Here is a 57,671-nt window from a genome sequence, read left to right on the forward strand (position 1 = left end):
CCTCCCCCGTGAACCACTCGCCCCGCGTCCCGATCGTCACAGCGACGTCCCGTCCCACCCACGCGCGGCGAAGCGGTGTGCCCTGTTCCGCCACACCGGGTCGTCTTCCAGCGGAATGCGATTCCGCTCTCCTTCCCAGGTGCGGTCATGAGGACAGGCGGGCAAATTCTTCTGCGGCCTCCTCATGCCATACGCGAGGCTTTTCTGTATGCGTCCTGCATTCGAGGTTCAACACCGTCTTCCAGGACGGAACCGTCGCAGAATCTTGCAAGGATCTACACCAAGAGCCACCGTGGTTCGCATCGAGTTCATGGACGACAACTCTCTCTTCGACAACCTCCACATACCCAACAAAATTTTTCACCTTCAACATTCCACAAGACCAGATCTCCCCTAAAAGAAGGATCAAAGCGCACTTCAAAAATTTCGGACATCAATCCAAAATGACAGAACGGCTTGATCGAACCCGACACAATGATCGCCGGTTGCCCCGAGAACAACACACGTCCTGCGCCGAGGTCGCCAGGCTGCCGGCCCCCAGGCGCACCGCTCAGCACGCGGCACCAGTCGATCCGGAGCCTGAGAATCCCAAGACCGACGTGGCGCGTCCCGCCCAGCGCCGGCAGGAGACGCCGGCCCGGAAATAAGGAGCCCAAGGCTTCAGCAATATCGAACGAACACGCCGACCGACCTCCTCGAGCACAAGGCAAAACCCATCGCCACCTTCTCCGCATGGCGGCGCTGGATAAATGAAGAGCGGCGGGAATAAGCCGATTGGACAGCACCATCGCGGTCGGATAGTTTTTGACCATGGCAGATGTGGAGGAGTTGCTCCGCCGGCGGCTTGCGCCGGCGTTCGAGGCGGTGGCCGGTGACCCGGTGGATCCCGCGATCCGCCGTTCCCAGCATGCGGACTACCAGTCCGACGCGGCACTGGCTCTCGTGCGCCGACTCGGCGGCAACCCCAGGGACATCGCCGCCCGCGTGGTCGAGCGGGCCGAACTGGACGACCTGTGCGCCAAGGTGGAGATCTCCGGGCCGGGGTTCATCAATTTGACCCTCGACAACGGGGCGCTGGGGCGGCTGCTGGCCGAGGTCGCCGGGGACGAGCGGCTGGGGGTGGCCCGGGCCGAGGTCGCCGAGACCATCACGGTCGACTACTCGGCGCCCAACGCGGCCAAGGAGATGCACGTCGGGCACCTGCGCTCGACCATCATCGGGGACGCGGCGGTGCGGCTGCTGGAGTGGCTGGGGCACACCGTCATCCGGCAGAACCATCTGGGCGACTGGGGCACCCCGTTCGGCATGCTGGTGGAGCACCTGCTCGACATCGGCGAGGCCGAGGCCGCCCACGAGCTGTCGGTCGGCGACCTCAACACCTTCTACCAGGCGGCGCGGCGCAAGTTCGACGCCGACCCCGCCTTCCAGGAACGCTCCCGCAAGCGGGTGGTGCTGCTGCAGAGCGGCGATGAGGCCACGCTGCGGCTGTGGCGGATGCTGATCACCGAGTCGCAGAAGTACTTCCTGGCGGTCTACGACCGGCTGGGCGCCACGCTCGGCCCCGACGACTTCTTCGGCGAGAGCTACTACAACGACCAGCTGGAGTCGGTGGTCGAGGAGCTGGCGGAGCTGGGGCTGCTGCGCGAAAGCGAGGGCGCCAAGTGCGTCTTCCCCGCCGGGTTCACCGGACGCGACGGCAAGCCGCTGCCGCTGATCGTGCGCAAGTCCGACGGCGGTTTCGGCTATGCCGCCACCGACCTGGCCACCATCCGGCACCGGGTGCGCAAGCTGCACGCCACCCGGCTGCTGTACGTGGTGGGCCTGCCGCAGCAGCTGCACCTGGGCATGGTGTTCCAGACGGCGCGGGAGGCCGGCTGGCTGACCGACCCGGTGCGGGCCGAGCACATCGGCTTCGGGTCGGTGCTGGGCAGCGACGGCAAGATCCTGCGGACCCGGGCGGGCGCCTCGGTCAAGCTGATGGATCTGCTGAACGAGGCGGTGTCCCGGGCGAGCGCGATCATCGCCGAGAAGAACCCGGAGCTGGACGAGGACGCCCGGGCGGCGGTGGCGCGGGCGGTGGGCATCGGCGCGGTCAAGTACGCCGACCTGTCCACCGACCGGGTCAAGGACTATGTGTTCGACTACGACCGGATGCTGTCGTTCGACGGCAACACCGCGCCGTACCTGCAGTACGCCCGGGCCCGGATCTGCTCGATCTTCCGCAAGGGGAACATCGAGCCGCCTCGCGATGTGGAGAGGGTGCTCATCGCCGAGCCCGCCGAGCGGGCGCTGGCGCTGCAGCTGCTGGCCTTCGAAGGGTTGATCAACCAGGTCGCCCAGAACCTGGAGTTCCACCGCCTGGCCCAGTACCTGTACGGGCTGGCCACCGCGTTCACCTCGTTCTATGAGAACTGCCCGGTGCTGCAGGCCGAGGGCGAGGTGCGCACCAGCCGGCTGGTGCTGTGCGATCTGACGGCCCGGACGCTGGAGCGTGGGTTGAACCTGCTGGGGATCGAGTCCCCCGACCAGATGTGACCGGCGGCCACCGCCCTGACGGCGGTGGCCGTCTCTGTTTTCGCACGGGGCGGAACGCCGGGAAGCGGCACAGGCCGCGTCGGGCAGGGGCAGGCGGTTCCTCTGGCGAATGCGGTGCCTCAGGTGAGGCGGAAGACCGGGTAGCCGGGGGCGACGCGCAGCAGTTCCTCGTCGGAGGAGTCGGGGCCGACGCCTTCGAAGAGGGCGGCCACCTGCCATTTCCAGCGCTTGAGGTAGGCGCGCAGGATCGCGGGCTTGTCGGCGTCGGGGATCTCGACGGCGGCAAAGGGCTCGACCCGGCGGCCCAGGCCCAGTTCGCCGCGGCCTTCGGCGGCCCGCAGGTTGCGGACCCACTGGCTGTTGCCGCGCGGGCAGACCAGGTAGCGCTCGCCGTCCATGGTGAGCAGGTTGACGACGGTGGAGCGCCGCCGCCCGCTCTTGCGGCCCCGCACATACAGCACACGGGTGCCGAACAGGCTGACACCGTGCTCGGCCAGCCAGCGGACGATGGCGTTGGGGACGGCGGCGAGCCGTCCGGCCTCGACGTAGCGGAGGGCGGTGTCAGTCATGAGAACTCCCGGATCGTTATGTGAGCAGTGCTCTCTCTTAAGAGCATTGAACTCCATGATGTCCGCACAGGTCAAGAGCACTGCTCTCTATTGAGAGCCCTGTTCAAACCCAGGCTGCTGGAACGCCGGTCAGCCGGCGCGGATGGAGGCGACCGTGGCGAGAGCGGAACGCACGATCCGCTCCAGGTGCGCGCCGTGCGCGCCGCGCCAGTAGATCCGGCCGCAGCCGGCGCACCGGCCGTACACGTCATAGGTGCGCCGGGTGCCGTCCTCCAGCTCCGCCTCGACGTCGGCCTTGTCGACCGGGGCCAGCTCACCGTTGCAGGCCGTGCAGCGCGTCCAGGGGCGCAGCGGCGGCGCGAAGCGCTCCAGCACATCGCGCAGCTGGTCGTCCGGCCGGGAGCCGCGCACGTAGGCGCCCAGCCACAGCTTGCGGCGCCGCAGCAGCCCGCGGTCCTGGGTCAGCAGGACGCGCCGTTCCCGGTTGGCCTGCTCCACCAGCGCGGGGTCGTCCATGTCGTTGTGGTAGGCGGTGTCCAGGCCGAGCAGCCGCATCCGCCGGGCCAGCGTGCCCAGGTGGACGTCCAGCAGGAAGCGCGGAGCGCTGCAGCCCGGCTCCAACGGCACCGGCTGCGGGCGCGGCATCGCCGCCACATCCACCGCATCCCCGGGAGAAGGCTGGTAGGACGGGTCGACCGGGACACCGCCGACCGTCATCGCCCCGACCTCCGGCAGCGGCACGCCCAGCGACTCCACCAGGTGACCGAGCGTGGAGGTCCCATCCAGGGGCACCCGCTGGGGTCCGTCCCGGCGGGAGGCGGGCAGGAACAGTCTCAGCAAGGGGTCGAACCGCAACAGCACGCCCGAGTCGTCCACACCGCAAGCTTGTCACGTGCGGCGCGACTCTCCGTGGCACGGCGAAAACCCTTTCTCGGATATGTCCGGCCCGCGTTCTCTAAAGTCTTCGGCTACGGGCAGGGCCGCCGACCGCCGTTCCCTCGGCGGCCGTGCCGGTGAGCCAAAGCCGACGATCGAGAGAAACCATGGATCCCCAAAGCCGCGCCGCCCAGCCCACCCCCGCGCTCCGATCCCTCAAATCGGCCCCGGCCGAACCCCTGCTGACCCGTGACTTCGACGCCCGCCCGGCCGCGGTGTACGAGCGGCTGCGCAGCAAGTACGGGCCGGTGGCCCCGGTCGATCTGCTGGGCGTCCCGGTCTGGCTCGTCCTCGGATACGCCGAGGTGCTGGAGGTGCTCCGCAACGACCACGGGTTGTGGAGCAAACGGCTGGAGGACTGGCGGGACCACCGGGAGGGCAGGATCCCCGCGGACTGGCCGCTGCTGCCCAGCTACCAGGGCACCTACATCGCCTTTCAGGAGGGCAAGGCGCACACCGAACTGCGCGAGATGTGGTCGAAGGCGCTGCGCCCGTTCCAGGACCGCACGCAGCCACAGGCCCTGCGGCTGGAAAAGGACGTGCGCCAGTACGCCGACGAGCTGATCTCGCTGATGGCCGAGGGCGGGACGAGCGGCTGGGCCGACCTGTCGGCCCAGTACGCCCGCCCGCTGATGCTCATGGTGTGCAACCGGCTGATCGGCTTCGGCACCGATGAGGCGCTCATGGACATCTGGCGGGTGGTGGACGCCGGCCCCGACGCCCCGGAGGCCACGCTCCGGCTGATGGCCGCGCTCGCCGAGGTCGTCGCGCTCAAGCGCCGCCGGCCCGGCGACGACCTGCCCTCCCACATGCTGGCCGCCCGGCCCGACCTCACCGACGAGCAGCTGATCGGCGAGATCGGCCTGCTGCTGGGCCTGGTCGGCGACATCGCCACCTCGCTGATCTGCAACACCGTGGTGGAGGTGCTCACCGGCGACCCCGGGGCGCGCGCCAGCCTGGCGGCCGGGCTGGTCCGTGAGACGATCAACCGGGCGGCCATGATCGCCCCGCCGAGCGCCAACCTGTCCTTCCGGTTCGCCACCGCCGACACCGTGCTGGGCGGCGCCCACATCGCCGCCGGCGACCCGGTGATGCCGTCGGTGGCCGCCGCCCACGCCGACCCGCGTTTCGCCGCCGCGCTCGACCCGTCCTCGGTGCACAGCTCCCGCGCGCACCTGGCGTGGGGGGCCGGACCCCACCGGTGCCTGGGCGATGAGCTGGCCACCACGCTGGTGAGCATCGCCGTGGAACGCCTGTTCGAGCAGATGGCCGCGCTGGAGCTGGCGCTGCCGGCCGACCAGCTGCCCTGGCGGTCCTCTCCGACCATCCGGGGGCTGCGGGCGCTGCCGGTGCGGTTCCGGCTGGGCCAGGCCGCAGAGCGCGCTCCCGCCCCGGCCGGTGCGGCATCGGAGGAACCGGCGACATCCGAGGAGTCCACCGAGCAGACCGCCTCCCGTTCCGCCCTCTCCAGACTGGTGCGTGCCCTGCTGCGGCAGCGTTCTTGACCGGACGTCCCGGGAGGTTGGGGAAAGAACCTCATGTTCCTGGGACGTCCTTGGTGATCCGCCCCACGGCGACCCGACCCGGCGAAGTATCGTCTTACCGGTACAGTTCGCAGGCTTTTCGAGGTCACCGGGGGTCGCCGACGCGTTTTCGTCGGCGAGCAGGAGGTCACGCAGTGTCGGGTTCCCCTAACCGTCCGGAGCAGGGCGTGCTCTCCGAGGATGAAGAGCCGGCGTCCCCTCCGACCAACGCCGCGGGCCGGTGGACGGTCCGCCGTGACGAGGACGGTCCCGGCGCTTCTTCCTCCGCGACGCCCGCCGAAACCCTGAACGCCGAGGCGGAGGCCGCTGGTGCGGAGGGTTCCGAGCAGGACGAGGCCGACCGGGAGGGCTCGCAGAAGTCACCGGAGGAGAGCGAACCCTCCGCCGCCTTGGACGGTTCGTGGGCGCCCGTCCGGAGGGAGCCGGCCCCCTCCGCGACGGCCGACGCCGAATCGCAGGGCGACGCCCCGGACGAGCGACCCGACGCAGAGGATCCGCAGGACGAGCGGCCGGATGAGCCGTCCGGCGCCGCCGAAGGAGAGGACGGCGAGGAGCAGGCCGCCGCGTCCCAGGACGAGCCCGCCGACGACGAGGCGGAACCGGACGAGCCGGTCTCCTCCGGCGAGGCGCCACAGGCCGGGGCATCCGACCGGGACGCCGAGGCCGCACCGGAGCGGAAGGCCGAGCAGACCGGCGAGCGGGAGATGCCCGAGTCGGCCCGCCAGTGGTACGCCGACGTCCCGCAGTCGCCCTCGCCCGAGGCCACGGCCTCCGAACCCGAACGTCCCCGCAAGCCCGACGTCTCCGAAAACGAGGCCCCGGCCGGCACCCGCACGGAGCCGACGCCGCCCTCGCCCGGGACATCGGCCGCCCCGCGCACCGAAGCCGCGCCTTCTGGAACGGTCTCAGCCGAACCTGGCGCCCAAGCACCGATCGGGCCGCGCACCGAGGACGACCCCTCCGACACGACCTCACCGGAACCTACGTCCCTGGCCGAGCCGCACACAGACAGCGGTCCTTCCAGGACGGCTTCGGGTGAATTCACGCCCTCGGCTCAACCTCGCGCACAGGCACCGGCCGAGCCGCACATCGAGCCCACTCCCCCGGCCGAACCCCGCGTGCAAACGGAGGCCGAGCCGCACACCGAGGACGACCGCTCCGACACGGCCCCGACCGAACCCCGCGTGCAAACGGAGGCCGAGCCGTACACCGAAGGCGGCCTTCCCAGGACGGCTTCGGGTGAATTCACGCCCTCGGCCCGACCTCGCGCACAAGCGTCGGCCGAGCCGCGCACCGAGGAGGACCTCTCCGACACGGCCCCGCCCCAACCCACATCCCCGGCCCGGCCTCGCGCACAGGCGCCGGCCGGACCGCACACCGAGGACGACTTCTCCGGAACGGTTTCGCGCGGCCCCGCGCCCTCGGCCGGACCTCGCACGCGATCGTCGTCTGACTCGCGCGCTGAAGCCGCGCCTTCCACAGCGGTTTCACCCGAGTCCCGTCCTTCGGATGAGCCTCGCGCGCAGGCGCCCGCCGCCCCGCGCACCGGTACGGCTCCCGGCAGGCCCGTGCCGGAAGAACCGGCCGCGGAGCGGGACCGGACGGATCCGGGCGGTGCGGCGCCCACGCGGGCGCTGCTGCCGTCGCGGCGGTTCGCGCCGCCGCTGGCCGACGACGACCGGTGGACGGTTCCTGAGTTCCGGCCCTACCGGGAGGAGCGGCCCTCGGAGCCGGCCGGCCCGCCGCAGGCTCTCGCCGAGCCGCGGACGTCCCCGCCGGACGACCGCCGGTCCCGGGCGCATTCGGCGGAGACGCCCGCGCCGCAGTCGGGAGCCCTCGTCCCGGTGGCCCCGCCCTGGGAGAAGCCCGCCGCCGCGGAGGCAGGCCCGCAGGAGGCGGAGCGGACCGCCCCGGACCGGGTGCCGCCGGAGAGCCCGCGGCCGGCGCCCGAGCCCGAGCGGCCCGGCAAGGGGCGGCGCCGGGCGCTGATCACGGCGGCCGTGCTGGCGGTGCTGCTGGTGGCGGCCGTCACCGTGCAGTTCGTCAGGCCGCTGCCGGAGCCGACGCTGCGGCTGACGCTGCCGTCCTCGCACACCTTCCAGGGCAGTGCGCCGGTGCTGCCGCTGCCGCGGTCCGGGCAGGCCGTGCTCGATGTGGAGGGCATCGGCACGATGGGCGCCACCCAGGACCAGCGGCCGATCCCCACGGCCAGCGTGGCCAAGGTGATGACGGCCTATGTGTTCTTGAAGAACCACCCGCTGGAGCCCGGCGAGGACGGCCCGACCTTCACCATCTCCGCCGAGGAGGCGGCCCGGCTGCCCTTCCGCAAAAAGCGCGGCGAGTCGCACGTGGACGTGCGGGCCGGGCAGCGTTTCACCGAACGCAAGGCGCTGGAAGCGCTGATGGTGGTGTCGGCCAACAACATCGCGCACGAGCTGGCCCGCTGGGATTCCGGCAGCATCTCGGCGTTCGTCGCCAAGATGAACGCCACCGCCAAAGAGCTGGGCATGCACAACACCCGCTACACCGACCCCAGCGGCTATGACTCCGGCACCGTGAGCACCGCCGCCGACCAGGTGAAGCTGCTGCGGGCGGCGATGCGGATACCGGCCTTCGCCGAGATCGTGGCCGAGCGCGTCTATGACCCCGAAGACGGCGGGCCGGTGCGCCCGGCGGGCAATGTGCTGCTCGGCAACTACGGGATCGTGGGCGGCAAGACCGGCTACACCGACGCGGCCGGCGGCAACTTCGTCTTCGCCGCCCGCAGGCAGGTGGCCGGGGTGGACACCTTGATGATCGGTGCGGTGATGGGCCAGCACGGCCGGGCCGGCAGCGCCCTGGACGCGATGGTCGTCGCGCGGCACCTGGTGGCCGCCGCGCAGAACGCGCTGACCTCCGCCACCTTGGTGGAGGCCGGGCAGCCGGCCGCCGAGATCGACGACGGGCTGGGCGGGCGGACCCCGCTGGCCGCCGCCCGGCCGATCACCGTGGTCGGCTGGCCCGGTCTGACGGTGCGTCTGGACGTCGACGGCACGCCGCCCAAGCAGGGCTCCCAGGGCCGGCAGGTCGGCGCGGTGCTGGTCGGCAACGACGGCGCCGAGCCGCTGCGCTTCCCCCTGGAGCTGGCGCAGGATCTGAACGGACCCGGCCTGCTCACCCGGCTGACCCGGCTGAAGTGACCCGCAGGCCGGGCGCGCCGGGTCAGATGTCGCGGTAGAGCACGGACAGAAACCGCACCAGCAGCGCCTCGCGGGTGCTGGGCGGCAGGGCGTCCAGCACGGTGTTGACCACCGCCATGTCGGGCTGGGCGCCGCCGTCGAGCGAGACCCCCACGGAGGCCAGCAGCTCGGCGAAGCCGGCGTCGTCGACGGCGTCCAGGTCGAGCGAGCGCAGCGCCTCCACCAGCCCGTCCGGCACCTGGGGCGGGCCGGCGGCGCGGGCGGCCTGCGCCGACTCGGCCAGCACCTTCAGCAGCTCGTCCACCCCGGCGAGGCTGACCCCGGTCAAGGTCAGGTGAATGTTGGCGGGAATGCCGGCATACGACAGCTGCGGCTGCAGGAACCAGCCGCGGCGGCGGGCCTGATCCGCCAGCACGAACACATCCAGCGGCGGGTCGGCGGCGATGGCCACCAGCGCGGCGTCCGGTGAGCCCAGCACCCGCAGCCCGGGGATGCGCGCCACCCCGTCGATCACCCGCCGGGCGGCCCGCAGCGCGGCCTTGGCCAGCTCCCGGTAGCCGGCCGCGCCGAGGGCCTGCAGCGTGGCCCAGGCCCCGGCCAGCGGCCCGGCGCCCTTGCTGCTTTGCACGGTGGAGTTGATGACGGTGTAGCCGGGCCATTCGGCCGAGGCGAAGTAGGCGCGGCGGCGCATCGCCTCGTCGGCGAACAGCAGCACCGAGGCGCCCTTGGGCGCGTACCCGTACTTGTGCAGGTCGCAGGACAGGGAGGTGACGCCGGGCACCGACAGGTCGAACGGCGGGACGTCCGCGCCCGCCTCCCGCAGCCACGGCAGCAGCCAGCCGCCGACACAGGCGTCCACATGGCACGGCACGCCCCGCGCGGAGGCCGCGGCGGCGATCTCGGGGACCGGGTCGATCACTCCTTGCGGGTAGGACGGGGCGGAGGCGACGACCAGCGCCGTGCGGTCGGTGATCGCCTCGGCCATGGCCGCCGGGTCGGCGCGGAAGGTCACCGGGTCCACCGGGACGCCCACCACTTCCAGGCCCAGGTAGTGGGCGGCCTTGTGGAAGGCGGGGTGGGCGGTGACCGGCGCCACCAGCTGGGGGCGTGCGCCGCCGGCCGGGCGGGCGTCGCGGGCCGCCTTGACCGCCAGCATGATCGACTCGGTGCCGCCGCTGGTGAAGATGCCCGGCGTGGCCGCGCCGCCGCCGAGCCGCCCGGCCACCGCGGCGATCACCTGGCGCTCCAGGGCCACGATGCTGGGGAAGGCGGTGGGGTCCAGGCCGTTGACCTCCAGCATCTCCAGGTAGGCGCGGGCCGCCAGCTCGTGCACCTGCGGCCGCCCGGTGTCGTAGACGTAGGCGGTGACCTTGCCGCCCCGGACGGGCAGGTCGGTTTCCTTCAGGCGGGCCAGCTCGGCGAGGATGTCGTCGGCCGGGCGGCCGGTTTCCGGCAGCATGGGTCGTTCCTCCGTGCACCTTCTCCGCGCGGGTCAGCGGGTCCGCCGCCCGGCATGGGCACGGTACCGGCGGGCGGCCAGGTTCCGGTAGGCCAGCAGCAGGGGGAGGCTGACCAGCATCAGCGCGGCGGGCAGCCAGGTGAAGCCCACCGCCAGGCCGGTCAGGGCGCTGTCCGGCTGGACGACGGGTTCGTCGAAGTCGGAGGCCCGGTAGGAGCTGAGCGCCAGCACCAGCGCGAACACCCCGGGTCCGGCGGCCATCGCGGCGGTCTCCGCGGCGGTCCACACTCCGGTGAACGCCCCGGCCTGGGCGTGCCCGGTGCGGTCGCTGTCGGCGTGCACCGATTCCGGCACCAGCGAGAACGACAGCAGCTGGAGGGCGGCGTAGCAGATCCCCAGCAGCCCGGCCAGCGCCAGCACCGCCGGGATCGAGCCGGCCCGCAGCGCCGGGTACAGGGCGGCGGCGCCCGCCGCGTACGCCGCGGCCGCGACGGCATAGCAGCGGACGTAGCCGTAGCGGGCGGCCAGCCGGTTCCACACCGGGACGGCCGGTGCGCTGGGGGCGACCAGGCAGACGAACATCGCCGAGGTCAGCCCGTAGTCGTCGAGCAGGTAGGTGGCCGCGTACGGGGCGCCGGCGAGCATGACGGCGACCGCCAGGAACTGGAGGATGGCCGAGCCGAGCAGCGCGAAGAACGGCCGGTTGCCCCAGGCGGTGCGCAGCGCGGCGACCAGGCCCAGCGGCCGGGGCCCGCTCCGGGAGGGGATCCACCGGGTGGCGCGGACGGAGGTGAGCATCACGACGGCCATCACCAGCCCGACCAGCACGCCCATCAGCGCATAGCCGGCCCGGCCTCCCCCGGCCGCCTCCACCACGACGGGGGCCAGCCCGCCGCCCACCAAGATCCCGAATGTGACGGCCACGATCCGCCAGGTCATCGCCCGGGCGCGCTGGTCGGGCCGGGGAGAGATCTCGGCGGGCAGCGCCACGTAGGGCACCTGGAAGCAGGCGAACGCCGAGGCCGCCAGCAGGAAGGCCGTCATGACCCAGGCCGCGGCCAGCGCGGGAGAGGAGCCCGGCACCGCGAACATGGCGGCAAAGAGCACCGGCAGCGCGACCGCCCCGGTCAGCAGCAGCCGGCTCCGCCGCCCGGTGCGCACCGCCTCGCGGTCGCTGGCGGCGCCCACGATCGGGTTGAGGATCACATCCCAGGCCTTGGGGAGGACCAGCGCCGCCCCGGCGATCGCCGCCGACACCCCCAGCACGTCGGTGAGGTAGTACAGCAGCAGCAGACCGGGCACCGTGGAGAACACCCCGGTGCCCACCGAGCCGATGCTGTAGCCCAGCAGCCGGCTGCGCGGCAGCGGCGGGTCCGTGATCGCGGCGGTGTCGGCGCTCATGGGAGGGGCCTGCGGCCCGGCCGTCGCAGAGGGTTCACCGGACTTCTCCGTTCAGGGACGATGGGCCGCGGCGGCCGGGGGGAACGGGACGGAGCGGGTCCCCTTCAAGGAGATCACGTTGGCGGGCGGCTGGTCGGCCTCTTGAGTGTGAAACAGCCACACGTGCAGCACCATCTCCAGCTCCAGCCGGATGTCGGGGTCGTAGAGCTGCCGCCCGAACAGCTCCTCCAGCTGGTGCAGCCGGTAGCGGACGGTCTGCGGGTGGACGTGCAGCCGGGCGGCCACCTCGGTGGCGTTGAACCCGCTCTGCAGGCAGGCCAGCAGGGTGCGCGCCAGGCGCTCGCGGTGCCGGGGCCGGACCTTCTGCAGCGGGGCCAGCCGCCGTTCGCCGACGATGCGGATCAGTTCCTCGTCCTTGAACATCACCAGCGTGGGCATGTGGTCCACGCAGCGCACCGGCCGGTCGGCCGGCAGCACCCCGCGGCGGGCCAGCGCCAGCGCCTCCCGGGCCCAGCGCAGCGACTTGGCCGCCTCCGACACCGGCACGGTGGGGCCGATCGCGGCCACCCAGTCGCGCAGCCCGCCCTCCAGCATCCGGTACCGGCCGGGGCCCTCGGGGTCGGGGACGATCAGGCAGGGTTCCCGCCGGTTGACATCGACCAGCACGTCCGGCGGCAGCGAGGGGTGGGCGTAGCGCTCGCCGCCGCGCTCGGCCAGCGCCACCGCGGCGATGGTCTGCGGCACCCGCCACTGCGCCACCCGGGCCAGGTCGGTGATCGCCTGCGGGGCGGCGGGCGGGTCGGCCAGCAGCAGGTCCAGCAGCCGGCGGCGGCGGTGCTCCAGCTCCCCGGCCACCTGGGCGCGGGCCTGGTTGTAGCCCTGGGTGGCGGCGGCGGCGATCTCGTCCAGGAAGGCGAAGATCGCCTCGGCCAGGCGGCCCAGGGTGCGCCGGCTGACGTTGAGTTTCTCGGCCTCGGCGGCCAGGCGCCGCCAGGCCACCCGGGCGCCCAGCCGCAGCGCGGTCTGCAGCGCGTCCAGGCTGCGGCCCTCCCGGGCCTCGGCCCAGCCGATCTCCCGGTAGACGGCGGCGACCGGTTCCCAGGAGGCCTCTGCGTCGCCGATCAGGTCGACGAACTGGTTCAGCGCCCCCTCCACCGCCAGCCGCACCATCCGCATGTAGTCCTCATCCAGCGGGCGGGCGTACTCGGGCACGCCCCGCTGGATCTCCTCGATCATCTCCTCGGCCACTTCCGCCAGGTAGGGCCGGCACAGGTCGGCGACCTCGGATGGGACTCCCGTCCAGGGCTGGAGCGTGTCGCGTTGCGCGGCGGCGGTGCTCACCGGTCGTACCTCCATGGTCGGCAGTCGCGGTTCCACGGAAGTTACTCCGATGTGATTCAGCCCACTTCATGAACGAAGACACAATCGACCTGGAGTTTTGTCAATCGGATGACAAAAACGGCCGCGAGAACCCCACCGGAAACGGTTCTCGCGGCCGCTGTGACAGATCGTGCCCGTTGTCGCATCCACGCACTATGCAGCCAGGGGCGAAGTCTCGCGATTTTTCTGTCACCCCTGCTCAAGGACGCTCACGGCCGCCGGGGGCCGGGGCCGGCCAGGGCCGCCGCGGCGCCCAGGCCCAGGTAGACCACCCCGGTCGCATAGGCCTGGCGGCGGCGGAAGGCGGGCCGGGCCCGCAGCCAGGCGCCCAGCGACCCGGCGGCCAGCACGTACACCAGGTCCGAGGTCAGCCCGATCGCCGCGGTCACCAGCCCCATCACCGTGATCTGGGCGGGGATCGAACCGGCCGCCGGGTCGACGAACTGCGGCAAGAACGCCAGGAAGAACAAGATGACCTTGGGGTTGAACAGGTTGACCAGCAGCCCGTCCAGGAAGATCCGCAGCAGCGGCTGCGGGCGCAGGGCGGGTTCGGCCAGGTCGTGCCGGCTGCGGAAGGTGCGGATCGCCAGATAGACCAGGTAGGCGGCGCCGGCGTACCGCAGCGCCCCGAACGCCGTGGCCGAGGCCGCCACCAGCGCCGACAGCCCGACGGCGGCGGCGCTCACGTGCACCAGGGTGCCGGTCTCCACCCCCAGCGCCGAGGCGATGCCGGCCCGCCGTCCCTCTGCGATGCTGCGGGTGATGATGTAGAGGTGGTTCGGGCCGGGGATGGCCACCAGGGTGACGGCGGCCACCAGGAACAGCAGCGGGTTGCTCATGCCCGGAACGCTACCGGCCGCCCTTTTTGCCGGAAGCCTTTGTCAGGAAATTACAGGTTCCGGCAGGTTTCAGCAGGATTCGACGGGTTCGCCCTGCGGCAGCGGCACCACCCCGGCCATGACGAGCCGGGCCGCGGTGGTGACCATGTCACGGACCTCCTCCATGGGGCGGCTCAGCGAGGTCAGCGAGATCAGCGCCGCCAGCAGCACATGCCCCAGCACGATCTCGATGTCGGTGCGCTCGGGCACCGGGGCGCCGATCGCCTGCGCCAGGCGATCGCGGATCAGCAGGAACAGCTCGGTGCGGGCGTCCTCCACGCTGGGGTCCTCGGAGGTGACGGCCTGCACGATCGCCGAGGTCAGCGTGCGGTTGGCGGCGGCCACCTCCACGATGCGCCCCAGCAGGGCGGTCAGGCGCTCGGCCGGGGTCTCCCCCACCGCCAGCGCGACGGTGTCGCCGGTGACCTCGTGCGCCCACACCGCGGCGACCTCGGTGAGCAGGTGGTCCTTGGTGGCGAAGTAGCGGTAGACGGTGGCGCGGGCCACCCCCGCCCGGTCGGCCACATCGTGCATGGTCACGGCGTGATAGCCGCCCTGCAGCGCCAGCTCCCGGGCGGCATCGATCAGCCGTGTCCGGCGTTCCTGCTGGTCTTTGCTCAAAGTCCGGGTAACGGTGATCCGCACATCGCCGGACAAGTCGGCCTCCCTACATACACCCCCCATTCTTGCGCATTTCCGTCCTGCTCGATCACGGTCGGCGCACCAACGCTGGGACGCTCCGGCTGTCGCCGCGCACAAGAGACGGGTGAAAGTTGAAAACGATGATACGGCCGACGTGAACATCCCACCGGTAACGGGGTGCGAACGGCCTTGTTCCCGAAATGTTTCAAGACCGCCGCACACCGTTCACCTGTGGCGCGGCCGCAGGGCCGCGCTCAGCGCCATTTGCCCGGGATCATCTCCTGGGCCTTGGTCTTCAGACCTTTGCGGATCACGCCCCAAGAATCGGGGTCGCCCTTGATGATGGCCTCGGCCACGTCCTTGAGCTGCTCGAATTCCGCGTGCGGGGGGATCGGCGGAATGTCGGGGTCCACCCGCACATCCAGCACGGCCGGGCGGCCGGCGCTCAGCGCCCGCTCCCAGGCCGGCCCGATCGCCTCCGGTTTGTCCACCTCGATGCCCTCCAGGCCGAGGGAACGGGCGAACGCCGCGTACGGCACCTCCGGCAGGCTCTGGGACTCGGTGAACTTCGGCGCCCCGCCCATCGCCCGCAGCTCCCAGGTCACCTGGTTGAGGTCGTTGTTGTGCAGCACCGCCACCACCAGGCGGGGATCGGCCCAACGCTGGTAGTAGCGCTGCACCGTGATCAGCTCGGCCAGCCCGTTCATCTGCATCGCCCCGTCCCCCACCAGCGCGATCGCCGGGCGGTCGGGGCAGGCGAACTTGGCGCCGATGGCGTACGGCACGCCCGGCCCCATGGTGGACAGCGTGCCCGACAGCGAGCCCCGCACCTGGCCGCGGAACCGCAGGTCGCGGGCGTACCAGTTGGCGGCCGAGCCGGAGTCGGCGGTGACGATGGCGTTGTCGGGCAGCCGGGAGGACAGCTCCCAGAACAGGCGCATCGGGTTGATCGGCTCGGCCTCCAGGTGGGCCTGCCGTTCCACGACCTCCCACCAGCGGGCCACGTTGTGCTCCACCGTACGCCGCCAGGAGCGGTCCTCCTTGCGGCGCAGCAGCGGGATCAGCGCCCGCAGCGTCTCGGCGGCGTCCCCCACCAGATTGACCTCGGTGGGGTAGCGCATCCCGATCATCCGGCCGTCCACGTCGATCTGCACCGCGCGGGCGGCCCCGAACTCCGGCAGGTACTGGGTGTAGGGGAAGTTCGAGCCGACGATCAGCAGCGTGTCGCAGTCGCGCATCAGCTCATAGGAGGGCCGGGTGCCCAGCAGCCCGATCGACCCGGTCACATACGGCAGGTCGTCGGGCAGCACGTCCTTGCCCAGCAGCGCCTTGGCCACCCCGGCGCCGGTGAGCTCGGCGACCTCCATCACCTCCCGGCGGGCACCGCGGGCGCCCTGGCCGACCAGGATCGCCACCTTGCTGCCGGCGTTGAGGATCTCGGCGGCGCGCTCCAGCTCCGGCTGCGGCGCCCGGGTGAGCGGGCGGACGTAGCCGGGCGCCGAAGACGGCACCTGCCGGAAGGCGTGCTCGGGCGGCCGGTAGGTCTCCTCCTGCAGGTCGGCCGGGATGATCACGCAGGTGGGGGCGCGTTCGGCCAGCGCGATCCGCAGCGCCCGGTCGATCAGGTTGGGCAGCTGCTCGGGGACGGTGGCCATCTGCACATAGGCGCTCGCCACGTCCTTGAACAGCGACAGCAGGTCCACCTCCTGCTGGTAGTTGCCGCCCATGGCGGCGCGGTCGGTCTGGCCGACGACGGCCACCACCGGCACGTGGTCGAGCTTGGCGTCGTACAGGCCGTTGAGCAGGTGGATCGCGCCGGGCCCGCTGGTGGCCATGCACACCCCCACCCGGCCGCCGAACTTGGCGTAGCCGACGGCCTGGAAGGCCGCCATCTCCTCGTGCCTGCTCTGCACGAACCGCGGCTCGTCGCCGGCCTTGCCGAAGGCGGCGATGAGCCCGTTGATCCCGTCGCCGGGGTAGCCGAAGACGTGCTCCACGCCCCAGTCCCGGAGCCGTTTGAGCACGTAATCCCCTACGGTGAGCGCCATACGGTTCTCCTCCCTGTCTTCCTCCCTCTGCGGGCTTCCCCGGGGCCGGCGTTGAAACGTGGGGAAGTGGCCCTCCGGTGGGAAGGAGTGCGGGAGAAGCGCCGCGGCCGGTCAGATCCGGACGGTGGCGGTGCCTGAGACGCCGGGGGCGGGGGCGGAGGAGTTGAGCCGGTCGCGCAGGATGAACGCCCCGGCCAGCACCGCGACCACGACCAGGATCGCCGCGACGGTGACGATCACGACGGTCTTGGTGCGCTCGCGCTCGTACCGGTTCACCGGCCGCAGCGACTGGTGCTGCGCCGAGGGCTGCGGCCAGTTCACGGGGGCGTAGGGAGGCGGCGCCCAGTCCCCCTGCACCAGGGTGCGGGGCTGGGAGCCGGAGTGCGGCGGCGGGGGCTGCCTGCGCGGCCCGGAGTCGTCCCGGGTGGTGGCCTCCAGATCGGGTGAGTCGACGACGGTCTCCTCCATCTGGGGCGGCAGCGGCGGGGGCGGGCCGTAGCCGACCGAGGGAGGAGAGTGCGGCCGGCTCAGCGGCTGCCGGGACAGCGGGCCGCCGACCTGCTGCGCGGAGGACCGCCGGGGGGACGGGCCGCTCAGCGGCTCGTCCACCTTGGTCTCATCCAGCTTGGTCTCATCCAGCACCGTGGAGAACTCGCGCACCTGGGGCGGCGGCGCGACGGGCCGGGGCCGGGCCTGGGGCATGCTCGCCACCTCGGCGAGCTTGGGCAGCGCCTGGTCGGCGGTCAGTCGGTACATCGGCTCGCGGGCCAGCAGCCCCATCAGCACCTCGGTCAGCGGCCCGGCGTTGCGCGGCGGCGGCACCGGCTCGGTGAGCACCGCCGACAGCGACGCCATCGCATCGGCGCGCTCGTAAGGGGAGCGCCCCTCGACCGCCGCATACAGGGTGGCGCCCAGCGACCACAGGTCGGAGGCCGGCACCGCCCGGTGGCCCTGGGCCCGTTCCGGCGGGATGTAGGCGGGCGAGCCCATCACCAGCCCGGTCTGGGTGAGGGTGGACTCCCCCTCCATCTGGGCGATGCCGAAGTCGGTCAGCACCGCCCGCCCCTCGTCGGTGATCAGCACGTTGCTGGGCTTGACGTCGCGGTGCAGGATGCCCTTGCTGTGCGCGTGGCGCAGCGCCTCCAGGGTCTGCCGGCCGATCTCGGCGGCCCGGCGCGGCGAGATGGGGCCCTCGTCGATCAGGTCCTGCAGCGAGCGGGCCCGCACGAACTCCATCACCAGCCAGGGCCGGCCGCCCTCGTTGAGCACGTCGTGGACGGTGACCACGCCGGGGTGGTTGAGCCGGGCCGAGGCCCGCGCCTCCCGGAAGGTCCGCTCATACAGGACGTCGCGCTCTTCCTGGCTCAGTCCCGGCGGCAGCAGCACCTCCTTGACCGCCACCTCGCGGCCGAGCATGGTGTCGTAGGCCTGCCAGACGGTCCCCATCCCGCCGCGGCCGACCACCCGGTCGAGACGGTAGCGGTTGCCGAGCAGATGACCCTGCTGCCCCTGCGCCATATCTGAATGGTCCCCCGTCTGGGACGCGCGAGTCCCTCCTGCGATGCCTCCGGCCGGTCAGGGCCGGAACGTGTCGAGGATATTGTTCACCCTTTCGCGGTTGACCTCCCAGTGCTGTTGCGGGATCGCGACGAACACCGCGTAAGGCTGCCCGTTGACGATGGTCCCGCGGTCAATGCCGCGCATGGGAATTCCGTCCCGGGTCCAGGTGAATTCCAAATCGGCGGCGTCGTAGCCGAGCCCCGTGGGACGGCGCAGGTCGATGCGGCGGTAGCCGGGCAGGATGTTCCCCCGGATCACGGCGCGCTCCCAGCGCTCCCAGTGGTCGGCCGGGTCGCCGCTCCATTCGGTCCGGTCGACCTGGACGTAGGCGCCCCAGGAGGAACGCCAGAACACGCTGTTGCCCTCTTCGGAGCGGACCCAGCCCGCCGGCACCGAGATCCGGTAGCCGCCGGGCCCGCTCACCGGCTGCAGTTCGGGCAGCAGCGACGCCGTGGGGGTCGGGAAGGGCGAGGGCCGCTCCGCGGGGACGCCGGTCGCCGGGGGCTGCGGCTGCTCCGGCCCGCTCACCTGGCCGGACTGCTGCCGGACCGCGCCGCCGCCTTGGCCGCCGCCGGAGTTCATCTGCACGATCAGGATGCCGGCCAGCACGGTCACCAAGGTGGTGAGCACGCCCACCAGGATCAGCATGCCCAGGTTGGTCGAGGAGCCGCCGGCGGGGACGGTCTGGACGGTCTGCGGGAAGGGCTGGGGCGCCGGAACGGTCGCGGGCGGGGCCTGCGGCGGCGGGGGCGGAACCGGCCGGGCGCCGCTTTCGACCCGCGCCAGCATCTCCTCCGCCTGCGCGGCGGTCAGCCGGCGCACCGGGTCGCGCACCAGCAGCCCGCTCAGCACCGGGGTCAGCGGGCCGGCGCGGCGCGGGGGCGGCGGGTCCTCGTTCATGACGGCCGCCAGCACCGCCATGACATCGGGACGGTCGTGCGGGGGGCGTCCCTCGCAGGCGGCGTACAAGGTGGCGCCCAGCGACCACAGGTCGGAGGCCGGGATGGCGGGCTCGCCCCTGGCCCGCTCGGGCGGCATGTAGGCGGGCGAGCCGACCAGCGACCCGGTGCGGGTGAGCGCGGTGTCGCCTTCCACCCGGGCGATGCCGAAGTCGGTCAGCACCGCCCGTCCCTCGTCGGTGACCAGCACGTTGGCGGGCTTGATGTCACGGTGCAAGATCCCCACGGCGTGGGCGGCGCGCAGGGCCGCCACCAGCTGCCGGCCGATGCCGGCGACCCGCTCGGGCGGCAACGGCCCCTCCGCGGCGAGGATCTCCGCCAGCGAACGCGCCCGGACCAGCTCCATGACGATCCACGGGCGGCCGTCTTCGTCCACCACGTCGTGCACGGTGACGATGCCGGGGTGGCTGAGCCGGGCGGCGGCCCGGGCCTCGCGCAGCGTCCGCTCCCGCACGCCGCGCCGTTCCTCCTCGCTCAGCCCGGCCTGGACCAGCACCTCCTTGACCGCCACCTCGCGGTCGAGCATCTCGTCGCGGGCCCGCCAGACGGTGCCCATGCCGCCTCGGCCGAGCATCTCCACCAGCCGGTAGCGGCCGGCGATCCGGCGTCCCGCCTCAGCCTCCCCCGGCTGCGCACTCGTCATGATCGGCCGATCCCCTCAAGGAGTGTCGGATTCCGCCGGGCGTCAGTCGGCGGGCTCGAAGAAGCTGAAGATCGGCTCCAGCTCGGGGCGTTCTTTGTCCCACTCCTCCTCGGGCAGCACCAGGAAGATCGCATACCCCCGGTCGCCGGCCACGAAGCCCCGGTTCAGGCCGTGCATCCGGCCGGAGCCGGACTGCCAGGTGAACTCCCAGTCGGCCGACTTGCTGCCGTCGCCGGTGTCGGGGATGGGAGGGTGGTCGCCGGTCGGCTCCAGCCGCAGCCGCCGATAGCCGGGGAACCTGCCGTCGCCCTTGACCGCGGCCTCCAGGTCCTGCCAGTCCTTCAGAGCGCTGGGATTGGGGTCCGTGGTCTGGTCGATCTGGACGTAGGCGCCGTCGTCGCCGCGGAAGAACACGCTGCTGCCGCGGCGCTCGGGGCCCTCCCAGTCCTCGGGGACCGCGATGACGAACCCGGTGGAGTCCTCATAGCGGCGGAAGTCCTCGGGGACCTCCTGCGTCGCCTCCGCGGGCGCGGCGCTGACCGTGGCGGCGTGGGTCGTCGCGGGCGGTTCCTGGCCGGCCGTCGCCGCACCGGCGGGCCGCTCGGTGCGGCCGGACCTCTCGCCGCCGCCGCGGGCCATCCACAGCGCGCCGATCACCAGCAGCAGCGCCACCACGACCGCCCCCACCAGGATCGCCGTCTGGCGTCCGCCGCCGCGGGCGGTGGGCGCCGTGCCGGCCGGCGGGGCGAGCTCGGCCGCCGCCGTCGGCGGGGCGGGCATGGCGGAGTCGGCCCTGGTCTTGAGCGCCTCGGCGTCCTCGGCCCGGGTCTGCAGCGACTCACCGCCGTCGGTGCGGGTCTGCAGCGGATCGGCGAGGGCGGCGGGCTCCGGCGGCGGTTCCACCGGCCGGGTGTACTGGGCGTCGACGGATTCCGCGCGGACGATCTCATCCAGCAGCATCCCGGCCTCAGGAGCGCTCATCCGCTCCTCGGGGTCCTTGCGCAGCAGGCCCTCGATCACCGGGGCGAGCGGGCCGGCGTGCGGGGGCGGCGGCGGGTCGTCGGAGATGACCGCCACCAGCGAGGCCATCGGCTCGGGCCGTTCGAACGGGGAGCGGCCCTCGAGCATGGCGTACAAGGTGACGCCCAGCGACCACAGATCGGAGGCCGGCCCGGCGGTCTTGCCGCGGGCGCGTTCGGGGGCGATGTAGGCGGGCGAGCCCATCACCAGCCCGGTCTGGGTGAGGGTGGCGTCCCCCGTGGCGACGGCGATACCGAAGTCGGTCAGCACCGCCCGGTCGCCGGTGGTCACCAGCACGTTGCTGGGCTTGACGTCGCGGTGCAGCACCCCGGCCTCGTGCGCGGCGTGCAGGGCGGCCAGCATCTGCCGGCCGATCTCGGCGGCCCGCCGCACATCCAGCGGCCCCTCCTGCTTGATCACCTGGTCCAGCGAACGGGCCCGGATCAGCTCCATGACGATCCACGGCCGGCCGTCCTCTTCGACCACGTCGTAGACGGTGACCACGCCCGGATGGCCGAGCCGCGCCGCGGTGCGGGCCTCACGGAACGTGCGCTTGTACTGGACGGCGCGCTCCTCCTCGGTGAGGCCGTGCGGCAGGATGACCTCCTTCACCGCCACGTCACGTCCGAGGACCTCATCGTGGGCGTGCCATACAGTCCCCATGCCGCCGTGCCCGACCGGGGCCAACAGGCGGTAGCGCCGGGCAAGCAGTCTCTCCCCGGCGGTGTCGTTCGGCATATGCGCGACCATATCGAGAAATTGCTGACAACCTCGGAGGGGGCACGCGAGTTCCCTCATACTTACGACGCCGCAGTGACGGCCGAGGTTCGCCGACGCGACGCCCGAGCATGCAAAGGGTGCACGAGTGAGACCCGGTAGAACAGAGAAGACGACGCCAAGTCACCACGGGGGCCCGATGACGGCTGACAGCAAGGTCCCGGCCGGCACCGCCGGCCACGGGCTGCGTGACGGCTGGCAGCGCCTCACCAAAGCGGCCCCCGACGTCTTCTTCTGGTACACCCGCCTGTCGGGCGTGCTGTCGATCCTGGCGTTCGTCTCCTCGGACCTGATCCAGCGGCTGGGCGGCATCTGGGCGCTGCAGTGGATCTACTACCTGGGCTTCACCGCCAGCCTGCCGTACGGGGTGCTGCTGATCCTGCTGTCGATGGGCGTGCGGCGGCGCAAGAAGGCCGCCTGGCGGATCCTGATGCTGCTGTTCGGCGGCTACTTCGCCATCGCGCTGCTGGTGGTCGGCTCCCTGGCGGCCGATCCGGACCGGTCGGTGGCGGCCGGCGAGCTGGTCACGGTGGTCGCCTACGCGGCGGTGCTGACGCTGCTGGCGGCGGCGCGTCCGGAGTTCAACGCGCTGCCCGACCGGGCCAACCGGCGGCTGGCGCTGGCGGTGTTCTCCGGGCTGCTGGTGGTCAGCGGGCTGCTGGGCACCGGGCTGGTCACGTTGATGAACCGCGACCCCGACGGGCGCTTCCTGACCGACGCGCTGTATGTGGTGCTGCAGACCGTCGGCGGGCCGGGGGTGACCGGCGAGCCCATCAACGTGGACGTGCCGACCCGGGTCAACCTGCTGCTGGGGGTGCTGGGCACCGGCCTGCTGATCATCACGTTCTGGGCGCTGTTCCGCCCGGGCCATCGCGACGCGGTGCTCAGCCCCGCCGAGGAGCTGACCGCCCGCCGGCTGCTGGCCGAGTACGGCGAGCAGGACTCGTTGGGCTACTTCGCGCTGCGCCGCGACAAGAACGTCATCGTCGCCCCCAACGGCAAGGCCGCCATCTCCTACCGCGTCGAGGGGGCGGTCTCGCTGGCCAGCGGCGACCCGCTGGGCGACCCGGAGTCCTGGGACCAGGCCATCGAGCTGTGGCTGGCCGAGTGCCGCGCGCACGCCTGGATCCCCGGGGTGGTCAGCGCCGGGGAGCGCGCCGCGCACGTCTACCGGCGGCACGGCTTCGACGCGCTGGAGCTGGGCGATGAGGCCATCTTGGAGCTGACCGACTTCACCTTGGACGGCCGGGAGATGCGCCAGGTCCGCCAGGCGGTGCGGCGGGTGGAGCGGGCCGGCTACACGGTGCGGATCCGCCGGCACGCCCAGATCCCGCCCGAGGAGATGGCGCAGCTGATCGCCAGCGCCGACCGGTGGCGGGAGGGGGCCATCGAGCGCGGGTTCTCCATGGCGCTGGGCCGCCTCGGCGACCCCACCGACGGCCGCTGCCTGATGGTCGAGGCGTTCGACGCCCAGGGCCGGCTGCGCGGCCTGCTGAGCTTCGTGCCCTGGGGCCGGCACGGGCTGTCGCTGGACCTGATGCGCCGCGACCGCACCGCCGAGAACGGCCTGAACGAGTTCATGATCGCCAAGGTGGCGGAGCAGGCGGCGCTGATCGGCGCGCAGAAGATGTCGCTGAACTTCGCGATGCTGCGCTCGGCGTTCGAGCGCGGCTCCCAGCTGGGCGCCGGACCGGTGGCCCGGGCCTGGCACCGGTTCCTGTCGCTGGCCTCCAAGTTCTGGCAGCTGGAGTCGCTGTACCTGGCCAACGCCAAGTACAACCCCACCTGGGCGCCCCGGTTCGTCTGCTACCAGCAGTCCCGGGACCTGGTGCGGCTGGGGCTGGCGTTCGCCCGGGCCGAGGGGTTCCTGCCCACCCTGAACCGGCCCCGCCTGGAGCGCGCCGCCCGGCTCACCCCCTCCCCCGAGCTGGTGCGGCGGATCAAGCGGATCGAGGAGGAGGCCGAGGCCGCCCGCGCCCCGCAGCGGCGGCTGTCGGAGCAGGAGCGGGTGCGGCACGCCAAGCTGGAGCACATCCGCGCCGCCGGGATGGACCCCTACCCGCTGGGGTTCGACCGCACCGATTTCGCCGCCGACATCCGCGCCCGCTTCGGCGGCCTGCCCCCCGACGCCCGCACCGGCGAGCAGGTGCGCATCGCCGGGCGGGTGATGCTGGCCCGTGAGCACGGCCGGCTGGTGTTCGTCACGCTGCGCGATGAGACCGGCGACATCCAGGTGATGCTGTCGGCCGACCGGCTGGAGCCCGACGGGCCGGACGGCGCGCCGGTCCCCGGCTCGCTGCGGGCCTGGAAGCGCCTGATCGACCTGGGCGACCAGGTCGGCATCGCGGGCGAGGTGGTCACCTCCAAGCGCGGGGAGCTGTCGGTGCTGGCCACGAGCTGGACGCTGACGGCCAAATGCCTGCGCCCGCTGCCCAACAAGCGCAGCGGCCTGGCCGACCCGGAGGCGCGGGTGCGGCAGCGGTATGTGGAGTTCATCGTCAACGACGAGGCCCGCCGGATGCTGCGGATGCGCGGCGATGCGGTGGCGGCGATCCGCGACCGGCTGCGCGAGCTGGGCTACCTGGAGGTGGAGACGCCCATGCTGCAGCCCATCCACGGCGGCGCCGCGGCCCGGCCGTTCACCACCCGCATCAACGCCTACAACATGCAGCTGTACCTGCGGATCGCCCCCGAGCTGTACCTCAAGCGGCTGCTGGTCGGCGGGGTCGGCAAGGTCTTCGAGATCAACCGCAACTTCCGCAACGAGGGCGTCTCCCCCAAGCACAATCCCGAGTTCACGATGCTGGAGGCCTACGAGCCCTACGGCGACTACGACACCATGGCCGCCCTGACCCGGGATCTGGTGCTGCGGGCCGCCCGCGCGGCGCTGGGCACCACGGTGGTGGTGCGCGACGGCGCCGAATGCGACCTGGCCGAGCCGTGGCGCCAGATCACCGTGTACGAGTCGGTCTCCCGGGCCCTCGGCGAGGAGATCACCCCCGACACCCCCGCGTCCCTGGTCGGCAAGTACGCCGAGCGGGCGGGCCTGGAGTTCGACGCCGGCTGGGGGCAGGGCAAGCTGGTGCAGGAGCTGTTCGAGGCGCTGGTGGAGCCCGGGATCAAGGCCCCCACCTTCGTCCGCGACTACCCCGCCGAGACCTCCCCGCTGACCCGCCCGCACCGCGCCGACCCCCGGCTGGCCGAAAAGTGGGACCTGATCGTCTTCGGGCTGGAGCTGGGCACCGCCTACAGCGAGCTGATCGACCCGATCCTGCAGCGGCAGCGGCTCACCGAGCAGTCGCTGCTGGCCGCCGGGGGCGACCCGGAGGCGATGGAGCTGGATGAGGACTTCCTGCGCGCCCTGGAGTACGCCATGCCGCCGGCCGGCGGGATGGGCATGGGCATCGACCGGCTGCTGATCACCCTGACCGGCAAGAGCATCCGCGAGACCATCCCCTTCCCGCTGGCGCGTCCCCGCTGACCGGGCGCCCGGGGGCTTCAGCCGCCTTGGCCGCGCAGGACGCAGAACTCGTTGCCCTCCGGGTCGGCCAGGACCACCCAGCTCTGCTCGCCCTGGCCGATGTCGACCCGGCGGGCGCCCAGCGCGCAGATCCGTTCCACCTCGGCCGCCTGGTCATCGGGGGTCAGGTCCAGGTGCAGGCGGTTCTTGCCGGTCTTGGGGTCGGGTGTCCGCAGGAAGAGGATCTTGGGGAAGGTGCCCTCGTCCATGCCGAGGGAAACGCTCTCGGCGTCCTCCTCCAGGATCTTGAAGTTCAGCACCCGGCTCCAGAATTCGGCCAGGGCACGCGGGTTCGCGCAGTCGACGACGAGCCAGTCCCAGGTGCTAGCCATGCGCTCGCTCTACCCCGCTCCGCTCAGCGGCCAGTGTGGGCACGTTGTGTCTCCTCGGTGAGATGGTTCTGCGTCTCCTACCCGGGAACGGGGGGGATGACCCTTAAGCGGCGTTATGACGCGCCACCAGTTCCGGTAGGACGGCAAGGTCGTCCAGCACGAAGGTGCAGCCGCGCAACGCCTGTTCGTCGTGCTGGATGTGCCCCCACGGGCCGCGTCGCAGGAAGGCCGCCTGCATGCCGAACGCCAGGGCGGGACGGACGTCGTTGTCGATGCGGTCCCCCACGTACAGGATCTCCTCGGGGGGCAGGCCGCACTCGGCGGCGCAGCGGGCGAAGAATCGCCGGTCGGGCTTGCTGAGCCCCCACACGTCGGAGATCCCCACCACGTCCGCCTCCAGCCCCAGTGCGGCGAACTGTTCGGCGGCCCGCACCGGCTGGTTGCCGGCCACTCCCACATACAGGCCCTGGGCGCGCAGGGCGGCCAGGCAGTCGCGGGCGTCGGGGTAGAGGTCCTGCGGGCCGAACCCGGCGGGGATGCCGGCGGCGGCCCGCAGCCGTTCCTCTTTCTCCAGGTCGAAGCCGGGGCGGAAGTACTCCAGCAGGTCCATGTGGGTGCCGCCGGTGGCCAGCACCGCGCCCAGCTTGGCCAGGAAGGTGTGCCGGGGCACCCCCAGCCAGTCGGCCCACCGGCCGTAGATCTCCCCTTCGTTGATCAGCGTCTCGCCGATGTCGAAGAAGACCGCCTTGATGGGGCCCCGGTTCATCGCACCGCTCGTCGTCAAGGCAGCTCCACCGACTCTCCCGGCTTCAGGCGCCGGTAGTCCTTGCCGGCCTTGGCGGCGGCGTTGCTCACGTGGTTCTCCATGACCGCGATGCCGACGTCGTTGAGGATCCCGTCGTGGATGACGTAGGCCCGTTCGGGGGCGATCTCCTTGACGTAGGAGTACATCTCGGAGACCTTCATCCACGGCGCGCTGCCGGGCAGGCACAGCGTGGGCACCGGCTCCGGCGGCACGGTGAGCGCGTCGCCGGGGTGGAAGACCTGGCCGTCGATCAGGTAGCCGGTGTTGGGGATGGGCGGCACGTCCGGGTCGAGGATCTCGTGGTCCTCGCCGTAGACGTGGATGTCGAAGCCGGCGACGGTCAGGGCGTCGCCGTGGCCGACGCTCTTCACCCGCTCGCCCAGGTCGGCCAGCTTGGAGGCCACCACGCGGGAGGCGTACACCCGCAGGCGCTCGTTGGCGGCCATCGCCTGCCGCAGCCGGTCTTCGTCGAAGTGGTCGAAGTGCTCGTGGGTGATGAGCACCGCGTCGGCGCCCTCCAGGGCGTCCTGCTCGGGGGTCAGGCCGCCGGGGTCGATGACCAAGGTCCCCTCGTCCTTGCTCAGCCGAACGCAGGAGTGCCCGAGTTTGGTCAGCCTCATCGCTCCCTCCTTCCGCTCCCGATGCTTTCACGCGTGGCGAGGCGTTCGGACGCCCGGGGCGGTCATCGGCAATGACGCCGGGGGGTTCATTGACGTTCCCGGGAGCCGTTGATAGAACACGTTCTACTTCACCGGTCCCGCCCCACCCGGCCGGTGCGAGGAGGCGGTCATGCCCGTTCCCCACCAGCGCGACCCCGAACAGACCCGCCGCCTGCTGGAGGGATGGCTGGCCCGGCATCTGCCCGGCGCCCGCGTCCGCTCCGTGCAGATCCCGCAGACCAGCGGGTTCTCCAACGAGACCCTGCTGCTGGAGACCGACTGCGAGGGGCGGCACCGGTCACTGGTGGTCCGGGTGGCGCCCACCGGCTACCAGATCTTCCCCGAGCCCCGCTTCACCGAGCAGTACCGCCTGATGCGGATCCTCCACGAGCGCACCGACATCCCCGTCCCGCCCATCCTGTGGCATGAGCCGTCGGACGAGCCGCTGGGCGCGCCGTTCTTCGTGATGGCGCGGGTGGACGGGCGGGTGCCCACCGACATGCCGCCCTACCACACCGACGGCTGGGTGACGCAGGTGCCGCCGCGGGAGCGGGCCGCCATGTGGTGGTCGGCGCTGGAGATCCTGGCCCGGCTGCACCGATTGAAAGCAGACGAGCTGGGCCTGGAGTTCCTCGACCAGCCCCAGTGGGGGCCGGTGGGGATCCGGCAGCGGCTCGGCTACTACGAGCACTACCTGAGCTGGGCCTACCCGGGGCCACAGGAGGTGGCGCTGCGGGCGCTGGAGTGGCTCAAGGCCAACCGGCCCGCAGAGCCCGACCCGCCCGTCCTGCTGTGGGGGGACGCGCGGATCGGCAACGTGATCTACCGGGACGGGGTGCCGCAGGCGGTGCTGGACTGGGAGAACGCCGTGCTCGGGGCGCCCGAGGAGGACCTGGCCTGGTACCTGTGGATGGACCGGCACCACTCCGAAGGCGTCGGGGCGGAGCGCCTTGCGGGGTTCCCCTCCCATGAGGAGACCGTGGCGCGCTATGCGGAGCTGCTCGGCCGTCCGCTGCGCGACCTGGAGTACTACCAGGTGCTGTCCGGGTTCAAGTTCGCCGTGATGATGGCCCGGATCGGGCAGGCGATGATCGACTTCGGCTGGATCGGCCCTGAGGATCCCTTCCCCTACGACAACACCGCCACCCGGCTGCTGGACACCGTCCTCAAGGAGGTCGCGTGACGCTCTCGCCGCTCGACGACTACCCCATCCACCAGGTGCCGGAGGTCATGCGGCACACCGGGACCTCCGACCGCAACTTCTACGACCGCTACTACTTCAACTGCTTTCCGCTCTCCGGTGAGCTGATGCTGCTGGTGGGGATGGGCCAGTACCCCAACCTGGGCGTCACCGACGCCTTCGCGCTGCTGCGCCGCGGTCCGCTGCACCGGGTGGTGCGGGCCTCGCGGGAGCTGGGGGCGGACCGGATGGACACCCGCGTCGGCCCCTTCCACGTGGAGGTGCTCGAGGGCCTGCGCCGGCTGCGGGTGAGCCTGCAGGCCCCCGAGCACGGGCTGTCGTTCGATCTGACCTGGGAGGCGTCCATCCCCGCCCACCTGGAGCCGCCGCATTTCGTGCGCTGGCAGGAACGGGTGATCTTCGATTCGCGGCGGCTGGCGCAGACCGGCCGCTGGAGCGGCGCCATCACCGTGGACGGGGAGACCCTGACGGTCACCCCCGACCGGTGGTGGGGCTGCCGGGACCGCTCCTGGGGCATCCGGCCGGTCGGCGAGCCCGAGCCGCCCGGCATCCAGGTCAAAAATCCCGGGACGTTCTACTGGCTGTATGCGCCGATGCAGTTCGCGGACCACTCGATCCTGTGCATCGTCCAGGAGGACGACAAAGGCCGGCGGATCCTGGAGGAGGCCGTCCGCATCTGGCCCGATCCCGAGCGGGATCCGGAATATCTGGGACGTCCCGAATACCGGCCGGTCTACCGGGAGGGCACCCGGGAGGTGGAGAGCGCGACGCTCTCGTTCGCCCCGCCCGGCGGCAAGCCGTTCGATGTGCGCGCCACGCCGGTGCTGCCGGTGCACCTGATGGTCGGCACCGGGTACGGGCTGGAGCCGGACTGGAGGCACGGCATGTACCAGGGGCCGGAGCTGAAGGTGCAGAGCGTCAGCTACGACCTCCGCAAGGAAGAGGACGCCGCCCGCATGTGGGGAATGGTCGACGCCCTGGGCCGTTTCGAATACGACGGCAACGTCGGCTACGGCCTGCTGGAGTACTGGGCGCTGGGGCCGCACCCGAGTTTCCCCGAGTGATCCCCGCGCCCGGAAGGCCTCCCTCGAGGTTCAGGGCGCGTTCAGGGCGCACGTGGGCTTCCCGCCGCGCCGCTTTCCGCGGCCGGGACGGGGTGAAACCCGGCCGGGGCACGAGCGGCTCGGCGCCCCGGCCGGGCGGGTCTTGGGGCGAACCCTCCTCGGGTTCGCTCAGACGTCGGCGATGGGGCCTTCGGCGATGGTGAAGGCCACGTCGCCTTGGGCGTCCACTTGGGCGTCCAGGGTCTTGTCCGCGAGCAGCTCGGCCGCACCGGCCTCCAGGTACACGCGGGCGCCGCCCTCTTCGACGATCTGGTCCCCCGCCTCGGGGGCCGGGGCCACCGAGAGGGTGAGCGCCTGCGAGCCGTTGACGCCCGACGCGATGCGGATGCCGGTCTCCGGAGGCAGTTCGGGGTTGGCGGTCACGGTACGGATCACCTGAACGGCACCGCTGGTCAGCGTGAGCACGATCAGTTCTCCTCACATTCGATTCATCAGACCCGCCTTGCCCTGCCCGCTGACGCCCCCGGCAAACCGTTTCCGCTCCAGGGATCACCCCCGGACGCTGTGATGCGCGACACAGATCGCGCGCGATCCGGTGCTTCGGCCCAGGGGCGCCGGGCCGAAGCACCGGCGGATCAGCCCGCCGAGGGGGCCAGGGCGCGGACCGCCTCCAGCGGGGACATGCCGCTGCCGGGCACCACCGCCAGGATCGGGGTGGTCAATCCCGCCTCCACGTACTGGCGGATGCGGTCGCGGCAGGCCGCCGGGGAGCCGTGCACGATGAGGTCGTCCACCACCTCGTCGGGGATGGCCTCCAGCGCGGCCTTGCGGTCGCCGGCGTCCCAGGCGTCGTTCATCGGCTTGAGCGCGTCCCCCCGGCCCAGCCACTGGTGGAACGCCCGGTAGACCGGGACGTTCATGTACGCGGCGATCATCCAGCGGCCCGTGGCGCGGGCCTTCTCGGCGTCGTCGGTGGGGCACACGAACAGCCGGGCCAGCAGTTCCGGCTCCTCCCCCAGCACCCCGCGCACGGTGCGCACATCATGCGGGGCCAGCCAGTTGGTGATGGCGCCGTCGGCCTCGCGGGCGGCCAGGCGCAGCATCCCCGGGCGCAGCGCGGCCAGCACGATCGGCGGCTGCTGCGGCGGGGGCGCGTCCAGCTTGAAGCCCTGCACGCCCAGCGCCTCGTCGCTCACCTTCTCCCCGGTGAGGGCCTTGCGCAGGAACCGCAGCGTGTCGCGCACCCTCTGGTAGGGCTCGGTGAAGGGGATGCCGTTCCAGCGCTGCACGATGGTGTCCGACGAGGAGCCGATGCCCAGCACGAAGCGTCCCGGCGCCAGGGAGGCCAGCGTGGCGGCCTGCTGGGCCAGCAGCGCCGGCCCGCGGGTGTAGACCGGCACGATCGCCGTGCCCAGCCGCAGGTCCGGCCCCCACTGGGAGGACAGGGCGAGCGGGGTGAAGCCGTCGGCGCCGTTGGTCTCCGCCGACCAGACGTCGGTGTAGCCCAGGTCGGTCAGCTCGGTCACGATCTGGCGGTGCTCGGCCAGCGGCACCCCGGTCATCGGGACGGTCAGGCCCCAGCGAGCGGTCATGGTCGCGTCTCCTTCGGTAGGCGGGTCAGGCGATGGACGGGCGGACGATGGAGCCGCCGTCCACCACGATGGTCTGCCCGGTCATCCAGGAGGAGGCGTCGCCGGCCAGGAAGACCACGACGTTGGCGATGTCCTCGGGCTCACCGAGCCGGCCCAGCGGCAGCGCCTTGCTGATCCGCTCCTCGTGGGGCTCCCACAGGGCGCGGGCCAGGTGGGTCTTGACCAGGCCGGGGGCGATGGCGTTGACCCGCACCTTGGGGGCCAGCTCCACGGCGAACTGCCGGGTCAGGTGGATCACCGCGGCCTTGGTGGCGTTGTAGTAGCCGATGCCGCCCTCGGTGACCATGCCGCCGATGCTGGCCATGTTGACGATCACGCCGCCCCGCTCGGCCATCGACTTCTTCCAGGCCAGCGAGGTCCACTGCACGATGGAGAACTGGTTGACCTCGACGGTCTTGGCGGCGCGGGCGGCGTCGATGTCCACCATCGGCCCGTAGTAGGGGTTGGTGCCGGCGTTGTTGACCAGCACGTCGATCCCGCCGAACTCGGCGATCGCGGCGTCCATGCAGGCGGCGGCCTGCTCGGCGTCGCCCACGTGCGCGGCCTTGGCCAGCACCCCGACCTCGGGGTGGGCCGCGCGGATCTCGGCGGCCACCTCATCCAGTGCTTCCTGCTTGCGGGACGACAGCACCACGTTGGCGCCCTCTGCGGCCAGCGCCATGGCGCTGGCCTTGCCGATCCCGCGCGAGGCGCCGGTGATCAGCGCCGTCTTGCCCTGCAGTCCGGTCTGCATGCGCACTCCTCGAACTCGCGCCAGAACGGCATTCAGGGTAGCCAGTGACCGACCAGTCGGTATGTGCCGACCCTCACTTGCCGTCCCGCGTCTGTGCCGCCGTACCAGGCGACCTGCCGGGCGATGAGGTCACCGCACAAGCGCCGTCCCTCAGGGCATCCGCTCGATCTCCTCCAGCACGCCGGGCATCGCCTCGTTGCTCCAGCGGATCCACTCCGCCAGGACTTCCAGCTGCTCGTCGGTGAGCTCGGACATGCGGTCGGTGAAGGCCCGGGCGATCGGCTCGAAGTAGGCGGCCACCCGGGAGACCGCCTCGGGCACCGGCTCCACGATGACGCGCCGCCGGTCGGCCGGGTCGCGGGTGCGCTTGACGTAGCCGGCCTTCTCCAGCCGGTCGATGACGGCGGTGATCGCCCCTCCGGTGGTGATGCCCATGCTGTGGGCGAGCTTGCCGGGGGTCTGCGGCCCGTCCAGCACGAGCAGGTTGATGCACTGGGAGTCGGTCATGTTGATGCCCGCCCTGCTGGCGGCGGCGTGCTGGAGCATCATCGACCACATGGCGCTGCGCTGCAGCGCCACCCGCATCTCCTCGATCACCTCAGCGCGATCCGGCACGTCCAGGACCCTCTTCTCCCACCATCACCGCACGCTGAACCTTCCCGCCCGCCGGCCGTCGCCGGCGGTGGCGGGGACCGGCCCGGGGGCGGGCCGAGAAGGTCCACCGGAGAGCCGCTGTCCGGTAGCGGCTCCGCTACAGAACTCTATTGCTCGGACGCATGCAGTGGAGCAATACAGGGCGTCCGAAATCCCAATCTTCGACTGACTCCATACGGCGAGCAGCCCTGGCCGCCAGCAGCGGAGTCTCGATGGCGGGTTCGGAGAAACGGGTCGGGCCACGCCGCCTGCCGGTCGCGGCGCGGCCGCCCGCTCCTTTGAGAGGTCTGTTGCGGACCCGCCCGGGAAGGCCGCGGGGCGGGGGTGGGGATTGCGGCCTCCGTGCCGCGGGCCGGCCGGCGAATCGCCGGGCCGGGGAAGCAGACCCGGCGGTTCGCCGGCCTCACCCGCGGGTCGTCACAGGTCCCGGGGCCGCGGGGGCGCTCAGGCGGGGGCGGCGGCGCGCCGGGCCACCTCCTTGGCCCAGCGGTAGTCGGCCTTGCCGGCCGGAGAGCGCTTCATCTCCGGGACGAAGGCGTAGACCCGGGGCACCTTGTAGCCGGACAGGTGCTTGCGGCAGTGCGCGTCCAGTTCCTCGAAGGTGGGGGTGTGGCCGGCGGACGGCTGCACCACCGCCGCCACCCGGTTGCCCCAGCGTTCGTCGGGGACGCCGGTGACGACCGCGTCGTAGACGGCCGGGTGTCCTTTGAGGACGGCCTCGACCTCCTCGGGGAAGACCTTCTCGCCGCCGGTGTTGATGGCCTGGGAGCCGCGGCCGAACACCGCGATGGTGCCGTCGGCCTCCACGGTGGCGATGTCGCCGGTCAGCAGCCAGCGCTTGCCGTCGATCTCGGGGAAGGTCCGGGCGGTCTTCTCCGGGTCGTTGTAGTAGCCCACCGGGATGTGGCCGGTGCGGGCGACCTGGCCGAGCACGCCCGAGCCGGGTTCGACGGGCCGCAGCGACTCGTCCAGCACGGCGATGCTGTCGGTGTCGGCGGCGAACTTCAGCCCCTTCTCCGGGCTGGAGCCCGCGGTGGCCTCGGCGGTGGAACCGGATTCGGTGGAGCCGAAACGGTCCATGATCATCAGGTTGGGCAGCAGGGCGGACAAGCGCTGCCGCACCGCGCCGGTCAGGATCGCGCCGGTGGAGACGAAGGCGTACAGCGACGACAGGTCATAGGAGTTGCGGGTCAGCTCTTCCGCCAGCGGGATGGCCATCGCGTCCCCGGTGACGGTCATGGAGTTGACCTTCTCGCGCTCGACGGCCCGCCAGACCTCGGCGGGGTCGAACTTGCGCACGTACACCAGCGTGGCGCCCATCCACCAGGCGATCCAGGTGTTCATCTGGGCGGCGCCGTGCATCAGCGGGGCGACCGGCATCATCACCAGCGGGCCGGAGCCGGCGGCCTGGGCGATGACGTCCTCGGGCTTGGCGGGACGGGGCATGGTGGGGTTCCAGAAGGCGTGGAGCATCTGCTCCATCTCCCACATCACGCCCTTGGGCATGCCCGTGGTGCCCCCTGTGTAGATAATATACAGGTCTTTGCCGGAACGTACCGGGAAGTCCCGCTCAGTGGAACGGCCGCGCAGCGCGTCCTCAAAGCGCACCGCCCCGGGCACCGCCGACTCGCCGCCGACCGCGATGAAGTGCCGCAGCTTGGGGGCGTGCGCCGCGGCGGCGGCCACCCGCTCGTCGAACTCCACGTCGTAGATCAGGGCGACGCTGTCGGAGTCGGTGTAGAGGTAGACCAGCTCGCTTTCCACGTACCGGTAGTTGATGTTGATCGGCACGGCCCGGATCTTCAGGGCGGCCAGCAACGCGGTGATGTATTCCAGGCCGTTGTAGAGCTGGATGGCCACGTGCCGCCCCGGCTCCACCCCCGCCTCCTGCAGGTGGTGCGCCAGCCGGGTGGCCTGCGCGTCCAGCTCGGCGTAGGTGACCCTTTGGTCACCGCACACCGCCGCGGTGCGTCCCCCGATCGCGTCCGCGACCCCCTCGAACAGATCTGCGTAGTTGAACTCCATACCGGCGACCTCCGGCGGAATCGGGGTGGGCCGGGCCGGGGGCCTCCCGGCCGCCCGGCCCGTCTGGGGGTCTGGGGGTGCTCCCCCAGAGAAAAGGGGTGGGGGTGGTCTCCGCGATGCGGCGCGTCAGCTCACGGCTTGTCGGAGCCGACGATCCACATGGCGAAGAACTGCGCGCCGCCGCCGTAGGCGTGGCCCAGGGCCTTGCGGGCGCCGTCCACCTGGTGCTCGCCGGCCATGCCGCGCACCTGCAGCGCGGCCTCGGCGAAGCGGATCATCCCGGACGCGCCGATCGGGTTGGACGACAGCACCCCGCCGGAGGGGTTCCAGGGGATGTCGCCGTCCAGCGCGGTGGCGCCGGACTCGGTGAGCTTCCAGCCCTCGCCCTCGCCGCAGAACCCCAGGTTCTCCAGCCACATCGGCTCGTACCAGGAGAAGGGGACGTACACCTCGGCGCAGTCCAGGTCGCGGCGCGGGTCGTCGATGCCGGCCTGCCGGTAGACGTCGGCCGCCGCGTCCCGGCCGGCCTGGGGGTTCACCACGTCCCGCCCGGCGAAGAAGATCGGCTCAGAGCGCATGGAGGTGCCCAGGATCCAGGCCGGCGGGTTGGGGGCGCGCCGCGCCGCGCTCTCTGAGGCCAGCACCATCGCGCAGGCGCCGTCGGAGGACGGGCAGGTCTCCAGGTAGCGGATGGGCTCCCACAGCATCGGGGTGGACTCGACCATCTCCCGGGAGATGCCGGGGATCTTCAGGTGGGCGTACGGGTTCTTCAGCGCGTTCAGCCGGTCCTTGACCGCCACCAGCGTGCCGATGTGGTCGGGGGCGCCCGAGCGCCGCATGTAGGCGCGGATGTGCGGGGCGAAGTAGCCGCCCGCCCCCACCACCAGGGACGCGTTGTGCGGGGACTCGATCGTCAGCGCCCAGGTGGCGTTGGATTCGGACTGCTTCTCCCAGGCCACGGTCAGCACCCGCTCGTGCACGCCGCTGTGGATCAGCCCGGCCGCCACGATCGCCGTGGAGCCGCCCACCGACCCGGCGGTGTGCACCCGCATCATCGGCTTGCCGGTGGCGCCCAGCGCGTCGGCCAGGTACGCCTCCGGCATCATCACGCCCTCGAACAGGTCGGGGGCCTTGCCGATCACCACGGCGTCGATGTCGGCCCAGGTCAGGCCGGCGTCCTCGAGCGCCCGCTGCGCGGCCTCCCGCACCAGCCCGGCTATCGACACATCCCGCCGCCGGGTCCTGTACTCGGTCTGCCCGACGCCGATGACGGCACACGGGTTACCCATGACGCACCTTCCCGTCCCAGATCCGGTCCGCGCACCTGCCCGCCGGACCGGCGCAGGGGTCACCCACGGGGCTCTCCTTCCATGACGCAGACGAGGTTCTGCTGCAGGCACGGGCCGGAGGAGGCGTGCCCGAGCACCTTGCCCGCACTCCCGTCGTGGATGCGGGCGGCGGCCTCGCCGATGCGGATCAGCCCGGCGGCCATGACCGGGTTGGCCGACAGCGCCCCGCCGGAGGGGTTGACCAGCACGTCCTCGCCCAGCTTCAGCGCCTCGCGCAGGATCAGTTCCTCGTGGCTGAACTGGGCGTGCAGCTCGGCCACCTCGACCCCGGCCGCCCCGGCCCGCTCCCCGGCGATGCGGGCCGACTCGCTGCGGCTCAGATCCCGCGCGCCCGGGGAGTGCGGGTCGGCGCGGTGGTCGATGCCGGTGATCCAGGCCGGGCGCTCGCACAGCTCGCGGGCCTTGTCCCCGGCGGCCAGCACGATCGCCGCGGCCCCGTCGGTGATGGGGGCGACGTCGTAGGGGCGCAGCGGCGCCACCTCGTAGCCGGCCGAGGGGTCGGGGTCCTCCAGGTGCAGGGCGTAGGGGTTCTCCCGCCCGGCCGCCCGGGACCTGGCGGCCACCGCGCGCAGGTCGTCCTCCTTGGCCCCGGCCCGCTCCAGGTAGGCGCGGGCCTGCAGGGCGGCCAGCGAGACCTGGTCGGGTCCCAGCGGGGCCAGGTAGTAGGGGTCGAGCTGGAACGTCATCACCTTGCGCACGTCGGTCTGGGAGGACTTGCCGAACCCGTAGACCAGCGCGGTGTCGATGTCGTCGTGCAGCAGCCGGACGTAGGCCTCATACAGCGCCCAGGCGGCGTCCATCTCCACGTGGCTTTCGGAGATGGGCGGCCAGGCGCCGACCGGGTCCAGCGCCGAGACGAACGCGAACGGCTTGCCCTCCAGGTAGTCGCACGACCCCGAGCAGGTGAAGCCGAACCGGTCGATGCCGGTGCGCTCCTTGATCTCGGCGATGACCGGGGCCAGCAGCTCCGGCTCGGTCAGCCCGGCGTCCTCGGCGGTGTGCTTGGTCTGGACGAACGCGACGACCGCGATATCCCTGCTCATACGTAATCCTTGATCCGCTCAAAAGGCACGTCGGGCTCGTCGATCGGCTCGAACCACTTGATGTTGGCCATCGTCGGCCCCCACTCCTCGCGGGGCCGCCAGGCCGCCTTGACGCGCATGCCGATCCGGACCTGGTCGGCGGGGATCCCGGCGACCAGGGCGAGCATGGGGATGTCGGCGCCGTCCAGCAGGATGTAGGCCGACACGAACGGCACCTCGGGGGCGCGCGGGTCGGGGATGTTGTTGACCGCGAAGGTGGTGACGGTGCCGGTGTCGGCGACCTCCACCTCCTCGGTGGTGGGCACCCCGTCGCGGGCGCACATGCCCTTCATCGGGACGATCACGCTGTCGCACACCGGGCAGCGGTGGCCCAGGATCCTGCCCTCGGCGATGCCCTCCAGGAAGCGGCCCAGGGCCCTGCCGGCGCCCAGGGTGTACTCCTGCCGGGTCGGCGCGGTGATCATCGTGACCTCGGGGCGGAAGCACTCGATGTCGCTGATGTGCCCGCTGCGTTCGGCCCGCCACTTGGGGCGCACCCGCAGGCCGGTCTTCAGCTGCCGGGGCGGCTTGGCGCCGGCCTCGTGCACGCCCATGTCCAGGGCGTGCAGCAGGGCGGTGTCGGCGCCGTCCGGTTTGATCAGCGCCCAGGCGAAGGGCCGGTCCAGCGGGTGCTCCGGGCGCGGGTGGGCGACCCACGACCAGGTCTGCACCGTGCCCGAGGGGCCGACCTCCACCCATTCGTCGGTGACGGCCTCGCCGGTGGCCGGGTCGTACTCGGTCGGCGGGACCAGCACCCGCCCGCCGGCCGTGCGCACGCCCATCAGCCGGCCGTCGCGCAGCTCGGTCAGGAAGCGGCCGATGACCGGGCCGACCGAGCGCGTGTAGCCGCCCGGGAATTCCAGGACGTGGTTGGGACTAGATGGCAACTTCGCGGTCCTTCCAGTACGGGTCCCGCAGCTTGCGCTTGAGCAGCTTTCCGTTGGGCTCGCGCGGCATCTTGTCGATGAAGTCGATGGACTTGGGCCACTTCATGCGGGCCAGCCGGCCCTCCAGGGAGGCCAGGATCTCCTGGGCCAGCTCCGGGCCGGGCTCCACGCCCTCGGCGGGCTCGACCACGGCCTTGATCTGCTCGCCCCACTCCTCGTCGGGGATGCCGAACACGGCCACGTCGGCGACCTTGGGGTGGGTGAGGATCTCGTTCTCGATCTCGGCGGGGTAGATGTTGGCCCCACCGGAGATGATCATGTCGGCCTTGCGGTCGGACAGGAACAGGAAGCCGTCCTCGGTGAGGTAGCCGACGTCGCCGACGGTGAAGAAGTCGCGCAGCCGGCTCTTTTCGGTCTTCTCCTTGTCGCCCTTGTACTCGAACTGGGCGCCGGCCATCTTCATGTAGATGGTGCCGGGGGTGCCCGGCGGCACCTCGTTGCCGTCGTCGTCGACGATCAGCAGCTCGCTGATCGGCCAGGCCTTGCCGACGGTGCCGGGGTGCTCCCGCCAGTCCTGCGGGGAGGCGATGGTGCCGCCGCCCTCGGTGGCCGCGTAGTACTCCCAGATGCAGTCGCCCCACCAGTCGAGCATCTGCTGCTTGAGGGGGATGGGGCAGGGCGCCGCGGCGTGGATCGCCCACTTCATCGACGAGACGTCGTAGCGGTTGCGGACCTCTTCGGGCAGCGACAGCAGCCGCTTGAAGTGGGTGGGCACCATGTGGGTGTTGGTGACGCGGTAGCGCTCGATCAGCCGCAGCGTCTCCTCGGCGTCCCACTTGTCCATGTAGACCAGCGTGTGGCCCATGTGCAGGGCCGTCCCGCCGAACTGGGTGACGGCGGTGTGGTAGGACGGCGAGGTCACCAGGTGCGCCTGCGGCTCCCCGCCCGCGGGGCGGCCCGGCGGGATGCCGAACAGGCCCAGCAGGAACGTCAGCAGCTCGCCGTTGTCGTCGGGGTCGATGCCCGGCAGCGGGCGCCGCACGCCCTTGGGCCGGCCGGTGGTGCCCGAGGTGTAGTGCATGGTGGCGCCGGCGGTGCGGTCCTCCGGCAGGGTGTCGGGCTGCCCGTCCACCAGTTCCGAGAACGGGCGGAACCCTTCGACCTCGCCGAAGGAGAACCGGCGGTGGTCCTCCAGCTTGGCCTCATCGGCGCCGCGCCGTCCTTCGGCGGCGTACCGCTCGTGCACGAAGAACGCCTTGGCCTCGGCGTCCGCCACGATGTAGCCGATCTCCGGCCCGGTCAGGTGCCAGTTGATCGGGGTGTAGTACCAGCCCGCCTGCAGCGCCGCCAGGTACAGCGTCAGGCCGTCCACTCCGTTGGGCACCAGCCCGCAGATGCCGTCGCCCTTCTTCAGCCCCAGCGCGCGCAGCCCGTGAACCAGCCGGTTGGCCCGGGCGAGCACTTCCCCGGCGGTGTGCTCGGTGCCGTCCGGATCAACGGCCGCGATCCATTCCGGATCGGCCTGCGCCAGCCTCCAAAAACCCAACGACCCCATCGGCGTTCTCCACGCTTTGAGTAGACGTCCGGAGGCAAAGTAGATCACGTTCTCGTTTGACTCGACAAGACCTGTTTGCAGGCGGAGATCATTACTAGAATCTGTTCTTATTTTGTCGCATGCCAGGAGGTCTGTGCCGATGGAGCGGCTGCCGATCAGCACCGCGCACTGCACGGTCGAGCAGGACGGTCACGTGGTGATCGTGACCATGAACCGGCCGGAGGCCCGCAACGCCCTCAGCACGTCGATGCTCGTCGGGATGGCCGACGCCTTCGCCTACATCTCCCAGACCCCCGAGGTCCGGGTGGGCATCCTGACCGGGGCGGGCGGGCACTTTTGCTCCGGCGCCGACCTGAAGGCGATGGGCACCCCGCCGGAGGACGAACGCGAACAGCGGCGGGCGGCGGAGATCACCAACTACCACTGGAAGGGCCTGCTGCGGGAGGCGGTGCCCACCAAGCCGATCATCGCCGCCATCGAGGGGTACGCGGTGGCCGGCGGCACCGAGCTGCTGCTGGGCACCGACCTGCGGGTGGTCGCCGAGGGCGCCACGCTGGGGCTGTATGAGGCCAAGCGCGGGCTGTTCCCGATGGGCGGCTCGGTGGTGCGGCTGCCCCGCCAGATCGGGTACGCCCCGGCGATGGAGATCCTGCTCACCGCCCGGTCGGTGACCCCGCAGGAGGCGCTGGCCATGGGGTTGATCAACCGGGTGGTCCCCGACGGGCAGGCCTTGTCGGCCGCCCGGGAGCTGGCCGACCAGATCGCCGCCTGCGCCCCGCTGTCGGTGCAGGCCATCTTGCGCGCCCACCGGGAGACCTTCCACCTGCCGGAGGAGGAGGCGCTCAAGGTCAGCGACGAGATCGGCTGGCCGATCTTCGCCACCGAGGACGCCCAGGAGGGGCCGCGGGCCTTCCGGGAGAAGCGTCCCCCGGTCTTCAAGGGCCGCTGACGCACGCGGCGCGGTCCGGGGGACGCGCCCCGGACCGCGCCGTGGCCTACACCGCGCTGCCGTAACGCACCTCGCCCGCCGGCCGGTAGGTGGCGGCGATGGCGCCGCTACCGGTGGTCTGGGCCTCGATGAGCCGCAGCGCCGCCGTCGTGGTGCCGTCGAACAGGCGCTGTCCCGAGCCGAGCAGCACCGGGTAGAACCACAGCCGGTACTCGTCGATCAGGCCGTGGGCGGCCAGCGTCTGGGCGAGCCGCCCGCTGCCGTGGATCTGCAGCTCGCCGCCCGGCCGCCGCTTCAGCTCGGTGACCTGTTGCACCACGTCCCCGGCCAGGAGCGTGGAGTTGCGCCAGTCGGCCGAGCGCAGCGTGCGGGAGACGACGTACTTGGGCAGCGTGTTGAGCCTGTCGGCGATCAGGTTGTCCTTGCCGGTCACCTTGGGCCAGTAGGCGGCGAAGATCTCATACGTGCGGCGGCCCAGCAGGAACGCCTCGGCCTTGGCGAACCGCTCGTTCTGGATGCGCAGCAGTTCCTCGTCGAAGTAGGGGACCTGCCAGCCGCCGTGCGCAAAACCGCCGGCGAGGTCCTCATCGCGCGCCCCGGGCGCCTGCATGACCCCGTCCAGGGTGAGGAAGGCGCCCAGCGTGAGCTTCATGATCGTCCTTTCGGTGCCGCCGGCCGGGCCCTGCTCGCCCCGGTCCTCCGACCGGATGGACGGCGGCGCGCCCCGAAAGTCATCGGCCCGCACCCGGCCGTCGCGATGTCGTGCGGCACCCCTACCCGCATCGCGGAGTGGACGCACTCGCGCTCACGCACTGAACCTTTTCAACACGCGGTTTCAGGTGGCCGAGACGGGAGCCCCGGTGCCGTGCCATCGCAGGTCACGGTCTTCTCCCCGGCCGCGACGCACCCGTGCTGAGCCGCGGGAACGGCGTGTTGGAAAAGGCGTGTTGGAAAAGGCCCGCCCGCTGAAAACCCGCGGCGCGGCGGTGGCTGTGGCCCGGCGCCGGGTCGCCGGGCCACAGCCGGCCGGTCAGCCCTCGGTGATCTTGTTGAGGCGCTCGATGGCGTCCACGAACTCCTCGATCAGGTCGTAGACCACCTGGGCGGCGGGCTTGATCTGGTTCATGGAGCCGACGATCTGGCCGACCGGGAAGGTGACCAGCTCCCCGTCGCCGGAGCGGTGGATGCGGCGCAGCGCGTCGGCGATCAGCATGAACTGCATGGGCATCGGCAGCGTGCCGGGCGACTCCTCGCTCTCCCAGGCGTCCGTCCAGGCGGTGCGCAGCAGCCGGGCGGGCTTGCCGGTCCAGGAGCGGGAGCGCACGGTGTCGCGCGAGGTGGCCTTGAGCAGCTTCTCGCGGGCCAGCTCGGGGGTGTCGGCCTCGTCCACGGTGAGCCAGATGGAGCCGGTCCACACCCCGTCGGCGCCCAGCGCCATCCCGGCGGCCATCTGGCTGCCCCGGCCGATGCCGCCGGCGGCCAGCACGATGGTGTCCTTGCCGACCGCGTCGACCACCTCGGGGATGAGCACCATGGTGGACACGTCCCCGGTGTGCCCGCCGGCCTCGGTGCCCTGGGCCACGATGATGTCCACGCCCACCTCGACCTGCTTGCGGGCGTGCCGGGCGTTGCTGGCCAGCCCGGCGACCTTGATGCCGCGCTGGTGGGCCTCGGCCACCACGTCGGCCGGGGGCGGGCCCAGCGCGCTGGCCAGCAGCGCGATGGGATGCCGGAAGGCCACCTCGACCTGGGGGCGGGCGGTGACGTCGGTCCAGCCGAGCAGGATCTTGTCGGCGCCCTCGGCGGACGGCTCCACCCCGTGCTTGGCCAGCAGGTCCTCCACGAACTGCCGGTGCCGCTCGGGGATCATGGCCTGCAGCTTGGTCACCAGCTCCTGGGCGTCGCCGGCGTCGGCGCCCTCGTATTTGGCGGGCATCACCACGTCCACGCCATAGGGCTTGCCGCCGACGTGCTCGTCGATCCACTTGAGCTCCAGCTCGAGCTCTTCGGGGGTGAAGTTGAGCGCGCCGAGGACCCCCATGCCGCCGGCGCGGCTGACCGCCGCGACCACGTCACGGCAGTGGCTGAACGCAAAGATCGGGTACTCGATGCCGAAGAGTTCGGTTACTCGTGTCCGCACGCCCCGACTGTAAGCCGCAAGCCCAGAAAACTGCAACAGGTTCTAGTTCAGGTTTTCCCGACCGCAGAGCTCAGACCTTGTCTTCTGGTACAGGTTCTAGGGGTTTGCGGGGGCGGTCGCGGCCCTGCTGCGGCGGGCGGGAGAGCGCCGGGTTGCAAAGCCCGGCGACGCTCAGGACGTCCCGGCGCGCGGCCAAGCCCGAGGGCGGCGAACGGCGGACCCGCAGGCGCCCTCGGCCGGTAAAGCGGCGGCAGGCGCGTGAGGGCCGCGGCCGACCGAGAACGCGCGCAGATCCACATCCCCGCACCGGCGGGATGAAGCGCCTGCGAACCTCAGGTCCCCGCCGGCAAGCACCGCCGATGCGGCCCTCCGGCGCAGGGCCGCAGATCGCGGGGAGGCCGGGTCATGTGGTGCCCGGCCGGGCGAGGCGGAGACGACCGCATCGGCCCGGCCGTTGAGAACACCGCCGCAAGCCGCGGAAACGGCGTCCCGCGGCGGTCAAGAACCGGCGGACCGGTGGGCGCCCACCGGGGAGGGAGCATCGGACGAGGCGGCCTGCCCGCCGGAGGAGCCGCTGCCGGCAGGCCCTTTGCGGGGCGGGTTCCCGCCGGGCGGGCCGCCCGCCGGGGGACCGGCGGTGCCGAAGCGGCCGTCGGGCTTGCGGGTGAACCCGCCGCCGGACTGCGCGGCGCCGTCGCCGCCGGCGGGGGCGCGCGTGCTCAGGAAGATCCCGCCCAGCAGCAGCACCAGGCCGCCGACCAGGCCGACCAGCGGCAGGATGGACTCCACCAGGTCGCGCTTGAAGGCGTAATCGTTGGCGGTCTCCACATTGCGCTGCTGGTCGCGCTCGACCGTCACCAGGCGGGCCTCGGCGATGACCATCCGGCCCCGGCCGTCCTCGGTCTCCACGGTGCTGCGGATGTTCTGGTCGTGCTTGACCGGGATGCCGGTGCGCGGGTCCACCCAGGTGGTGATGGTCGCCGAGAAGTAGCGGTCGACCCGGTGGGTGCGCCGGGCGTCCCGGCCCCGCAGCCCCAGCATCTTGCCGGTGGGCCGCATGTCGATCTTGGCGGTCTTGGTGCTGGGGATCTGCTGGACGAACCGGTAGGTGTTCAGGCCGTGGATGCGCTCCTCGCCGTCGAACCTGGCCGGCAGCGCCCGGCGGGTGGACATGTCGAACACCGGGTAGTCCTGCCGCTGCACGTCCGCCACCGGGAACAGCAGCCCGTACCCCGACATCTGCACCCTGGTGTCGCCGCCGACATGGGCGCCGCAGCAGTTGACCAGCTTGCCGGTGCGGCGGTCGAAGGCGATCCGGTAGGTCTGGAACTCGACCTGCTTGCGCCGTTCCTTGTCGTAGATCTCGGTGATCGAGTCCCACACGGCGATGTCGTTGTCGCCCTGGTTGGCCCGGGTGTCGCCGCGGACGGTGTTGACGGCCGCCAGCGTCACGCCCGAACGGACCCGGCCCTCCAGCAGGTCGAAGTAGCGGGCGTCGCGCGCCTCCAGCTCGGTGGCCTGGTAGAAGTTCAGCGGCGCGCGGACCACCTGGCCCGCGACGTAAAAGCGCACCAGGGGGGCCAGCGCGAGCAGGAAGGACCCCAGACCGACCAGCACCAGACCGAGCGGTCGCCGCATCTGTAACCTCCTGGGCTGCCGAGGGACGGACACGGGTCGGCGGGCCCGAACGCGTACGGGACGCCGCAGGTACCGGCACGGTTCCGTACAAGTTCTACTCGGGCGTAACCCTACCTGAAACGCAACCGGCCACTTATCAGGGGCGCAGACCCCCATACCGGTAGGCTCCGGCGGTACCGGACGAGAGGGAGGGCCGAGATGGGGCGGTCGCAGACGGCGCACCGGGCGACCCTGGCGCGCTCGGTGCGGCTGCTCAGCGCGTTCCGCAAGGAGCAGGAGGACCCGGAGTTCTTCTACGGGCTGATGGCGCGCGACACCGTGGCCCAGCTGTCGGCCTACACCCGCCTGGAGGGCGCCACGGTCATCGACGTCGGCGCCGGGTCGGGGTTCTTCACCCGCGAGCTGACCCGGGCGGGGGCGCGCTGCGCGGGCGTCGATGTGGACGCCGGGGAGATCACCGCGCACGGCCCGCCGCGCGGCGACTGCGTGGTCGGCAGCGCGCTGCGGCTGCCGTTCCGCACCGGGGCGGCCGATGTGTGCTTCTCCTCCAACGTGCTGGAGCACGTCCCCGACCCGTGGCTGATGGCCGAGGAGATGGTGCGCGTCACCCGCCCGGGCGGCCTGATCTACCTGTCGTTCACCAACTGGCTGTCGCCGTGGGGCGGGCACGAGACCTCCCCCTGGCACTACCTGGGCGGGCACCGGGCCGCCCGCCGCTACGAGCGGCGCCACGGCCGTCCGCCCAAGAACCGCTACGGGGTCAGCCTGTACCCGGTGTCGGTCGGCGCCGCCCTGGCCTGGGCCGAGCGGTGCCGGGACGTGCGGGTGCTGGACGCGCTGCCGCGCTACCACCCCTGGTGGGCCAAGGGCGTGGTCCGCATCCCCGGCGTCCGCGAGATCGTGACGTGGAACCTGGTGCTGGTGCTGCGGAAGGCGGGCGCCCGGTGACGTGGCCCGCCGGACGGTTGGCCACACCGCAGATCTCCGGGCACCAGGGCACGCTGGACGGGGTCCGGGCGGTCGCGGCGCTGGCGGTGCTGGTCTTTCACATCGGGCTGAACGCCGGGCTGGTCGCCCGGAACGTCCCCGGCGGCTGGGTGGTCAACGGCGGCCAGTCCGGGGTGGCGATCTTCTTCGTGCTGTCGGGGCTGCTGCTGTACCGGCCGTGGGCGCACGCCGCGCTCGGCGGGCGCGACGCCCCCGACACCGGCGGTTACCTGCTGCGGCGGGCGCTGCGCATCCTGCCGGCGTACTGGCTGCTGGTCGTCGTGGTGATGGTGACGTCCTACCGGGACCGGCTGGGGGACGTGTGGGCGTGGCTGGGGACGCTCACGCTGACGCACATCTACGCCCCTCAGGACTGGTGGGGCAGCGCCCTGGGGCCCCGGGAGATGGGGCAGGCGTGGAGCCTGGCGGTCGAGGCGGCCTGGTATGTGGCGCTGCCGCCGACGGCCGCGCTGCTGGCCCGTGCCGCCCGCGGCGGCGCCGACCTGGCCGACCGGGCGCGCAGGCTGCTGCGCGCCGTGGGCGGGTACGCGCTGCTGTCGTTCGTCTTCACGGTCGCGATGCACGTGCCCGACTACCACCCGGCCATGGGGGTCTGGCCGCCGCGCTATGCCGCCTGGTTCGCCACGGGCATGGCGCTGGCGGTGCTGACGGTGTGGGCGAAGGAGGATCCGCGCGGCGCCGGCGCCCGGTTCTGCCGGACGGTGACCGGCTCGTGGGGGGCCTGCTGGCTGGCGGCGCTCAGCCTGCTGGTGATCTCCGCCTCCCCCATCACCGGGCCGCTGGACCTGAACACCATCCCCACCCTGTGGACGTCGCTGCTGCACATCGCGGTGTACGGGCTGTGCGCGGCGTTCTTCGTGGCCCCGGTGGCGCTGGCCCCGGCCGGTCACCCGGTGATGCAGGCGGTGCTGGGCAATGCGCTGATGCGCTGGCTGGGCCGCATCTCCTACGGGATCTTCCTGTGGCAGATGGCGATCATCCTGGGCTGGTACGACCTGACCGGGCGGCTGTTCAACGGCAACCTGCTGACCGACCTGCCGCTGCTGACGGCGGCCACGGTGCTGGCCGGGGCGGTCAGTTACCACGCCGTCGAGCACCCGGTCCAGCGGGCCTACCGGCGCCCCCGCCCGGCGGCGCGCCGCACGGCGCCGGGCAGAGCGGCCTCCGGCACCCGCTGACCGCCTCCCGGCACGTTGCCGGGACGAGAAAGCGGGTCTCGCCCCGGCAACGGTGCGCGGGTGCCTTCGCCGATGCGGGCGTGGCCTTCACCACGTGGCCTCGGGTTCTGGAAGCGCTGCGGCCGCTGACGCGATGCCCCAGATCACTGCGCCGCTTCCGCCGCCGGGAGCCCGCCCGGGGAGGCGGCGTGCGGCTCAGCGGCCGAGGACGCCGCCGAGGCGGGCGTTGCGGCCCTTGACGCCGAAGGTGCCGGCGCCGACGGCCCGCACCGACAGCACGGGCAGGAAGCCGGCCTTGCCGCGGCTCTTGAAGAAGGTGACGGCGCCGTCGCGGCCGTTCTCCCGCGGCGCGCCCACCACCAGGTCGGCGCGGCCGTCCTTGGTGTGGTCCAGCAGCGTCACCCCGAAGCCGAAGTTGTCGTTCTTCTCCGAGGCCCCGGGGACGCCCTTGGTGCTCTGGGAGACGGTCTGCGCCCCCTTGCCGGTGAGGCCGGACGCCGAGCCGAACAGCACATACGCCCGGCCCGCGTCCTTGCGGCCGGAGACCTCATCGAAGGGGGTGCCCACCGCCAGGTCCGCCTTGCCGTCCTTGTTGACGTCGCCGACGGCGATGGCGGTGCCGAAGCCGTCGCCGGAGGCGCCCGCGCCGGGGACGCCCGGGCTGTCCTGGTCGATGACGGTCCTGGTGGCGGAGTTCACCCCGCTCGCCGAGCCGGGGAAGACCGCCACCCGGCCGCCCTTGGCCGAGCTCTGGCCCACCGCGACGTCCTTGCGCCGGTCGCCGTTGAAGTCGCCCACCGCCAGCGATTTGACCTCGGTGAAGACCACCGAGACGGCATCGCCCAGGCGCCCGGCGGCGGTGCCCGGCAAGACCACGAACCCGCGCCGCTCGGCGGGGGCGGGCCAGTCGGCGTCATGCCAGGCGTAGACCACATCGTCATGGCCGTCGCCGGTCACATCCCCGGTGGCCAGCCAGGAGGCGTTCACATCGTCCGCCGACTGGGCCGCGACCCCGCCGCGCCGGCGGGGCAGCGCCTTGGCGCCGCCCGGCTCCATGGCGGCGCCCGGTCGCACGGCGGCGCCGGAGGCCGCCGCGGGCGGGCGGAAGTAGAACCACTTGAACATGCTGGTGCCCGGGACGGTGATGAACAGTTCCGGGGATCCGTCCTGCTGGATGTCGCCCACCGCCAGGGATTCGCCCCAGCGGTGGTTCCTGCCCGGGTCGCCGAACTCGGCGCTGGAGCCCGCCAGGGTGGTCAGGCCGGAGCGGGTGCCCCACAGGATCGTGACGGTGCCGGCGTTGGCGCCGGCGGCGGTGTCCTCCCCCGGCGCGCCGATCGCCAGGTCGGCATAGCCGTCCCGGTCGAAGTCGGCCGAGGCCAGCGAGTAGCCGAAATTGTCCCCGGCCTCGGCGGTGCCGGGGATTCCCTTGCTGTTTTGCGTGAAGACCTTCTTCTTCGCGGTGTTGAGGCCCTTGGCGGAACCGTAGATCACGCTGACGAAACCGGCGCCGGCCTTCTTGCCGACCTTGCCGTTCGGGCTGCCGATGGCCAGGTCCACGTAACCGTCGCCGTTGAAGTCATAGGGCTTGGCCGGAGCCGCCGCCGAGGCCGAGGGGGCGAAAGCGGACAGCACGGCCCCGCCCAGTGCGGCCGTCGTGGCCACCGCCACGAGGCGCGCGAACACACCAGATCGCAAAGAGGAACCTTCCTATCGATGCGCGACATCCCGTCGCCGCGCTGTACTACGGGGACGCCCGATGCGAAAGACCCGTTTACATGAAATTCACAACTTGGACAAACATCCCGTTTGTTTGCCAATGCGAAATTCAGCGATGAAAGGCGTCCTGTGCCGGCGCGGCCGCGCTAAGCGGCGGGCGGCCGCCAGCGCAGGTCGTCGCGGCGCGGCGGGTCGCTTCGCTCCGCCGCCGGGCCGGCGGGCGGCAGCCACAGGCCGACCACCAGCCGCGTCACGATGATCAACCCCAGCAGCTGGGGCACGGCGTCGCCGAGCGGGTCGGTGGGGGCGGCCGGGTTGCCGGTGGTGCGCAGCCAGTCCCCCAGCGCCCAGGAGGCGGCGCCCGCCACCATCAAGGCCGCGGCCGTCCAGGGAGACGCCAGGATCTGCGCGGCCCTGGTCCGGCCGGGCGCGGCCCAGGCGAACGCCGCGGCCATGGCCGCGCAGAGCGCCACGCCCACGATCCCGGCGACCCAGAAGCCCGCGGCCGCCGCGCACAGTCCCGCCGCCACGGCCGCCCCCCGGCGGACGACGGCCGTCCCCCGGCCCGCCGTCTCCGGGCGCCCGTTCGCACGTGCGGGTTCCCCGGGCTGAGCGCCCTTTCGAAGGCCGAAGCGGCGCCTGCGGCCCCCCGAGGCGGCGCCGGGCGAAGCGGCCCCCTGGCGGGAGACCGGGAGCACGGCGGCCAGCGCCAGCACGGCCAGCAAGACGACGCCGATCAGCACGGCGAGTTTGTGGGCGCGGTCCGGCTGGTACGTGAGGGTGATCGTGCCGGTGGTGCCCGCCGGGACGATCCAGCCCTGCTTCCAGCCGTCCAGCCGGACCGGCTGCAGCCGGGTGCCGCCGATCTCGGCCCGCCAGCCGGGGTTGAAGTTCTCGTTGACCGTCAGGAACGACTCCTCGGCGGCGTCCACCTCCACGACCCGGGTCTCGGAGTTCCACTGGCGGACCGTCACCGCCGAGGTGCCGCCGCGCCGGTCCAGCGAGCCGGTGTCGATCACCACCGTCTCGATCCGGTAAGGGCTCAGCGGGACGGACTCCAGCCGGTTGCCGCCGGCGACGATCGGCGCCCTGCGGCAGGCCTCGAAGCGCACCGGGCGCCCCTCCAGCAGGTCGCCCATGGTGGCGATCACCCGGGTGTCGATCAGGGTCCCGTTCACCCGCAGCCGCGGGCCCAGGCCGCAGCGCAGGTTCAGCTGCGTCCAGGTCACATCCGGCAGCGGCGCGACCCCGGGAACGGTGATGTCGGCGATCTGCAGGACCGGCTGCACCGACGCGCTGAAGGTCAAGGTCAGCGAGGAGGTCCGCAGCGGCGCGAAACTCAGCCTGCCGCGCTCGTCCACCAGCCCCTCGCGGGTCTGCCCCCCGTCGGCCCGCAGCGTGACCCGCAGCGGGCCGCGGGCGCCGGCGGGACGGGCCACGGTGATCCGGTCGAAGGTCACCGGGCGCTTCCAGCGCACCTTGTAGACCGGCTCGGTGTCGCCGGCCGCGGCGATCCACACCGTGCGCTCGTCGCCGTCGAAGGCCGACCGGGGCTGGGCCGCCGGATGGGGACGGCTGGAGCTGGCCGAGACCTGCGCCCTGGCGCCCAGGGAGGTGAAGCGGTTGACCGCGTCGTTGTCGATCAGGGTGGCGGTGCCGGTCAGCCGCCCCTTGGCGGCGGTCTGTGCGCCGAAGGCGCGGACGAAGCCGTTGCCCTCCTCGTCCTGCCGCTCCAGGGACGGGGTGCAGACCCAGTTGGCCGAGCCCTTCATGCATTCGGCGGCGCGGCCCGGCCCGCGCGCAAAGGCGTAAGAGGCCTCCTTGGCGCCGGTGGCCGGCAGCCGGAGGATCCGCTCGGCCCGCACCCCCTGCACGGTCAGCTCGGCGAGGCCGACGCGGGCGAACGCCGGGATGGCCGGCCGGGCGGCCAGCTCCAGGATGCGGATGCGCAGCCAGCGGGTCTGCCCCGGCGGCACCTGCAGGTCCTGGGCCTCGGAGACCATGCGCACCTGCTGGGCCAGCGAGCCGGTCTCGGTCTCCACGGCGATCCGGACGGGCGGCGGGCCGAGCAGGTCGGGGTTCTGCACGAACATGGCGGTGACGCGGCCGGGGGTGATCGCCCGCCCGAAGTCGACCTTGATCCACTGGTCGATCGGGCCGTCCCAGCCGCCGGTGGACCAGTAGGTGCTGGGGTCGCCGTCCAGCGCCGCATAGGGGTGGCGGCCCAGGTCGTGCTGCTGGGGGATGCCCTCGGTGTCGGAGGCCGAGGTCGAGGCGGTCACCGAGGCGATGCCGCGGTGGACGGCGGTGGTGGCGTACCGGCTCCAGCCCTCGTCCAGGATGTCGCCGGCCCGGTGCCGTTCGGCGGCGCTCAGCGTCTGGGAAGTGTGGTGCAGTTCGCCGAAGTTGCGGCGGACCAGCCGCAGCGAGTCGGTGACCACGGGCGTGCCGCCCAGCTCGGCGCCGTCGTCGTTGAGCAGCACCGGCCGGCCGTGCAGCACGTAGTTGTCGGCCAGGGTCAGCATCCCCTCCGGGGCGCCGTACAGGCGCATCGCATCGGCGGTGTCGGTGAGACTGACCACGTCGTCGGCGTTGTCGACCTCGTAGATCTCCAGCGCCGGGTACCGCTGGTCCAGCGAGCCGATCGCATCGGGGTTCTCCTGCCCGACCCGCTCGCCGAACTCGGCGACCTTGCGCAGCCCCGGTGAGCCGTCCAGCACCTGGTGCAGCCGGGCCGGCCAGCCGCCGCGCAGCACCTCCCGCTGCAGGTCGTTGCGGACCAGCAGGAAGCGGATGCCCATGCGGCCCAGGAACTCCGCCAGCCCCGGCGAGGGCCGGCCGGTGGTCACCCGCTGGTCGATGGCGTCCAGGGCGCGGGTGTAGCCGGGCGACCCGGCCGGGACGAGCTGGCGCACCCCCCAGCGCGCCGTCAGCAGCGGCTGCATGATGTCGTCCATGGGGCGGCCCCACAGGTACTCCCCGAACGGGGCACCCGGCAGGGCCAGCACCGCCTGCTCACCGGCCCGCCCGTTCAGCCAGGCCGCCGCCTGCCGCCAGTAGGCGGGCACCTGGGGGAAGTCGCCGGCCCCCGACAGGCCGTTGCTCAGCGCGGTCGCGGCGATGCCCGCCAGCGCCGCGTACGTGGCGACCAGGGTGTGCAGCCGGTGCCGGGCGCGGGGGATCGCCGACAGCAGGTGCGCCACGCCCAGCGCCAGCGGCAGCCGCACCACCCCGTCGAACTTGTGCAGGTTGCGCAGCGGCGCCAGCGGCCCGTCCAGCAGCTCGCGCAGCGGCCCGCCCAGCGGCCCTTCGAGGGCGCTCACATGCCCGGCGGTGATGATCACGATGCCGGCCAGCAGGCTGAGCAGCAGGAAGGTGCGCTCCGGCAGCCGGGAGCGCAGCAGCCCGGCCAGCCCGAGCGCGGCCACCGCTCCGGTGCACAGCACCGGCAGCGTCTCCAGCGACAGCGCGTTGCCCACCGGCGACCAGATCCGCCCGTCGACGACCAGGTAGTTGACCCACCGTTCGGCGCCGCGCAGCACGTTGATCAGCCCGGTGGGACCGGTGGTGGTCTCGGCCTTCTCGGTGTAGGTCAGCCAGGAGAACCCGTAGGTGCCGGTCAGCAGCAGCGGCACCAGCCACCAGGCGGTGGCCGCCGCGACCGCCGCCGACCACCAGGCCGCCAGCCGGAGGCGGGGGGTGCCGCGCGGCCGGGTCAGCAGGTACAGCGCCGGGACGGTGAGCACCGCGACGGTGGCGGCGGCGTTGATGCCGCCGCAGCAGGCCACCGCCAGCCCCGAGCGGGCCGCCCCGCCGATCAGGCTGCCCCCGGCCGCCGCGGTGACCAGCGGCAGCACGATCCACGGCAGCATGGCGTACGGCAGGTACTCGGAGGAGATCTGCCCCAGCACCGCCAGCCCGCCCGGGGCCAGCGCGTACACCAGGCCGCCGACCAGGCGGGTGAGCGGCCCGCCGATGCCCAGCTTGCGGGCCAGGCGCTCGGTGCCCAGGAACGCCAGGCACATCAGCAGCGCCAGCCACAGCCGCTGGGTGATCCAGGCGGGCACGGCCAGCAGGTCGCCGAGCGCATAGAACGGGCCCATCGGGAACAGGTAGCCGATGGCCTGGTTCTGCAGCTGGCCGAACTGCTCGGGGTCCCACAGGTGCAGGGCGCGACCCAAGAACCCCAGCGGGTTCACCGCCATGTCGATCTTGGTGTCGGCCAGGATGCGCCCCGGGCGGGTGGAGGTGGCCAGCACCGTCAGCGCCAGGCAGCAGGCCACCAGGCGCAGCCGCTCCCGCAGCCGGGTGTCGATCTCCCCTTCTCCCCCGGCCCTTCCCCGCCCGTTCGCATCGGGGGCGGCGCTCTCCCGGTCGGCGTCGGCCAGGCGGACGGCGACCGCGTCAACGCCGTTCCTGATGGCCTGCCCTAGCGCCACGCCGCCCTCGCCTCCCAGAGCGCCCCGCACGCACGGGGACCACGACAGCCGTTCCCGATCACGCAGGCGAGGCCGCCGGCCGGCCTCGCCTCGCAGGTGCGAGTCACCGTACACGCCCCCGGACGTGCTTCTGACAGCGCCGGATGAGGCGCCCGCCGGAGGCGAGCGGCGCGCCGGGCTCTCCCGGGCCCGGCGCCCCCGCCGGCCGCCGGGCCATCGCACGCCGGATCAGGACCATCCCTCCGGCAGGTCGGGCCGGGCGGCCGGCTCGCCCTGCACCGCGGACTTCAGCAGGGCGGCCATGTGGGCGGCGGTGCGGGACCAGTCGAAGACGGCGGCCCACCGCCGGCAGGACGCGGCGATCTCGGCGCGGCGCGCCGGGTCGGCCAGCTCCTTGAGGGCGCGTTCGACCGCGCCGGGCAGGTCGTCGTCGCAGGCGAGCCAGCCGGTGACGCCGTCGCGGACCGCGTCGCGCAGCCCCTCCACGTCGTAGGCGACGGTGGGGACGCCCAGCGAGGCGGCCTCGATCACCGACAGGCCCCACCCCTCGCCGCGGGAGGTGCTCAGGTGCAGGTCGGCGCCCGCCACCAGCGCGGCCTTGCGCCGCTCGGAGACGAAACCGTGCAAGATCACCGTCTCGGTGAGGCCGGCGGCGGCGACCCGCTCGGCCAGCGCCGCGCCCTGCGGGCCGTCCCCGATGATGTGGACGCGCAGGCCGGGGTGGCGTTCCCGCAGGTGCAGCGCCAGGTCGACCAGGCGTTCCAGCCGCTTGTGCGGCACGAGCCGGCTGACGCACACCAGCGCCGGGTCACCGAGGCCGCGCGCCGGCTCGGGCGGCCCCTCGGGGGGCATCGTCAGCCCGTTGGGGACCAGGTGGATCGGGCCGTCCCAGCGCAGCCGCTCCCGCATGGCGTGCCGGGTGGACGGCGAGACGGCCACGCAGGCATGCCGCCGGTAGGTCCGGCGCGCCACCGGCCCCTCCAGCAGCCGGCCCAGCCGGGCCAGCCAGGGCGGGAAGTACATGCCGAACTGTTCGGTGTGCACGTGGTGGACGACGCAGAACACCGGCACGCGCCGCGGCAGCACCCAGGGGGTGAAGAAGGGGATGCCGTTCTGGCAGTCCAGCACCGCGTCGAAGCGGCGGCGGTGCGCCAGCATCCACAGCAGGACCAGGGGGTAGACGGTGAAGCGGCCGCCCAGCCGGACGATCGGCACGCCCTCGGCCTCCTGCCGCCGCCGCTGGCCGGGGGCGCGGGCCGTCACATAGCGGACGTCCATGCCGGCGGCGGCCAGCCGGCGGGCGACCTCCCAGGCGTACCGTTCGGCCCCGCCCGCGGCCGGGTGCCAGGGGTCCCGCCAGTTGACGACCGCCACGCGCAGCGGGCGTGCCGGTCCCCGCGCCGTCATCCGGCGCCGGACCTCGAGGTCTCCGGCAGCGCCACCGCGATGGGAGCGGCCCGGTCGAGCGGCGTCTTGGCGGCCAGGCGGCGGATGCGGATCAGGTCGGCCAGCACGCCCGGCGAGTGGCGGAGCAACGAGAACGTGCTGCCGGGCACGTCCCGCCAGACCACCGGGATGTCGGTGATGGCGGCGCCGCGCCGCACGCAGTGCATCAGCAACTCCACGTCGAAGGAAAAACCGGTGGTGCGCAGCTCGGCCGCCGCCTGCCGGGCCAGCGGGCCGGAGAAGAACTTAAAGCCGCACTGGGTGTCGGGGATCCCTCCCGCCAGGTCGCGGATGGCCAGGTTGAAGGCGATCGCGCCGAGCCGCCGCAGCGGCTGCCCGTACCCTTGCACCACCGAGTCGGGGTGGCGCCGCGAGCCGACCACCACCGGGTGCCCGTCGGCCAGCAGCCGCAGCGCAGGCTCCAGCGCCGCCAGGTCGGTGGCCATGTCGGCGTCGCAAAAACCCACATAGGGCGCGGTGGTGGCCAGCAGCCCGGCCCGCACCGCCGCGCCCTTGCCCGGACGCGGGCAGCTCAGCAGCCGCACCGGGACCGATCCGCGCCAGGCCCGCACGATGTCGGCGGTGCCGTCGCTGCTGCCGTTGTCCACCACGATCACCTCGGCGGTCACCGGCAGTTCCCGCAGCCGCTCGCTCAGCAGCACCAGCCCGAGCGGCAGCCGCCGGGCCTCATTGCGCGCCGGCACCACGATCTGCAGCCGCAGACGCTCCGCGGCGCCCGGCTGGTCGGCAGGCCGGCCCATCACGGGCGCAAGATCACTTGGTGCCGTAGTTGTACAGCGGCTCGATGACCGGGTCCTGCTGCGAGGCGTTGGCCATCTGCACGATGCCGACGGAGGCGCCGGAGGCCAGCAGGACTCCGACAATGGCGGCGATCAGGATCCGCATCACGGGGCCTTTCTGCGGCGGTGTAGAGGGGTTGAGCGAGGGACCAGGGTAACGCCTGATACCGACAATGACCAGGCGATCAGTCCAATTGTGGCAATCCAGGCGGCCGAGGCCAAAGCAACGGGCGGTCCTTCGTCGGCGACGCGGCGGGGCCGGGGGATGCGCAGCAAAAGCAGGTCCCGGTCGCGCAGCACCACTTCCGCCCCGGCCAGCCGGGTGGGATGCCCGACGATCCCCGAAGGCCCGCGCCGGCCGGGCGGGGTGCCAGCGGCCGGGTCCCAGGAGGCGATCTCGGCGTCGACGGCCACGTAGCGGACGCCCTGCGCGCGCAGCGCCGCCACCAGCGGGCCGTCGCCGCCGATGGCGGCGTCCAGCCGGCGGGCGCGCGGGTCCTCGGTGGGGACGGTGATGTCACCGACCCGCACCGCGTCGTTGAAGATGACCCGGCGGGGCAGGTAACGGGGCAGCGGGTCGAGCACCCGGCGATGCCCGTTCCACGGGTAGGAGCGGTAGGCCGCCCACGGCAGCACCAGCACGTCACCGGGGACGGGGTCGGCCTGGAGGATCTGCCGGGCGCGCCTCCAGGAGTCCGGGTATTCCACCGCGCGCAGCCGTCCGGCCGCCCCGAAGGCCAGCGAGGGCAGCAGCGCCACCGGGGCCAGCGCCAGGCACCCGGCGGCGAGCACCGGCAGCCGTGGCGTGACCCGCTCCACCAGCAGGCCCAGCCCGAGCGCCACCAGCACGGCCAGCGGCGCCGTGTACTGCTGCCCGTCCCGCAGCACCGCGAACCCCGGCCACAGCCCGATCAGCCACCGCAGCAGGCCCGGCGCCAGCGCGCCCAGCGCCGCTATCACCAGCCCGGCCAGGGCGGCCGCGCCCAGTCCCGCGTATCCGCGGTCGCGGCCCTGCCGCCACCACCACGTCCCGAAGGCGGCCAGCGCACCGAGCACCACCGCCAGCCAGAGGGCGGCGGTGACCGGGTGGCCGTAGCCGGCCGGGACCGTCTCGGCGTTCCACACCCCGCCCAGCAGCAGCAGGCTGCCCACCACCCCGAAGGGGGTGTCGGCGCGGGCGGCGAACGCCTCCACCGCCATCGTGTCGGCCGGCACTCCGGACGGCCGCAGCCACCCGGTGACCAGCCACGGCAGGGACAATCCCAGCACCACGGCGCACGTGGCGGCCGCCGCGCGCAGCCGGTGCCGGCCCGCTGCGACCACCGCCACGATGAACGCCGTCAGCCCCGAGACCGCCAGCGCGGCGAACCCCCCGATCGCGGCGGGCAGTAGCGCCAGGACGAGCCGCCGCGCCCCGCCCGGCTCGGTGATCCGGGCGGCGCGCGCCACCACCCACGGCAGCGCCGCATACCCCAGCAGCAGCGCCCACTGGCCCAGCAGCAGCCGTTCGGCCACGAACGGGTTCCAGGCGTAGCAGACGCCCGCCGCCAGGCGGGGAAGCAGGCGCGGCGAGGGCACCAGCGCGGCCGCCGACACGCACGCCAGCACGAAGATCGCCAGCAGGATCAGCTTCTGCGCCCACTCACCGGGCAGCACCAGCCCCAGCACGGCTGCGAACACGTCGCTGGGCACATGGCGCGGGAGCGTGCCGGTGAGCCCGAAGGCCATGGGCGTGAAGCCCGGCTCGGGCACGAACACCATGTCATAGGACAGGACGAAACCGGGCGCGAGCGCCGGCCCCAGCGCCGACAGCCCGAGCCCCAGCCCGGTCAGGGCGGCCGGCAGGTGCCGCTTGCGTCCCGTCATCAGCGGCAGAGGCTACCGGACGCGGCGGACCAGGGCGTTTTCCGGTGTCGGCTGATAAATACCGGGCCGCCGTTCATCGGAGGCCACGCCATGACAAATGCCATAGCCGATCTATTATCTGTCTCACTGGGCCGCCCCAGGCCTCTTCACTACTGTCTCCGTCATGCGCATACCGACGATCTGCGGGGTCGCGGCGGCGACCGTCGCGCTCGCCGGTTGCTCAGCGGCCGACCTGGTCGACCCCGATCCCATCCCCGAGACGGCGCCCGTGCCGCACGCCCGGGACCAGCGGTTCGACCTGGACTACGCCTCGCAGTCGGCCGCCCAGCGGCTGGATTTGCACGTCCCGGCGGGCACCGCGCCCTCCCCGGTGGTGGTGTTCGTGCACGGCGGGGACTGGCGGGGCGGCGACAAGAGCGAGGCCGCCCGGCACGGGCGCGCCTATTTCCTGCGGGCCGGGTACGCGGTGGCCTCCATCAACTACCGGCAGGCCGCCGAGGCCCGCTGGCCGGCCGCCGTCCAGGACGCCAAGGCCGCGGTGCGGTGGCTGCGCGCCCACGCCGCCGACTACCACCTCGACCCGCAGCGGATCGCGGTGCTGGGCGTCTCCTCCGGCGGCTACCTGGCCGCCGCGGTCGGGTTGACCGGTGATCGGCAGACCGCCTTCGACGCCCCCGAGCTGGGCAACGCGCAGACCTCCAGCGCGGTGCAGGCGGCCGTGCTGTGGTCGGCCCCGGTGGACTTCGCCTCGCTGGACCGCCAGCTCAGGGCCGCCGGCTGCCCGCCGGCCACGCCGCCGCACGACGACCGGCGCTCGGCGGCCTCCCGCTGGCTGGGCGAGCCGGTCGGCGCGGGCGGCGCCAAGGCCCGCGCCGCCAACCTGCTCCGCCAGGCCCGGCAGCCCTCTGCCACGCCTTTCCTGCTGGTGCACGGGACGGCCGACTGCACCGTCCCGTCCGCCCAGTCCCAGACGCTGCACCGGATGCTGCGCCGCGCCGGCGGGACGAGCACCCTCACCTTGGTCAGGGGCATGGGCCACCTGGACACCAGGTACGCCAAGGCCCGCATCCGCGCCACGATCAATTTCCTGGACCGGACTTTGGGACGTCCCGCCCCGCAGCCGCACGGCTCGCAGGAACAGCCCGTCCAGCCGAAGGCCACCGGGACGACCCGCCAGCAGGCCACGGCGCCCTGAGCGCGGAGGGGCGGGCACCGCCGATGCGGGTGCCCGCTCCCTCCGCCCGGCCGCCGAGCGCCGCAACGGGCAGATCCTCCAGGCCGCCGCAGAGGCCGTGGCGCCGCTCCACAACGACGGCGGCGGCACCGCCGGGCTTTTTCCGTGCCCGGTGGTGCCGCCGTATCCGATCCGACGGGCGGCCGTCCGCCGCCGGCGCGCCTGAACCGGCGGCCGGGCCGCTAGGAGCGGTCGCGGACGGGCTC

General features: G+C 72.6%; 45 protein-coding genes (2 of these 45 running past the window's edge). 10 read left to right on the forward strand and 35 right to left on the reverse strand.

Annotation, left to right across the window (positions count from 1 at the left end; all coding sequences use genetic code 11):
* Window positions 1-40 carry the beginning of a hypothetical protein gene (locus BUE48_RS19685; RefSeq protein WP_286990702.1) on the reverse strand. It extends 170 nt beyond the left edge of the window, so the window shows 40 of its 210 coding nt (coding positions 1-40); it begins with the start codon at window positions 38-40; its stop codon lies beyond the left edge, outside the window.
* A gap of 268 nt (window positions 41-308) precedes the next feature.
* On the reverse strand, window positions 309-812 hold the full coding sequence (locus tag BUE48_RS19690; protein WP_286990703.1) for a hypothetical protein: 504 nt from the start codon (window positions 810-812) through the stop codon (window positions 309-311).
* Here BUE48_RS19690 and argS point away from each other — a divergent pair.
* A complete protein-coding gene (gene argS / locus BUE48_RS19695) occupies window positions 811-2,535 on the forward strand; it encodes an arginine--tRNA ligase (protein WP_286990704.1) in 1,725 nt (574 codons plus the stop codon). The genes BUE48_RS19690 and argS overlap by 2 nt on opposite strands.
* 119 nt (window positions 2,536-2,654) lie before the next feature.
* Here argS and BUE48_RS19700 read toward each other — a convergent pair whose 3' ends face one another.
* Together BUE48_RS19700 and BUE48_RS19705 are read right to left on the reverse strand one after the other, a co-directional pair.
* Complete coding sequence (locus tag BUE48_RS19700) at window positions 2,655-3,104, reverse strand: nitroreductase/quinone reductase family protein (RefSeq protein ID WP_012854270.1); 450 nt, start codon at window positions 3,102-3,104, stop codon at window positions 2,655-2,657.
* 129 nt (window positions 3,105-3,233) lie between these two features.
* Window positions 3,234-3,980, reverse strand: coding sequence for a Mut7-C RNAse domain-containing protein (locus BUE48_RS19705; protein WP_041440126.1), 747 nt, complete (start codon window positions 3,978-3,980; stop codon window positions 3,234-3,236).
* Window positions 3,981-4,147: 167 nt separating this feature from the next.
* On the opposite strand from BUE48_RS19705, the gene BUE48_RS19710 reads away from it, so the two are divergent.
* Both BUE48_RS19710 and BUE48_RS19715 read left to right on the forward strand, forming a co-directional pair.
* Window positions 4,148-5,545: a cytochrome P450 gene (locus tag BUE48_RS19710; protein ID WP_286990705.1), complete on the forward strand. Its 1,398-nt coding sequence runs from the start codon at window positions 4,148-4,150 to the stop codon at window positions 5,543-5,545.
* Window positions 5,546-7,152: 1,607 nt separating this feature from the next.
* Window positions 7,153-8,763 (forward strand): D-alanyl-D-alanine carboxypeptidase family protein, encoded by a 1,611-nt coding sequence (locus BUE48_RS19715; protein WP_245536902.1) that lies wholly within the window; start codon window positions 7,153-7,155, stop codon window positions 8,761-8,763.
* 22 nt (window positions 8,764-8,785) lie between these two features.
* On the opposite strand, the gene BUE48_RS19720 is transcribed toward BUE48_RS19715, so the two are convergent.
* The 9 genes from BUE48_RS19720 to BUE48_RS19760 all read right to left on the reverse strand — a co-directional run bounded on the left by BUE48_RS19720 (window position 8,786) and on the right by BUE48_RS19760 (window position 21,491).
* Window positions 8,786-10,222, reverse strand: coding sequence for a pyridoxal phosphate-dependent decarboxylase family protein (locus BUE48_RS19720; RefSeq protein WP_286990706.1), 1,437 nt, complete (start codon window positions 10,220-10,222; stop codon window positions 8,786-8,788).
* Window positions 10,223-10,255: 33 nt separating this feature from the next.
* Window positions 10,256-11,623, reverse strand: coding sequence for an MFS transporter (locus BUE48_RS19725; RefSeq protein WP_286990707.1), 1,368 nt, complete (start codon window positions 11,621-11,623; stop codon window positions 10,256-10,258).
* Window positions 11,624-11,674: 51 nt separating this feature from the next.
* A complete protein-coding gene (locus tag BUE48_RS19730; RefSeq protein WP_052305561.1) occupies window positions 11,675-12,979 on the reverse strand; it encodes a PucR family transcriptional regulator in 1,305 nt (434 codons plus the stop codon).
* A gap of 233 nt (window positions 12,980-13,212) precedes the next feature.
* Window positions 13,213-13,842, reverse strand: coding sequence for a LysE family translocator (locus tag BUE48_RS19735; RefSeq protein ID WP_012854277.1), 630 nt, complete (start codon window positions 13,840-13,842; stop codon window positions 13,213-13,215).
* A gap of 69 nt (window positions 13,843-13,911) precedes the next feature.
* Complete coding sequence (locus tag BUE48_RS19740; RefSeq protein WP_286990708.1) at window positions 13,912-14,538, reverse strand: TetR/AcrR family transcriptional regulator; 627 nt, start codon at window positions 14,536-14,538, stop codon at window positions 13,912-13,914.
* Between the two features lie 239 nt (window positions 14,539-14,777).
* A complete protein-coding gene (locus tag BUE48_RS19745) occupies window positions 14,778-16,571 on the reverse strand; it encodes a thiamine pyrophosphate-requiring protein (RefSeq protein WP_012854279.1) in 1,794 nt (597 codons plus the stop codon).
* Between the two features lie 111 nt (window positions 16,572-16,682).
* Window positions 16,683-18,089: a serine/threonine-protein kinase gene (locus tag BUE48_RS19750; protein WP_286990709.1), complete on the reverse strand. Its 1,407-nt coding sequence runs from the start codon at window positions 18,087-18,089 to the stop codon at window positions 16,683-16,685.
* Between the two features lie 57 nt (window positions 18,090-18,146).
* Complete coding sequence (locus tag BUE48_RS19755) at window positions 18,147-19,733, reverse strand: serine/threonine-protein kinase (protein WP_286990710.1); 1,587 nt, start codon at window positions 19,731-19,733, stop codon at window positions 18,147-18,149.
* A 42-nt stretch (window positions 19,734-19,775) separates the two neighbouring features.
* Entirely contained in the window at window positions 19,776-21,491 is a 1,716-nt protein-coding gene (locus tag BUE48_RS19760; protein WP_286990711.1) for a serine/threonine-protein kinase, read from the reverse strand.
* A 178-nt stretch (window positions 21,492-21,669) separates the two neighbouring features.
* Here BUE48_RS19760 and lysX point away from each other — a divergent pair, with 178 nt between their 5' ends.
* Window positions 21,670-25,011 (forward strand): bifunctional lysylphosphatidylglycerol synthetase/lysine--tRNA ligase LysX, encoded by a 3,342-nt coding sequence (gene lysX / locus BUE48_RS19765; protein WP_012854283.1) that lies wholly within the window; start codon window positions 21,670-21,672, stop codon window positions 25,009-25,011.
* A 17-nt stretch (window positions 25,012-25,028) separates the two neighbouring features.
* Here the strand turns inward: lysX and BUE48_RS19770 are convergent, their stop codons facing one another.
* The 3 genes from BUE48_RS19770 to BUE48_RS19780 all read right to left on the reverse strand — a co-directional run bounded on the left by BUE48_RS19770 (window position 25,029) and on the right by BUE48_RS19780 (window position 26,807).
* Complete coding sequence (locus BUE48_RS19770) at window positions 25,029-25,382, reverse strand: VOC family protein (protein WP_012854284.1); 354 nt, start codon at window positions 25,380-25,382, stop codon at window positions 25,029-25,031.
* A 103-nt stretch (window positions 25,383-25,485) separates the two neighbouring features.
* Window positions 25,486-26,166 carry an HAD family hydrolase gene (locus BUE48_RS19775; protein ID WP_286990712.1) on the reverse strand — a complete coding sequence of 227 codons (681 nt, stop codon included), beginning with the start codon at window positions 26,164-26,166 and terminating at the stop codon, window positions 25,486-25,488.
* Window positions 26,163-26,807: an MBL fold metallo-hydrolase gene (locus tag BUE48_RS19780; protein WP_012854286.1), complete on the reverse strand. Its 645-nt coding sequence runs from the start codon at window positions 26,805-26,807 to the stop codon at window positions 26,163-26,165. Before BUE48_RS19780 ends, BUE48_RS19775 begins: the two co-directional genes overlap by 4 nt.
* A gap of 169 nt (window positions 26,808-26,976) precedes the next feature.
* On the opposite strand from BUE48_RS19780, the gene BUE48_RS19785 reads away from it, so the two are divergent.
* A complete protein-coding gene (locus BUE48_RS19785; RefSeq protein WP_012854287.1) occupies window positions 26,977-28,029 on the forward strand; it encodes a phosphotransferase family protein in 1,053 nt (350 codons plus the stop codon).
* Window positions 28,026-29,111: an Rv3169 family protein gene (locus tag BUE48_RS19790; RefSeq protein WP_012854288.1), complete on the forward strand. Its 1,086-nt coding sequence runs from the start codon at window positions 28,026-28,028 to the stop codon at window positions 29,109-29,111. The genes BUE48_RS19785 and BUE48_RS19790 overlap by 4 nt, the downstream gene beginning before the upstream one ends.
* 168 nt (window positions 29,112-29,279) lie before the next feature.
* Here the strand turns inward: BUE48_RS19790 and BUE48_RS19795 are convergent, their stop codons facing one another.
* The 9 genes from BUE48_RS19795 to BUE48_RS19835 form a co-directional block, all read right to left on the reverse strand.
* Window positions 29,280-29,576 (reverse strand): hypothetical protein, encoded by a 297-nt coding sequence (locus tag BUE48_RS19795; RefSeq protein WP_012854289.1) that lies wholly within the window; start codon window positions 29,574-29,576, stop codon window positions 29,280-29,282.
* 170 nt (window positions 29,577-29,746) lie between these two features.
* On the reverse strand, window positions 29,747-30,703 hold the full coding sequence (locus BUE48_RS19800) for an LLM class F420-dependent oxidoreductase (RefSeq protein ID WP_012854290.1): 957 nt from the start codon (window positions 30,701-30,703) through the stop codon (window positions 29,747-29,749).
* A 25-nt stretch (window positions 30,704-30,728) separates the two neighbouring features.
* Window positions 30,729-31,496 (reverse strand): SDR family oxidoreductase, encoded by a 768-nt coding sequence (locus BUE48_RS19805; RefSeq protein WP_012854291.1) that lies wholly within the window; start codon window positions 31,494-31,496, stop codon window positions 30,729-30,731.
* 150 nt (window positions 31,497-31,646) lie between these two features.
* Complete coding sequence (locus BUE48_RS19810) at window positions 31,647-32,111, reverse strand: MarR family winged helix-turn-helix transcriptional regulator (protein WP_012854292.1); 465 nt, start codon at window positions 32,109-32,111, stop codon at window positions 31,647-31,649.
* Between the two features lie 483 nt (window positions 32,112-32,594).
* Window positions 32,595-34,175 carry an acyl-CoA synthetase gene (locus BUE48_RS19815; protein ID WP_286990713.1) on the reverse strand — a complete coding sequence of 527 codons (1,581 nt, stop codon included), beginning with the start codon at window positions 34,173-34,175 and terminating at the stop codon, window positions 32,595-32,597.
* Window positions 34,176-34,306: 131 nt separating this feature from the next.
* Window positions 34,307-35,464: a thiolase family protein gene (locus tag BUE48_RS19820; RefSeq protein ID WP_012854294.1), complete on the reverse strand. Its 1,158-nt coding sequence runs from the start codon at window positions 35,462-35,464 to the stop codon at window positions 34,307-34,309.
* Window positions 35,465-35,523: 59 nt separating this feature from the next.
* The gene (locus BUE48_RS19825) at window positions 35,524-36,567 is read right to left on the reverse strand and encodes a thiolase family protein (protein ID WP_012854295.1); all 1,044 of its coding nucleotides are present in this window, start codon (window positions 36,565-36,567) and stop codon (window positions 35,524-35,526) included.
* Window positions 36,564-37,493 carry a Zn-ribbon domain-containing OB-fold protein gene (locus BUE48_RS19830; RefSeq protein WP_012854296.1) on the reverse strand — a complete coding sequence of 310 codons (930 nt, stop codon included), beginning with the start codon at window positions 37,491-37,493 and terminating at the stop codon, window positions 36,564-36,566. Before BUE48_RS19830 ends, BUE48_RS19825 begins: the two co-directional genes overlap by 4 nt.
* Window positions 37,483-39,048: an acyl-CoA synthetase gene (locus BUE48_RS19835; protein WP_012854297.1), complete on the reverse strand. Its 1,566-nt coding sequence runs from the start codon at window positions 39,046-39,048 to the stop codon at window positions 37,483-37,485. Before BUE48_RS19835 ends, BUE48_RS19830 begins: the two co-directional genes overlap by 11 nt.
* Before the next feature lie 139 nt (window positions 39,049-39,187).
* Between BUE48_RS19835 and BUE48_RS19840 the strand changes: the two genes are divergently transcribed.
* The gene (locus BUE48_RS19840; protein ID WP_012854298.1) at window positions 39,188-39,997 is read left to right on the forward strand and encodes a crotonase/enoyl-CoA hydratase family protein; all 810 of its coding nucleotides are present in this window, start codon (window positions 39,188-39,190) and stop codon (window positions 39,995-39,997) included.
* Between the two features lie 46 nt (window positions 39,998-40,043).
* Here the strand turns inward: BUE48_RS19840 and BUE48_RS19845 are convergent, their stop codons facing one another.
* The 3 genes from BUE48_RS19845 to pgfA all read right to left on the reverse strand — a co-directional run bounded on the left by BUE48_RS19845 (window position 40,044) and on the right by pgfA (window position 43,775).
* Entirely contained in the window at window positions 40,044-40,649 is a 606-nt protein-coding gene (locus BUE48_RS19845; protein ID WP_012854299.1) for a dihydrofolate reductase family protein, read from the reverse strand.
* Between the two features lie 378 nt (window positions 40,650-41,027).
* Window positions 41,028-42,137, reverse strand: a complete 1,110-nt coding sequence (locus BUE48_RS19850; protein ID WP_012854300.1) for an NAD(P)H-dependent flavin oxidoreductase — start codon at window positions 42,135-42,137, stop codon at window positions 41,028-41,030.
* Window positions 42,138-42,635: 498 nt separating this feature from the next.
* Window positions 42,636-43,775 carry a cell envelope lipid trafficking protein PgfA gene (pgfA, locus tag BUE48_RS19855; RefSeq protein ID WP_012854301.1) on the reverse strand — a complete coding sequence of 380 codons (1,140 nt, stop codon included), beginning with the start codon at window positions 43,773-43,775 and terminating at the stop codon, window positions 42,636-42,638.
* Between the two features lie 198 nt (window positions 43,776-43,973).
* Between pgfA and BUE48_RS19860 the strand changes: the two genes are divergently transcribed.
* Together BUE48_RS19860 and BUE48_RS19865 are read left to right on the forward strand one after the other, a co-directional pair.
* Window positions 43,974-44,723, forward strand: a complete 750-nt coding sequence (locus tag BUE48_RS19860) for a class I SAM-dependent methyltransferase (RefSeq protein WP_012854302.1) — start codon at window positions 43,974-43,976, stop codon at window positions 44,721-44,723.
* Window positions 44,720-45,961, forward strand: a complete 1,242-nt coding sequence (locus BUE48_RS19865; RefSeq protein ID WP_286990714.1) for an acyltransferase family protein — start codon at window positions 44,720-44,722, stop codon at window positions 45,959-45,961. Before BUE48_RS19860 ends, BUE48_RS19865 begins: the two co-directional genes overlap by 4 nt.
* 195 nt (window positions 45,962-46,156) lie before the next feature.
* Here the strand turns inward: BUE48_RS19865 and BUE48_RS19870 are convergent, their stop codons facing one another.
* The 6 genes from BUE48_RS19870 to BUE48_RS19895 form a co-directional block, all read right to left on the reverse strand.
* Window positions 46,157-47,626: an FG-GAP-like repeat-containing protein gene (locus BUE48_RS19870; protein ID WP_245536904.1), complete on the reverse strand. Its 1,470-nt coding sequence runs from the start codon at window positions 47,624-47,626 to the stop codon at window positions 46,157-46,159.
* Between the two features lie 200 nt (window positions 47,627-47,826).
* Window positions 47,827-52,119, reverse strand: a complete 4,293-nt coding sequence (locus BUE48_RS19875) for an alpha-(1->3)-arabinofuranosyltransferase domain-containing protein (RefSeq protein ID WP_286990715.1) — start codon at window positions 52,117-52,119, stop codon at window positions 47,827-47,829.
* A gap of 228 nt (window positions 52,120-52,347) precedes the next feature.
* Window positions 52,348-53,526, reverse strand: coding sequence for a glycosyltransferase family 4 protein (locus BUE48_RS19880; RefSeq protein WP_286990716.1), 1,179 nt, complete (start codon window positions 53,524-53,526; stop codon window positions 52,348-52,350).
* On the reverse strand, window positions 53,523-54,326 hold the full coding sequence (locus tag BUE48_RS19885) for a glycosyltransferase (protein ID WP_012854307.1): 804 nt from the start codon (window positions 54,324-54,326) through the stop codon (window positions 53,523-53,525). The genes BUE48_RS19880 and BUE48_RS19885 overlap by 4 nt, the downstream gene beginning before the upstream one ends.
* A 13-nt stretch (window positions 54,327-54,339) precedes the next feature.
* Entirely contained in the window at window positions 54,340-54,474 is a 135-nt protein-coding gene (locus BUE48_RS19890) for a hypothetical protein (RefSeq protein WP_281055022.1), read from the reverse strand.
* A complete protein-coding gene (locus BUE48_RS19895) occupies window positions 54,471-56,231 on the reverse strand; it encodes an MmpA family trehalose lipid delivery protein (RefSeq protein WP_286990717.1) in 1,761 nt (586 codons plus the stop codon). The genes BUE48_RS19890 and BUE48_RS19895 overlap by 4 nt, the downstream gene beginning before the upstream one ends.
* Before the next feature lie 163 nt (window positions 56,232-56,394).
* Between BUE48_RS19895 and BUE48_RS19900 the strand changes: the two genes are divergently transcribed.
* Window positions 56,395-57,426 (forward strand): alpha/beta hydrolase, encoded by a 1,032-nt coding sequence (locus tag BUE48_RS19900; protein ID WP_286990718.1) that lies wholly within the window; start codon window positions 56,395-56,397, stop codon window positions 57,424-57,426.
* Between the two features lie 221 nt (window positions 57,427-57,647).
* On the opposite strand, the gene BUE48_RS19905 is transcribed toward BUE48_RS19900, so the two are convergent.
* A protein-coding gene (locus BUE48_RS19905; RefSeq protein ID WP_286990719.1) for an acyl-CoA dehydrogenase family protein crosses the window boundary here: on the reverse strand, window positions 57,648-57,671 show its 3' portion. The gene runs 2,181 nt beyond the window's last position; 24 of the gene's 2,205 nt are visible here — the last part of the coding sequence; its start codon lies beyond the right edge, outside the window; its stop codon occupies window positions 57,648-57,650.

The organism is Thermomonospora sp. CIF 1 (assembly GCF_001896795.1).
Classification (GTDB): Bacteria; Actinomycetota; Actinomycetes; order Streptosporangiales; family Streptosporangiaceae; genus Thermomonospora; species Thermomonospora curvata.

What these genes read in the sequence shown, in the direction of transcription:
- BUE48_RS19885 (WP_012854307.1), bottom strand. Translation starts at nt 54,326, where the DNA reads ATGGGCCGGCCTGCCGACCAGCCGGGCGCCGCGGAGCGTCTGCGGCTG.
- BUE48_RS19725 (WP_286990707.1), bottom strand. Translation starts at nt 11,623, where the DNA reads ATGAGCGCCGACACCGCCGCGATCACGGACCCGCCGCTGCCGCGCAGC.
- BUE48_RS19785 (WP_012854287.1), top strand. Translation starts at nt 26,977, where the DNA reads ATGCCCGTTCCCCACCAGCGCGACCCCGAACAGACCCGCCGCCTGCTG.
- BUE48_RS19805 (WP_012854291.1), bottom strand. Translation starts at nt 31,496, where the DNA reads ATGCAGACCGGACTGCAGGGCAAGACGGCGCTGATCACCGGCGCCTCG.
- BUE48_RS19895 (WP_286990717.1), bottom strand. Translation starts at nt 56,231, where the DNA reads ATGACGGGACGCAAGCGGCACCTGCCGGCCGCCCTGACCGGGCTGGGG.
- BUE48_RS19750 (WP_286990709.1), bottom strand. Translation starts at nt 18,089, where the DNA reads ATGGCGCAGGGGCAGCAGGGTCATCTGCTCGGCAACCGCTACCGTCTC.
- BUE48_RS19840 (WP_012854298.1), top strand. Translation starts at nt 39,188, where the DNA reads ATGGAGCGGCTGCCGATCAGCACCGCGCACTGCACGGTCGAGCAGGAC.
- BUE48_RS19825 (WP_012854295.1), bottom strand. Translation starts at nt 36,567, where the DNA reads ATGAGCAGGGATATCGCGGTCGTCGCGTTCGTCCAGACCAAGCACACC.
- BUE48_RS19690 (WP_286990703.1), bottom strand. Translation starts at nt 812, where the DNA reads ATGGTCAAAAACTATCCGACCGCGATGGTGCTGTCCAATCGGCTTATT.
- BUE48_RS19735 (WP_012854277.1), bottom strand. Translation starts at nt 13,842, where the DNA reads ATGAGCAACCCGCTGCTGTTCCTGGTGGCCGCCGTCACCCTGGTGGCC.
- BUE48_RS19820 (WP_012854294.1), bottom strand. Translation starts at nt 35,464, where the DNA reads ATGGGTAACCCGTGTGCCGTCATCGGCGTCGGGCAGACCGAGTACAGG.
- pgfA (WP_012854301.1), bottom strand. Translation starts at nt 43,775, where the DNA reads ATGCGGCGACCGCTCGGTCTGGTGCTGGTCGGTCTGGGGTCCTTCCTG.
- lysX (WP_012854283.1), top strand. Translation starts at nt 21,670, where the DNA reads ATGACGGCTGACAGCAAGGTCCCGGCCGGCACCGCCGGCCACGGGCTG.
- BUE48_RS19880 (WP_286990716.1), bottom strand. Translation starts at nt 53,526, where the DNA reads ATGACGGCGCGGGGACCGGCACGCCCGCTGCGCGTGGCGGTCGTCAAC.
- BUE48_RS19700 (WP_012854270.1), bottom strand. Translation starts at nt 3,104, where the DNA reads ATGACTGACACCGCCCTCCGCTACGTCGAGGCCGGACGGCTCGCCGCC.
- BUE48_RS19720 (WP_286990706.1), bottom strand. Translation starts at nt 10,222, where the DNA reads ATGCTGCCGGAAACCGGCCGCCCGGCCGACGACATCCTCGCCGAGCTG.
- BUE48_RS19845 (WP_012854299.1), bottom strand. Translation starts at nt 40,649, where the DNA reads ATGAAGCTCACGCTGGGCGCCTTCCTCACCCTGGACGGGGTCATGCAG.
- BUE48_RS19710 (WP_286990705.1), top strand. Translation starts at nt 4,148, where the DNA reads ATGGATCCCCAAAGCCGCGCCGCCCAGCCCACCCCCGCGCTCCGATCC.
- BUE48_RS19835 (WP_012854297.1), bottom strand. Translation starts at nt 39,048, where the DNA reads ATGGGGTCGTTGGGTTTTTGGAGGCTGGCGCAGGCCGATCCGGAATGG.
- BUE48_RS19760 (WP_286990711.1), bottom strand. Translation starts at nt 21,491, where the DNA reads ATGCCGAACGACACCGCCGGGGAGAGACTGCTTGCCCGGCGCTACCGC.
- BUE48_RS19800 (WP_012854290.1), bottom strand. Translation starts at nt 30,703, where the DNA reads ATGACCGCTCGCTGGGGCCTGACCGTCCCGATGACCGGGGTGCCGCTG.
- BUE48_RS19815 (WP_286990713.1), bottom strand. Translation starts at nt 34,175, where the DNA reads ATGGAGTTCAACTACGCAGATCTGTTCGAGGGGGTCGCGGACGCGATC.
- BUE48_RS19730 (WP_052305561.1), bottom strand. Translation starts at nt 12,979, where the DNA reads ATGGAGGTACGACCGGTGAGCACCGCCGCCGCGCAACGCGACACGCTC.
- BUE48_RS19755 (WP_286990710.1), bottom strand. Translation starts at nt 19,733, where the DNA reads ATGACGAGTGCGCAGCCGGGGGAGGCTGAGGCGGGACGCCGGATCGCC.
- BUE48_RS19770 (WP_012854284.1), bottom strand. Translation starts at nt 25,382, where the DNA reads ATGGCTAGCACCTGGGACTGGCTCGTCGTCGACTGCGCGAACCCGCGT.
- BUE48_RS19900 (WP_286990718.1), top strand. Translation starts at nt 56,395, where the DNA reads ATGCGCATACCGACGATCTGCGGGGTCGCGGCGGCGACCGTCGCGCTC.
- argS (WP_286990704.1), top strand. Translation starts at nt 811, where the DNA reads ATGGCAGATGTGGAGGAGTTGCTCCGCCGGCGGCTTGCGCCGGCGTTC.
- BUE48_RS19860 (WP_012854302.1), top strand. Translation starts at nt 43,974, where the DNA reads ATGGGGCGGTCGCAGACGGCGCACCGGGCGACCCTGGCGCGCTCGGTG.
- BUE48_RS19745 (WP_012854279.1), bottom strand. Translation starts at nt 16,571, where the DNA reads ATGGCGCTCACCGTAGGGGATTACGTGCTCAAACGGCTCCGGGACTGG.
- BUE48_RS19780 (WP_012854286.1), bottom strand. Translation starts at nt 26,807, where the DNA reads ATGAGGCTGACCAAACTCGGGCACTCCTGCGTTCGGCTGAGCAAGGAC.